48 protein-coding genes, 1 rRNA gene and 1 other RNA gene (1 of these 50 running past the window's edge) are annotated in these 57,671 nt (G+C 74.0%); 19 read left to right on the forward strand and 31 right to left on the reverse strand.

The window, feature by feature from the left end; genetic code table 11:
- The 5 genes from LX15_RS16845 to LX15_RS16865 form a co-directional block, all read right to left on the reverse strand.
- A 16S ribosomal RNA gene (locus tag LX15_RS16845) occupies positions 1 to 129 on the reverse strand; the annotation flags it as partial.
- A gap of 547 nt (positions 130 to 676) precedes the next feature.
- Entirely contained in the window at positions 677 to 4,825 is a 4,149-nt protein-coding gene (locus tag LX15_RS33150) for an FkbM family methyltransferase (RefSeq protein ID WP_253670555.1), read from the reverse strand.
- A 259-nt stretch (positions 4,826 to 5,084) separates the two neighbouring features.
- On the reverse strand, positions 5,085 to 6,428 hold the full coding sequence (locus LX15_RS16855) for a glutamine synthetase family protein (RefSeq protein WP_253670556.1): 1,344 nt from the start codon (positions 6,426 to 6,428) through the stop codon (positions 5,085 to 5,087).
- Positions 6,429 to 6,915: 487 nt separating this feature from the next.
- A complete protein-coding gene (locus LX15_RS16860; protein ID WP_253670557.1) occupies positions 6,916 to 8,496 on the reverse strand; it encodes an alpha/beta hydrolase in 1,581 nt (526 codons plus the stop codon).
- 34 nt (positions 8,497 to 8,530) lie between these two features.
- Positions 8,531 to 10,132: an alpha/beta hydrolase gene (locus tag LX15_RS16865; RefSeq protein WP_253670558.1), complete on the reverse strand. Its 1,602-nt coding sequence runs from the start codon at positions 10,130 to 10,132 to the stop codon at positions 8,531 to 8,533.
- A 75-nt stretch (positions 10,133 to 10,207) separates the two neighbouring features.
- Here LX15_RS16865 and LX15_RS16870 point away from each other — a divergent pair, with 75 nt between their 5' ends.
- On the forward strand, positions 10,208 to 11,932 hold the full coding sequence (locus LX15_RS16870) for an NAD+ synthase (protein WP_253670559.1): 1,725 nt from the start codon (positions 10,208 to 10,210) through the stop codon (positions 11,930 to 11,932).
- A gap of 209 nt (positions 11,933 to 12,141) precedes the next feature.
- Here LX15_RS16870 and LX15_RS16875 read toward each other — a convergent pair whose 3' ends face one another.
- Positions 12,142 to 12,828, reverse strand: a complete 687-nt coding sequence (locus tag LX15_RS16875) for a DUF998 domain-containing protein (RefSeq protein WP_253670560.1) — start codon at positions 12,826 to 12,828, stop codon at positions 12,142 to 12,144.
- Positions 12,825 to 16,289, reverse strand: a complete 3,465-nt coding sequence (lysX, locus tag LX15_RS16880) for a bifunctional lysylphosphatidylglycerol synthetase/lysine--tRNA ligase LysX (RefSeq protein ID WP_372502742.1) — start codon at positions 16,287 to 16,289, stop codon at positions 12,825 to 12,827. Before lysX ends, LX15_RS16875 begins: the two co-directional genes overlap by 4 nt.
- 99 nt (positions 16,290 to 16,388) lie before the next feature.
- Between lysX and LX15_RS16885 the strand changes: the two genes are divergently transcribed.
- Positions 16,389 to 17,255, forward strand: coding sequence for an alpha/beta fold hydrolase (locus tag LX15_RS16885; protein WP_253670562.1), 867 nt, complete (start codon positions 16,389 to 16,391; stop codon positions 17,253 to 17,255).
- A gap of 185 nt (positions 17,256 to 17,440) precedes the next feature.
- Here LX15_RS16885 and LX15_RS16890 read toward each other — a convergent pair whose 3' ends face one another.
- The gene (locus LX15_RS16890; RefSeq protein WP_253670563.1) at positions 17,441 to 17,986 is read right to left on the reverse strand and encodes a fascin domain-containing protein; all 546 of its coding nucleotides are present in this window, start codon (positions 17,984 to 17,986) and stop codon (positions 17,441 to 17,443) included.
- 261 nt (positions 17,987 to 18,247) lie between these two features.
- Here LX15_RS16890 and LX15_RS16895 point away from each other — a divergent pair, with 261 nt between their 5' ends.
- Both LX15_RS16895 and panB read left to right on the forward strand, forming a co-directional pair.
- Positions 18,248 to 18,511, forward strand: a complete 264-nt coding sequence (locus tag LX15_RS16895) for a DivIVA domain-containing protein (RefSeq protein WP_253670564.1) — start codon at positions 18,248 to 18,250, stop codon at positions 18,509 to 18,511.
- 185 nt (positions 18,512 to 18,696) lie between these two features.
- Complete coding sequence (gene panB, locus LX15_RS16900; protein ID WP_253670565.1) at positions 18,697 to 19,575, forward strand: 3-methyl-2-oxobutanoate hydroxymethyltransferase; 879 nt, start codon at positions 18,697 to 18,699, stop codon at positions 19,573 to 19,575.
- Between the two features lie 305 nt (positions 19,576 to 19,880).
- Here panB and LX15_RS16905 read toward each other — a convergent pair whose 3' ends face one another.
- On the reverse strand, positions 19,881 to 20,858 hold the full coding sequence (locus LX15_RS16905; RefSeq protein WP_253670566.1) for a glutathione S-transferase family protein: 978 nt from the start codon (positions 20,856 to 20,858) through the stop codon (positions 19,881 to 19,883).
- A 55-nt stretch (positions 20,859 to 20,913) separates the two neighbouring features.
- On the opposite strand from LX15_RS16905, the gene pip reads away from it, so the two are divergent.
- A complete protein-coding gene (pip, locus tag LX15_RS16910; protein WP_253670567.1) occupies positions 20,914 to 21,870 on the forward strand; it encodes a prolyl aminopeptidase in 957 nt (318 codons plus the stop codon).
- Positions 21,871 to 21,908: 38 nt separating this feature from the next.
- Here pip and LX15_RS16915 read toward each other — a convergent pair whose 3' ends face one another.
- The 11 genes from LX15_RS16915 to LX15_RS16965 all read right to left on the reverse strand — a co-directional run bounded on the left by LX15_RS16915 (position 21,909) and on the right by LX15_RS16965 (position 32,691).
- A complete protein-coding gene (locus tag LX15_RS16915; RefSeq protein ID WP_253670568.1) occupies positions 21,909 to 22,679 on the reverse strand; it encodes a helical backbone metal receptor in 771 nt (256 codons plus the stop codon).
- Positions 22,676 to 23,101, reverse strand: a complete 426-nt coding sequence (locus LX15_RS16920) for a DUF4326 domain-containing protein (protein WP_253670569.1) — start codon at positions 23,099 to 23,101, stop codon at positions 22,676 to 22,678. The genes LX15_RS16915 and LX15_RS16920 overlap by 4 nt, the downstream gene beginning before the upstream one ends.
- An 11-nt stretch (positions 23,102 to 23,112) precedes the next feature.
- Entirely contained in the window at positions 23,113 to 23,763 is a 651-nt protein-coding gene (npdG, locus tag LX15_RS16925; protein WP_253670641.1) for an NADPH-dependent F420 reductase, read from the reverse strand.
- Between the two features lie 304 nt (positions 23,764 to 24,067).
- Positions 24,068 to 24,259 carry a hypothetical protein gene (locus tag LX15_RS16930; RefSeq protein WP_253670570.1) on the reverse strand — a complete coding sequence of 64 codons (192 nt, stop codon included), beginning with the start codon at positions 24,257 to 24,259 and terminating at the stop codon, positions 24,068 to 24,070.
- 618 nt (positions 24,260 to 24,877) lie between these two features.
- Positions 24,878 to 25,330 carry an adenine nucleotide alpha hydrolase family protein gene (locus LX15_RS16935; protein WP_253670571.1) on the reverse strand — a complete coding sequence of 151 codons (453 nt, stop codon included), beginning with the start codon at positions 25,328 to 25,330 and terminating at the stop codon, positions 24,878 to 24,880.
- 41 nt (positions 25,331 to 25,371) lie between these two features.
- Positions 25,372 to 26,349, reverse strand: coding sequence for a C40 family peptidase (locus LX15_RS16940; protein WP_253670572.1), 978 nt, complete (start codon positions 26,347 to 26,349; stop codon positions 25,372 to 25,374).
- A gap of 1 nt (position 26,350) precedes the next feature.
- A complete protein-coding gene (locus LX15_RS16945) occupies positions 26,351 to 26,962 on the reverse strand; it encodes a hypothetical protein (protein ID WP_253670573.1) in 612 nt (203 codons plus the stop codon).
- Between the two features lie 20 nt (positions 26,963 to 26,982).
- Entirely contained in the window at positions 26,983 to 28,986 is a 2,004-nt protein-coding gene (locus LX15_RS16950; protein WP_253670574.1) for a hypothetical protein, read from the reverse strand.
- Complete coding sequence (locus LX15_RS16955) at positions 28,983 to 31,853, reverse strand: ATP-binding protein (RefSeq protein WP_253670642.1); 2,871 nt, start codon at positions 31,851 to 31,853, stop codon at positions 28,983 to 28,985. The genes LX15_RS16950 and LX15_RS16955 overlap by 4 nt, the downstream gene beginning before the upstream one ends.
- A 100-nt stretch (positions 31,854 to 31,953) precedes the next feature.
- The gene (locus LX15_RS16960) at positions 31,954 to 32,409 is read right to left on the reverse strand and encodes a hypothetical protein (RefSeq protein ID WP_253670575.1); all 456 of its coding nucleotides are present in this window, start codon (positions 32,407 to 32,409) and stop codon (positions 31,954 to 31,956) included.
- 6 nt (positions 32,410 to 32,415) lie between these two features.
- Positions 32,416 to 32,691, reverse strand: a complete 276-nt coding sequence (locus LX15_RS16965) for a hypothetical protein (protein WP_253670576.1) — start codon at positions 32,689 to 32,691, stop codon at positions 32,416 to 32,418.
- A gap of 376 nt (positions 32,692 to 33,067) precedes the next feature.
- Here LX15_RS16965 and LX15_RS16970 point away from each other — a divergent pair, with 376 nt between their 5' ends.
- The 8 genes from LX15_RS16970 (at position 33,068) to LX15_RS17005 (ending at position 38,310) form a co-directional block, all read left to right on the forward strand.
- A complete protein-coding gene (locus tag LX15_RS16970; protein WP_253670577.1) occupies positions 33,068 to 33,388 on the forward strand; it encodes a ParB family protein in 321 nt (106 codons plus the stop codon).
- 192 nt (positions 33,389 to 33,580) lie between these two features.
- Positions 33,581 to 33,889 carry a hypothetical protein gene (locus LX15_RS16975; protein WP_253670578.1) on the forward strand — a complete coding sequence of 103 codons (309 nt, stop codon included), beginning with the start codon at positions 33,581 to 33,583 and terminating at the stop codon, positions 33,887 to 33,889.
- A 97-nt stretch (positions 33,890 to 33,986) separates the two neighbouring features.
- Positions 33,987 to 34,553, forward strand: coding sequence for a DUF3558 domain-containing protein (locus LX15_RS16980; protein ID WP_253670579.1), 567 nt, complete (start codon positions 33,987 to 33,989; stop codon positions 34,551 to 34,553).
- A 169-nt stretch (positions 34,554 to 34,722) separates the two neighbouring features.
- A complete protein-coding gene (locus LX15_RS16985; RefSeq protein WP_253670580.1) occupies positions 34,723 to 35,058 on the forward strand; it encodes a hypothetical protein in 336 nt (111 codons plus the stop codon).
- Positions 35,051 to 35,641 (forward strand): DUF3558 domain-containing protein, encoded by a 591-nt coding sequence (locus LX15_RS16990; RefSeq protein ID WP_253670581.1) that lies wholly within the window; start codon positions 35,051 to 35,053, stop codon positions 35,639 to 35,641. The genes LX15_RS16985 and LX15_RS16990 overlap by 8 nt, the downstream gene beginning before the upstream one ends.
- A 19-nt stretch (positions 35,642 to 35,660) precedes the next feature.
- Entirely contained in the window at positions 35,661 to 37,022 is a 1,362-nt protein-coding gene (locus tag LX15_RS16995) for a hypothetical protein (RefSeq protein ID WP_253670582.1), read from the forward strand.
- A complete protein-coding gene (locus LX15_RS17000) occupies positions 37,019 to 37,795 on the forward strand; it encodes an ESX secretion-associated protein EspG (protein WP_253670583.1) in 777 nt (258 codons plus the stop codon). Before LX15_RS16995 ends, LX15_RS17000 begins: the two co-directional genes overlap by 4 nt.
- A gap of 317 nt (positions 37,796 to 38,112) precedes the next feature.
- The gene (locus LX15_RS17005) at positions 38,113 to 38,310 is read left to right on the forward strand and encodes a hypothetical protein (protein ID WP_253670584.1); all 198 of its coding nucleotides are present in this window, start codon (positions 38,113 to 38,115) and stop codon (positions 38,308 to 38,310) included.
- Between the two features lie 106 nt (positions 38,311 to 38,416).
- Here LX15_RS17005 and LX15_RS17010 read toward each other — a convergent pair whose 3' ends face one another.
- The 3 genes from LX15_RS17010 to LX15_RS17020 are packed head-to-tail and all read right to left on the reverse strand — an operon-like array spanning position 38,417 to position 41,879.
- Positions 38,417 to 39,175, reverse strand: coding sequence for a succinate dehydrogenase/fumarate reductase iron-sulfur subunit (locus LX15_RS17010; RefSeq protein ID WP_253670585.1), 759 nt, complete (start codon positions 39,173 to 39,175; stop codon positions 38,417 to 38,419).
- A complete protein-coding gene (locus LX15_RS17015; RefSeq protein ID WP_253670586.1) occupies positions 39,172 to 41,106 on the reverse strand; it encodes a fumarate reductase/succinate dehydrogenase flavoprotein subunit in 1,935 nt (644 codons plus the stop codon). The genes LX15_RS17010 and LX15_RS17015 overlap by 4 nt, the downstream gene beginning before the upstream one ends.
- Positions 41,106 to 41,879, reverse strand: a complete 774-nt coding sequence (locus tag LX15_RS17020; RefSeq protein WP_253670587.1) for a succinate dehydrogenase cytochrome b subunit — start codon at positions 41,877 to 41,879, stop codon at positions 41,106 to 41,108. The genes LX15_RS17015 and LX15_RS17020 overlap by 1 nt, the downstream gene beginning before the upstream one ends.
- A gap of 78 nt (positions 41,880 to 41,957) precedes the next feature.
- Between LX15_RS17020 and LX15_RS17025 the strand changes: the two genes are divergently transcribed.
- Positions 41,958 to 42,908 (forward strand): LysR family transcriptional regulator, encoded by a 951-nt coding sequence (locus tag LX15_RS17025; RefSeq protein WP_253670588.1) that lies wholly within the window; start codon positions 41,958 to 41,960, stop codon positions 42,906 to 42,908.
- A gap of 13 nt (positions 42,909 to 42,921) precedes the next feature.
- Here the strand turns inward: LX15_RS17025 and LX15_RS17030 are convergent, their stop codons facing one another.
- The 6 genes from LX15_RS17030 to cobC all read right to left on the reverse strand — a co-directional run bounded on the left by LX15_RS17030 (position 42,922) and on the right by cobC (position 47,954).
- On the reverse strand, positions 42,922 to 43,110 hold the full coding sequence (locus LX15_RS17030) for a hypothetical protein (protein WP_253670589.1): 189 nt from the start codon (positions 43,108 to 43,110) through the stop codon (positions 42,922 to 42,924).
- A 163-nt stretch (positions 43,111 to 43,273) separates the two neighbouring features.
- Positions 43,274 to 43,686: RNase P RNA component class A (gene rnpB, locus LX15_RS17035), an RNA gene on the reverse strand.
- Positions 43,687 to 43,748: 62 nt separating this feature from the next.
- Positions 43,749 to 44,876, reverse strand: a complete 1,128-nt coding sequence (locus tag LX15_RS17040) for a bifunctional RNase H/acid phosphatase (protein ID WP_253670643.1) — start codon at positions 44,874 to 44,876, stop codon at positions 43,749 to 43,751.
- 2 nt (positions 44,877 to 44,878) lie between these two features.
- A complete protein-coding gene (locus LX15_RS17045; protein ID WP_253670590.1) occupies positions 44,879 to 45,616 on the reverse strand; it encodes a zinc ribbon domain-containing protein in 738 nt (245 codons plus the stop codon).
- On the reverse strand, positions 45,613 to 46,749 hold the full coding sequence (locus LX15_RS17050) for a Nif3-like dinuclear metal center hexameric protein (protein ID WP_253670644.1): 1,137 nt from the start codon (positions 46,747 to 46,749) through the stop codon (positions 45,613 to 45,615). Before LX15_RS17050 ends, LX15_RS17045 begins: the two co-directional genes overlap by 4 nt.
- Positions 46,750 to 46,862: 113 nt before the next feature.
- Complete coding sequence (gene cobC, locus LX15_RS17055) at positions 46,863 to 47,954, reverse strand: Rv2231c family histidinol phosphate aminotransferase CobC (protein ID WP_253670591.1); 1,092 nt, start codon at positions 47,952 to 47,954, stop codon at positions 46,863 to 46,865.
- Between the two features lie 253 nt (positions 47,955 to 48,207).
- Between cobC and LX15_RS17060 the strand changes: the two genes are divergently transcribed.
- A complete protein-coding gene (locus LX15_RS17060; RefSeq protein ID WP_308213479.1) occupies positions 48,208 to 48,669 on the forward strand; it encodes a low molecular weight protein-tyrosine-phosphatase in 462 nt (153 codons plus the stop codon).
- A gap of 246 nt (positions 48,670 to 48,915) precedes the next feature.
- On the opposite strand, the gene LX15_RS17065 is transcribed toward LX15_RS17060, so the two are convergent.
- Positions 48,916 to 49,710 carry a class I SAM-dependent methyltransferase gene (locus tag LX15_RS17065; protein WP_253670592.1) on the reverse strand — a complete coding sequence of 265 codons (795 nt, stop codon included), beginning with the start codon at positions 49,708 to 49,710 and terminating at the stop codon, positions 48,916 to 48,918.
- A 245-nt stretch (positions 49,711 to 49,955) separates the two neighbouring features.
- Between LX15_RS17065 and LX15_RS17070 the strand changes: the two genes are divergently transcribed.
- Positions 49,956 to 50,873: an SURF1 family cytochrome oxidase biogenesis protein gene (locus tag LX15_RS17070; protein ID WP_253670593.1), complete on the forward strand. Its 918-nt coding sequence runs from the start codon at positions 49,956 to 49,958 to the stop codon at positions 50,871 to 50,873.
- A gap of 108 nt (positions 50,874 to 50,981) precedes the next feature.
- Here LX15_RS17070 and LX15_RS17075 read toward each other — a convergent pair whose 3' ends face one another.
- Entirely contained in the window at positions 50,982 to 51,947 is a 966-nt protein-coding gene (locus LX15_RS17075) for a cobalamin biosynthesis protein (RefSeq protein ID WP_253670594.1), read from the reverse strand.
- A 147-nt stretch (positions 51,948 to 52,094) separates the two neighbouring features.
- Between LX15_RS17075 and LX15_RS17080 the strand changes: the two genes are divergently transcribed.
- The 3 genes in view from LX15_RS17080 to LX15_RS17090 are tightly spaced (at most 57 nt apart) and all read left to right on the forward strand, a layout consistent with a single transcriptional unit that may run on beyond the window.
- Positions 52,095 to 53,711: a DUF2397 domain-containing protein gene (locus LX15_RS17080; protein ID WP_253670595.1), complete on the forward strand. Its 1,617-nt coding sequence runs from the start codon at positions 52,095 to 52,097 to the stop codon at positions 53,709 to 53,711.
- On the forward strand, positions 53,708 to 54,922 hold the full coding sequence (locus LX15_RS17085; protein ID WP_253670596.1) for a TIGR02678 family protein: 1,215 nt from the start codon (positions 53,708 to 53,710) through the stop codon (positions 54,920 to 54,922). The genes LX15_RS17080 and LX15_RS17085 overlap by 4 nt, the downstream gene beginning before the upstream one ends.
- Before the next feature lie 57 nt (positions 54,923 to 54,979).
- Positions 54,980 to 57,671, forward strand: partial view of a TIGR02680 family protein gene (locus LX15_RS17090; protein WP_253670597.1) — the 5' portion only. The gene runs 1,553 nt beyond the window's last position; the window shows 2,692 of its 4,245 coding nt (coding positions 1-2,692); it begins with the start codon at positions 54,980 to 54,982; its stop codon lies beyond the right edge, outside the window.

Raw genomic sequence — 57,671 nt, forward strand, 5'->3', positions numbered from 1 at the left:
AGGGCAGGTTGCCCACGTGTTACTCACCCGTTCGCCGCTCGTGTACCCCGAAGGGCCTTACCGCTCGACTTGCATGTGTTAAGCACGCCGCCAGCGTTCGTCCTGAGCCAGGATCAAACTCTCCATCAAGGACCGTTTGATCACGCGCACACACCCACCAACGCGACCAACCCACAAGGGCCAGTCAACACCAGTGCCGGCGCGCAGTGTTGTTGCATCTCAAAGGAACCCCATCATCGGGGGTATCCATCACTGGCATACATTCGGCACGCTGTTGAGTTCTCAAAGAACACACGCACACCCTCACCAGACACACAACCGCATGTCCCGATCCGGGGCGTTTTGCTCTCGGTGTTTCAAGCCTAACCGGTCCGTTTCCGTCCAGTCAAATCAACCTCGTGGAGGTCTGCTGGGCTCCGTCCCGGTGACCGCACTACACTACCCGGTCCGACTCGCGGTGTCAACCCGCTCGGCCCGGAGTGAGCCGCACTCCTCGGTGAACACCCGTGGTGTCGCTGAGGAGTGTTACTCTCGCCGTCCGTCCCTGGATCGTCGTCCCGGTCCGTCCGGCCTCCCGTGCGGCGAAGAGAAAGTTACGCACGTCTGACGACGAAGTCAAATCGCCTGGTCAGAGGCTTGACGGCGGCGCGGGGACCACTCCCGCGCCGCCGTCGCGTCACGCCGAGCCGTGGGAACGCGCCTTCGGCCGCAACCACAGGGACGCGGTCGCGCCCGGCCCGGCGGCCTCCGCCGCGTCGAGCACGTCCTGGGGCGTGATGGGCGCGTTGCCACCGAGGGGCACGAGGTCGTAGCCCCACGTGTGGAACTCGCGCAGTGCCGCCGCCGGGTCGTCGCCGAGCGCGGCGGTCGCGGACGGAGAGAAGGCGCAGACCACGTGCGGGCGGTCCCGGCGGAGCAGCCGGACCAGGCCGCCGAGGGCGCGGTGGCTCGCGCCCGGCGCGTCGACCTTCACCACCGACAGGCGCATTCCCGCCAGGCCCGCGAGCCCCTCCAACTCCTTGTCCAGCCGCACCGCGGCGACCCTGGGCACGCCGTCGGCGTGCTCGCCCGTGCTCGCGCCGGGCTGCGGCGCGGCCTCTGGGCCGTCGCCGTCGCGCTGGCCGTTCTGGCTGGTCGCCCCGGTGCCGTTGGGCGCGACGCCGCCATTTCCTGCCACGGCGAACTGGGTCGGCCGAACCGACACGCCTCCGGTCAAGGCGGGCTCCACGGCGAGTTCGCCGGGCGCGTCCCACGCGGCGGCCCCGATGACCGCGAAGCGCTGGGCGACCGCCGGCGCCACGTTGACCTCGACGTTGCGCCGCAACAGCGCCCTGGTCCTGGCGCAGGGCTCGACCGCCACCACCGCGCCGGACGTTCCGATCCTGCTCAACACCCGCACGGTGTGGTAGCCGACGTGGGCGCCCACGTCGACGAACACCCCGTCCGGTTCCAGCAACGAGTCGATGAGGGCGCCGACCTCCGGCTCCCACACCCCGTGGCTGGACAGCCACGGCAACATGAGCCCGTCCTCGGCGGGCAGCCGGAGCAGTCCGGCGTCGCAGAGGACCAGGGACGTGTGGCCTTCGAGGTTCTCGGTCCCGTTCCCGTTCGCCCCGTCCCTCGACGTGACGGCGTCGTAATGCCGCTCGTGCTCGCGCACGACCACCCTGCGGAGCGCGTCCGTCGTGCGCACCGCCTGCGTGGCGGCCCGCAGGGTCGACTCGAGGCGGTTGTCCCGCTCCCGCAACGACTCCGCGACACGCCCCTCCAGGACGTCGATCCGGTCGAGCGTGCGGTTGAGCGCGCCGGCGAGCTGGTCGAGGCGGGCCGCGATCGCGTCGAGCTGCTTGTCGCGCCGGGCGGACTCGTCGGCGATCACCTGCTCCACGGCCCCGAGTCGCCGACCCTGGCCGGCGAGGTCGGCGCGCGCCCGCAGGACGCCGTCGTCGGTGCCGACGAGCTGGTCGGCGAGCTGTTGCTGCCGTTCGACCAGGCGGGCGAGGTCGGCGCGCACGCCGTCCAGCTCGGCGAGGCCGGCGCTCTGCCCGATCTCGTCCTGCCGGCGGAGCAGCTCGCCCGCCGTGCGTTCCACCCCGTCGACGAGGGCGCCCATCATGTCGCGCAGGTGCGCGTCGTAGTGGTGCAGGACGCGCAGGACCGCCTTCCGCAGGGCCGGGGCCAGCGGGATCCTGCTCTGCGCGTCGACGTCCGGTTCCCGGTGGAGGGCGTGCTTGGCGACCAGCAGTGGCCGGAGCGGGTCGTCGGCCTGGCTCAGCCGCGCCTGCGCGCGCCGCGCGCGCCACGTGCGGTAGGCGTGCTCGACGCGTTCCCGCAGGTTGTCGGCGGCCTGGGCGAGGGTCCTGGTGCGGAGCACGTGCTCCCGGCCGAGGGCGCCGACGCGCGCGGCGGTCTCGCGGTCCTCGGCGAGCCCCCGCAGCAGGCGGGCCGCCGACTGGAGGTCGGGCTCGGCCCCGCCGTCGTGGCAGGGCACGAGGACGGCCACGCCCCGGTCGAAGAACTCGCTGACCGCGCCGTGGTCGCTGGCCAGCACCGGGACACCCCTGGCGGCCGCGGCGGCCAGCAGCAGCGCGATGCGCTCGCCAGCGCCACCGCCCTCGCTGCCGCCGGGGTCGTGCGCCCGGTGCAGCGCGGCCACGCAGTCCGCGGCGGCGAGCAGGCGGGTGAGGGTGTCCTCGACCTCCGCGTCGGACGGTTCGACGAGACGGACGCGGGGGTCGGTGACGGTGGCGAGCCGCAGGCGCTCGGCGGCCTCGGGGTGCTCCCGGGCGGAGGTCATGGCGAGCACCAGGCGCACGTCGTCCCGGTCGGGGAAGGCGGTGAGGAACGCCGAGACCAGGCCGAGGACGTTGCCGCGGCGCTCCTCGCCGTGGTCGGCGGCGCCGACGAACACCACGTGCTCCTCGGCGAGGCCGAGGCTCGCCCTGGCCGCGGCCCGTGCGGCGGGGTCGGGTTCCCCGGGGTCGGGCACGGGCGGGGGGAAGGCGCGCACGGGGACGCCGAGCGCGTCGAGGTCCCTGCGGGCGGCCTCGGAGAGCACCCACAGCTCGTTGACGCCCCGCAGGTCGGTGTCGGCGGAGGCGTCGGGCCGCACCTCGATGACGTAGCGGTCGGTCGGGGCGGGCGGGGCGCCGGGGCAGCGGACGAGCACCGGGTAGAGCGGCTCCTCGGCGGTGGGCAGGCCGGAGGAGTGCGCGGCGGAGCGGAGCGCGTCGGCGAGCGGTCCGGTTCCCACGACGGCCACGCCGAGCTGGTCGATCAGCTCGGGCAGGTCGAGGCTGGGGGTGCGCACGGCGTTGGGGTGGAGCCGGCCGCCTGGGACGCCGTGTTGGGCGCACCAGGCCCGGTAGGCGCCGGCGTCGGTGCCGAACGGGTCGGGGAAGACGCGTCGGAGCTCGGGGTCGTCCGCCCAGAGCGCGGCGGACCACCGGGAGCCGCCGGCCGCGCGTTGCCGGTCGTCGGCCGGCTCGCAGGCCCAGCGGACGAAGCCGTCGGCGTCCTCGGGCTGCCCGTCCCGTCCGTCGGCGCGGAACGCCGCTGGTGGCGGTGGGTCGCCGGCGCGTTCGGCCGCGCGCCACGCCTCGTGGTACTGGCGGCGCAGGGCCGCGGGCAGGGGCGAGCCGTCGGGGAGCTGGGCGAAGCGGTAGCCCTCGACGCCGCGGCTCTCGCCGGCCCGCACCAGGTCGTTGCGGTACCGGGCGCACAGCTCCGCGAGGAGGGGGTGCTCGGAGAGCAGGACGCGGGGCCGGTCGGCGATGTCGGCGGACAGCAGCCAGGGGCGTTGGGGGTCGAAGCCCGTGAGGTGCACGGTGCGCAGGGGGGCGCCGCTGGCTCGGAGGGCGCCTCCGGCGTCGCGGGTGAGCTCGCGCTGGGTGGCGTTCCAGACGGACAGGCCGATCCCGGGGTCGCGCAGGACGTGGTGGTCGACCAGGGCGGGAGCGCCGTCGAGGAAGGCGCCGGCGGCGTGCGGGGCCTCGTCGACGAGGTCGGTCCACGAGCGCAGGAAGGGTTCGGCGCCGGGGGCGACGCCGAGGAAGCCGGGGTCGAACACGCCGGCGGCGACCAGTTCCTCGGGAGAGGGGCGCAGGCCGTCCCTGGCGAGGGGTTCGAGCAGGCGCGGGGAGAGCAGCAGGGGCCACTGGGCCAGGGCGGGCAGGACGAGGTCGTCGATCCGGTTGAGCACCAGGACGCGGGGGTCGAGGTGCAGGACCGGGCCGCCGGAGGCGATGAGGTGCGTCAGCAGCCGGGGTTGGAGGACCGCGCGGAGCTCGTCGGCGGTGCACGCGGTGCCCAGCCGGGCCAGTGTCTCGGCGGGGACGCCGATGTCGGCGGGGCGCAGCAGCTCGACGGCTCCGCCGCGCGGCGCGCTGGCGCCGGGCACGTCGACGAGCAGGGCGACGAACCGGGCTCCGGGGTGGTGGGTCAGGAAGGTCTCGCCGAGGACGCGGACCGCGGCCAGCTCGCCGGTGGTGGCGGTGGTGCAGGCGGTCAGCGGGGGGACGGCGCGCGTCTGGGCGGGTCGGACGGCTCCGGCCTTGGCCGTCGCGGTGACGGGCAGGCGGGTGGTGGCCTCGACGTCGGCCCCGGGCGCGTCCTGGGGCGGCGCGGGGGGCGCCGGTTGCCGCACCGTCGGGGCGTCGGCATTGGCGTCGGCGTCGGGTGTCGCCGGTTCCCGCGGCTCCGCCGGGGTGGGTCGCGCCTGGTCCGCCGGGGTGGCGGCGGGGGGTTCGACCGCGTCGGCCCGGTCGTCGGGGGTTCCCTCGGCGCGCTCGGCCGGGTCCTTCGCTTCGTGCTTGCCGTCCTGCACAGGGACAGAACCTATGCCCTCCGCTGGCCGGTCGTGGCGTGGCGACACGCGTGGTCGCCGTGGGGAGGACCTCGTCTCGTCCGCTGGTGTCCGACAGTCACGATCAGCGTTACGCAGCGTCCCGGGTTGGTGTTCCGGTCTCTCCTGGGGGTCCTCCCATGGAGGAGCGAAGCGGGCGCGTCCCTGGTTGGCCGGCTCTCGGCCGTGCCGGTCCTCTCCCGCGACACGACGGCTCGTGTCGCGGGAGGACGGGCGGCGTTCAGAGCATCGGCAGGTAGGTGCGCAGCTCGTACGGGGTGACCTGGCGGCGGTAGGCGTCCCACTCCGCCCGCTTGTTCCGCAGGAAGAAGTCGAAGACGTGCTCGCCGAGGGTTTCGGCGACCAGCTCCGAGTTCTCCATCACGGCCAACGCCTCGGCGAGGTTCTGCGGCAGGCTGCTGTAGCCGGCGGCCCGCCGCTCGGACTCGGTCAGCGACCACACGTCGTCCTCGGCCGCCGGCGGCAGCTCGTAGCCCTCCTGCACGCCCTTCAGCCCGGCGGCGATGACCACGGAGTACGCCAGGTACGGGTTGCAGGCGGTGTCGAGGCTGCGGATCTCCACCCGGCGGGAGGACGCCTTGCCAGGTGAGTACATGGGCACCCGGACGAGGGCGGAGCGGTTGGCGTGCCCCCAGCACACGGCGGTCGGCGCCTCGCCGCCGACGATCAGCCGCTTGTAGGAGTTGACCCACTGGTTGGTCACGGCGGTGATCTCACGGGCGTGGTGCAGGAGACCGGCGACGAACGCCTTGCCCGTGCTGGACAGCTCGAACGGGTCCTCGCTGTCGTAGAAGGCGTTGCGGTCCCCCTCGAACAGGCTGACGTGGGTATGCATGCCGGAGCCCGGCTGGTCGGAGAACGGCTTGGGCATGAACGAGGCGCGCACGCCCTGCTTGATGGCCACCTCCTTGACCACGTACCGGAACGTCATGACGTTGTCGGCCATGGTCAGCGCGTCGGCGTAGCGCAGGTCGATCTCCTGCTGGCCCGGCGCGCCCTCGTGGTGGCTGAACTCCACCGAGATGCCCATCGCCTCCAACGCCTCGATGGCGTGGCGGCGGAAGTGGGGCGCGGCGTTGTGGCTGGCCTGGTCGAAGTAGCCGCCCTCGTCGGCCGGCTCCGGCGGTGTGCCGTCCTTGGGCAGGTCGCGCAGGAGGAAGAACTCGATCTCGGGGTGGACGTAGCAGGTGAAGCCGGCCTCGCTGGCCCTGGCGAGGGTGCGGCGCAGCACGTGTCGGGGGTCGGCCCAGCAGGGCGAGCCGTCGGGCATGGCGATGTCGCAGAACATGCGGGCCGAGTAGTGCTCGCCGTCCGGGGTCTCCCACGGCAGCACCTGGAAGGTGCCCGGGTCCGGCTTGGCGACCATGTCGGACTCGTAGACCCTGGCGAAGCCCTGGATCGCGGAGCCGTCGAAGCCGATGCCCTCGGCGAAGGCGCCCTCCAGCTCGGCAGGGGCGACCGCGACCGACTTGAGGAATCCGAGCACGTCGGTGAACCACAACCGAACGAACCGGATGTCGCGCTCCTCGAGGGTGCGCAGCACGAACTCCTGCTGGCGATCCATGCCCGCAGCGTAGGCGGTCGACGCGCCGGGGCGCCGCTTCCGTGTCGGTTGGCGCCGTCGTGTGTGTTCCGGGTGGTTCGGGTGGTTCCCGGGCCGGTTCTCCTGCGCTCGCGGCGGTGGTCCGGCGGCCCCGCGCACCTGGCGCTCATGCTTGCCGGCCTCGGTCGGCGGTCGGTGTCCGGACGGGGCGATTCGGGTGGTCGGGTGAGTGTTGTTCGGTGTGGTTTGTCAACTGAATTCGCCGAGTTATCCACAGGGGACGGTGGTGGACCCTCCGTGACCTGACTGCGGGGTGAACGACGAGTCCCTCGGACGGGTATCTATCCACAGGGGACGGTTTGGTGGGGGCGGCGCGGGGTGGGCGCGGATAGGCTGGTGCAGGGCTCGCCCCCCAGGGCGGGTGGGGGCTGCCCAGAGGTGTTGGGTCCGGCGCGGGTGACCGGAGTGGGCGGCAGCGGGTGCCCGGTGGGGGCTCAGCGGGTGGGGTTCAGCAGCGGGCGCCCTCGGCGGGCGGGGTGAGGTCCACCAGGTAGCGGGTGGTCGCCGTGTCCACGCAGCGGTTGTTCTGGAGGAACGCCGTGTGCTGGTTGCCGGTGAAGGTGAGCAGGCGGGCGTTGAGCGCCTTCGCCAGGTCCACGCCCGCCTGGTACGGCGTGGCCGGGTCGCCCGTCGTCGAGATCACCAGGGTCTGGGGCAGGCCGTCGACCTTCGGCTGGTGCGGCTGGCTCGTCGGCGGGACCGGCCAGAACGCGCACGCGTCGAGCACGCCCACCGGCTCGGCGCCGTCGTCGAGGACGCCGTGCTCGCCCACGGCCTCGCGGACCTTGCGCGCGGTCTCCAACAGCACGGCGCGGTCGGTGACCGGAGGATCGTCGACGCAGCGGATCGCGCGGAAGGCGTCGGTCTGCGTCGAGTACCGGCCGTCGGAGCCCCGGCCGAGGTAGGCGTCGGCGAGCATCAGCAACGCGCGGCCCTTGCCGTGGGCCAGCTCGGTCAGGCCGGTGTTGAGCACCGGCCACAGCTCCTTGCTGTACATGGCCTGGGCGACCGCGGTGCCGACGTCGGTGTAGGAGAGCTTGCGGTCCTCGACCGCCAGCGGCTCCTTCTTCATCGGCGCGACCATCTCGTCGAGCTTCTTCTCGGCGGCCTCGGCGTCGCCGCCCAGAGCGCAGTCCGGGCGGCGGGCGCACCAGGACGCGAACGCCGCGAACGCGTCGGCGAAGCCCTTCGCCTGGCCGATCGACTGGGCGATCCGGTCCTCGGTCGGGGCCACCGCCCCGTCGAGCACCATCGCCCGCACGTTCGTCGGGAACGCCTCCGCGTAGGCCGTGCCGATCCGCGTCCCGTAGGAGAAGCCAACGTAGGTGAGCTTCGCGTCGCCCAGCACCGACCGCAGGACGTCCATGTCCCGCACGACGTCCCTGGTGCCGACGTGGGCGAGCAGGTCCTTGCCGACCCGCTCCGCGCACTTCTGCGCGTACTCCTTCTCCTCGTTCTCGGTCTGCTCCACGCCCTGCGGCGAGGTGTCCAGGTCGAGGTCGAGCCGCTCGGCGTCCCGCTCCTGGTCGGTCAGGCACCGCACCTGCGGCTCGCTCGCCCCGACGCCCCTCGGGTCGAAGCCCACCAGGTCGAACCGCTGGCCCAGCTCGCCGTCGTCGACGCGGCTGGCCAGCGAGGCGGCGGCCTCGACACCGGAGCCGCCGGGGCCTCCCGGGTTGATCAGCAGGGAGCCGACGCGCCGGTCGGGGTTGGAGGCGGGGCGACGCAGCAGGGCGAGCGAGACCGTCTCGCCGTCCGGCTTGGCGTAGTCCAGGGGCACCGTCACCCGCGCGCACTCGATCCCCCGCTTGCGGTACAGCGAGCGCTGCTCCGGTGTGGAGGCGAAGCCCTGGCACGAGGTCCACCCCACCGGCTGCCCGTAGAAGCGCTCCAGCCCCGCCGGCACCGGGTTCACGGGCCCGCGCTGCTCCAGCTTCGGCGGGGTGGGGGTGCCGTCGACCGCGCTGGAGCACGCGGTCAGGAGGGCGGCGGCACCGAGGGCGACGACGAGGCGGGAGAGACGGGACACCCGGCCATTGTCACCCGGTCGGGTGAGGCGGGCATCAGCGGCGGCAGGTGGCGCCGTCCGCGGGGAGCTGGAGGTCGACGAGGTAGCGGGTCACCGCGTCGTCCACGCAGCGCACGCCCTGGAGGAAGACCGTGTGGCCCTCGCCCTCGTGCGTGAGGAGCCGGGCGTGCAGCGCCTTCGCCAGGTCGACCCCCGCCTGGTACGGGGTGGCCGGGTCGCCGGTGGTGGAGATCACCACGGTGTCGGGCAGGCCGTCGACCTTCGGCTGGTGCGGCTGGCTCGTCGGCGGGACCGGCCAGAACGCGCACGCGTCGAGGGCGCCGGACGCCCCGCGTCCGTCGTCGAGGAAGGGCGCGGCCTCGCGGTAGCGCCGGTCGGCTTCCTTCCGCACGTTCCTGTCGACCAGGCGGGGGTCGTCCACGCAGCGCACCGCCGTGAACGCGTCCATGGTGGTGGAGTACCGGCCGTCGGAGCCCCGCCCGTAGTAGACGTCGGCGAAGGCCATCAGCTCGGTGCCCCTCCCCTCCGCGAGCTGACGCAGCGCGTGGTCGAGCGTCTTCCAGTACGACTCGGCGTACAGGGCCTGGATCACCGCGGTGGTGGCGTCGCCGTAGGACAGCTTCCGGCCCCCGTCGACCGGCGCGGGGTGGTCGACGAGGGGGTCGACGAGCCGGCGGAAGGCGGGCACCGCCCGCGCGGGGTCGTTGCCCAGCGCGCACTGCGGCTGCTGCGCGCACCACGTCGCGAACGCGGTGAAGGCCCGTTGGAAGCCGGCGCCCTGCGCGACCAGTTCGGCGACCGGGTCCTGGGCGGGCGCGACCGCGCCGTCGAGCACCATCGCCCGCACGTTCGTCGGGAACGCCTCCGCGTAGGCCGTGCCGATCCGCGTGCCGTACGAGTAGCCGAGGTAGGTGAGCTTCGGGTCGCCGAGCGCGGAGCGCAGGACGTCGAGGTCCTTGGCCACGTCCCTGGTGCCCATGGTGGCGAGTAGGTCCCTGCCCGCCCGTTCGGCGCACTTGCCCACGTAGTCGCGTTCCTCGTTCTCGGTCTGCTCCACGCCCCGCGGCGAGGTGTCGACGTCGTTGTCCAGCCGCTCGGCGTCCCGCTCCTGGTCGGTCAGGCACCGCACCTGCGGCTCGCTCGCCCCGACGCCCCTCGGGTCGAAGCCCACCAGGTCCATCCGCCGTCCCAGCTCGGTGCCGGACACGGTCCGCGCGAGGTTCGCCGCGGTGCTCATCCCGGAGGCGCCGGGGCCGCCGGGGTTGAGCACGAGGGAGCCGACGCGCGCGCCCTGGTCCTCGGCGGGGCGGCGGAGCAGGCCGAGGGTGATGGTCCGGCCTCCCGGGTCGCCGTAGTCGAGTGGCACGGTGAGCCGGGCGCACTCCAGGCCGGGCTTGCGGAAGGCGTCGCGGTCCTCGGCGGTGGTGGCGAAGCTCTCACACGCGCCCCAGGTCAGCGGCTGTCCGTAGAACCGCTCCAGACCGGAGGGCACCGGACCGCTGGGTCCCCTGGTCTCGGTGCGCGCGGGTGTCGGGCTCTGGTCGGGGTTTTCCGAGGTGCAGGCCGCGGTGGCCGCCACCAGGGCCGCCGCGACGACGGCGGCGGCCGGTCGGGTCAGTCGGGGCACGCCAGGCATCGTGCCAGCAGGGACGGGGCGGATCTGGCGCACACGGGGGCACCGGAGTGTCGGGTTGTGCGCGATGATGAGGACATGCCCCAGCTTCGCCTCGCCCTTGCGCAGGTCGACGCGTGCGTCGGCGACCTCGCCGGCAACGCCGACCTCGTCGTCGAGTGGACCAGGAAGGCGGTCCAGTCCGGCGCGCACCTGGTCGCGTTCCCCGAGATGGTGCTCACCGGCTACCCGGTGGAGGACCTGGCGCTGCGGGAGTCGTTCGCGGCCGCGTCCCGGCGCACGCTCGACGGGCTGGCCGGCCGGCTGGTCGACGCGGGCTGCGCCGACGCCGTGGTGGTGGTCGGCTACCTGGACCGGGACGCGGCGGGGCCGCGCAACACCGCCGCCGTGCTGCACGGCGGCCGGGTGGTGGCCCGCTACCACAAGCACCACCTGCCCAACTACGGCGTGTTCGACGAGTTCCGGTACTTCGTGCCGGGCGACGAGCTGCCGATCGTGCGGGCGCACGGCGTGGACGTGGGCGTGGTGATCTGCGAGGACATCTGGCAGGACGGCGGGCCGATCGCCGCGCTCGGCGAGGCCGGGGTGGACCTGGTGCTGTGCGTCAACGGGTCGCCGTACGAGCGCAGCAAGGACGACGTGCGGCGCGAGCTGGTGGCGCGGCGCGCCGCCGAGGCGGGGGCGCCGATCGCGTACGTGAACCTGGTGGGCGGGCAGGACGAGCTGGTCTTCGACGGCGACTCGCTGGTGATGACCGCCGGCGGCGAGCTGCTGGCGCGCGCCCCGCAGTTCGTCGAGCACCTGCTCGTGCTGGACGTGGACCTCCCGGCCGGCGGGCACGGCCGCGACGGCCGGGTCGGCGGGTTCGACGTGCGTCGGGTGGTGGTGTCGGAGGAGCCGCTGCCGGCCTACGAGCCGCTGCCGGCGCCGCCGGTCGCCGAGCCGCTGTCCGACGAGGCCGAGGTGTGGTCCGCGCTGGTCACCGGCCTGCGGGACTACGTGCAGAAGAACGGCTTCAAGTCGGTGGTCCTCGGGTTGTCCGGTGGCATCGACTCCGCCGTGGTCGCGGCGCTGGCGGTCGACGCGGTGGGCGCGGACGCGGTGCACGGCGTCTCCATGCCCTCCCAGTACTCCTCGGAGCACTCGCGGGGCGACGCCGCCGAGCTGGCCAGGCGGACCGGCCTGCACTTCCAGGTGCAGCCGATCGCCGACCAGGTCAGGGCGTTCGTCGAGCAGCTCGGCCTGACCGGGCTGGCCGAGGAGAACATCCAGGCGCGGTGCCGGGGCATGACGTTGATGGCGCTGTCCAACCAGCACGGGCACCTGGTGTTGGCGACCGGCAACAAGACCGAGTTGGCCGTGGGCTACTCGACGATCTACGGCGACGCGGTCGGCGGGTACGCCCCGATCAAGGACGTGCCCAAGACGCTGGTCTGGCAGTTGGCCCGGTGGCGCAACGCCGAGGCGGAGAAGCACGGCGAGGCGCCGCCGATCCCGGAGAACTCGATCACCAAGCCGCCGTCGGCGGAGCTGCGGCCCGGTCAGCTCGACACCGACTCGCTGCCGGACTACGCGTTGCTCGACGACGTGCTGGACGACTACGTCGAGGGCGACCGGGGCTACGCGGACCTGCTGGAGGCCGGGTTCGCGCCGGAGCTGGTGGAACGCGTGCTGCGCATGGTGGACCTGGCCGAGTACAAGCGGCGGCAGTACCCGCCGGGCCCGAAGATCACGTTCAAGGCGTTCGGCAGGGACCGGCGGCTGCCGATCACCAACGCGTGGCGCGAGCACGAGGTGCGCTGACCGGGTCGGCCGCCTCGACGAGCGCGTGACACGGCGCCGACCCGTCCACTGGGTCGGCGCCGCGTCGTTTCCTGCTGCCTCCGGGCTTCGCCGCACCTGCGGCAGGGGGCAGGAAGCGGTACGGGTCCGGCTGCGCGAACCACGCTCACATTCGGTCTGGCCAGGGCACGTCCACGCAGATCCACTCTGGTCCGTTCCGGCGACGGCGCTCAGCGGCCTGGTGTGGGCATGGAGTCGCCCTTCCGCTCCTGGAGTCGTTCCGGCTGCGGGCCGCGCCGCGTGAGGCAGGCGCTCGCGCCGACGGCGAGGCCGACCGCGACCGCCGCGAGCTGCACGCGTTGCACCAGGCCGACCCACGCGGTCTCCTGGAGCGCCACGGAGAGCACGCCGGTGGCGAGCAGCGTCGCCAGGACGAGACGGAACGCGAGACGGCGCGGTCCCCGCGTTCTCCGTTCGGCGGCGAACGCGGCGGCCACCGAGGCGAGGAAGGCCAGCACGCTGAGCCACCCGTGCGCGGAGTGCACTGTGGACAGTTCCCCTGCCCGCTCGGCGGCTCGGCAGGCCTCGTCCCGGGAGACGGCGCAGTCGAGGGGAGCCAGGGCGACGCCCACTGTGGACGCGCCGAGCGCGGCGAGGCCGCCCACGAGAAGCCGTCCGAAGCGGTCAGGGCCGATACCCGACAACGCCGCCGCGGCGCAGCACAGCAGCACCCCGGACAGCACGTCCGGGAGCCGGAAGAACCAGCGGTGGGGCTGGTCCTCGGCGCTGTGCTCGCTGACGTAACTGGCCGTGGGCGACAGCTCGACCGGCAGGGCGAACTCCGCGAGCCAGTTCGAGTAGAGCGGGACCGCCGACACCAACAACAGACCGGGAAGCAGGCGCGGCCGGCTGGTCACCGCGGCTCCCCCACGTCACCGGCCCCGCGCCCAGCGTCGCCGACTCCGTTGCCGCGCGCGGCGGGGCGGACGAAGGGGAACAGCACCGTCTGCCGGATCGAGGCCCCGGTCAGCATCATCACCAGCCGGTCCACGCCCATGCCCATCCCGCCGGTCGGGGGCATGCCGTGTTCCAGGGCGGTGAGGAAGTCCTCGTCCAGCTCCATGGCCTCGACGTCGCCGCTCGCGGCCCGCAGCGACTGGGCGAACAGCCGGTCCCGCTGCTCCAGCGGGTCGGTCAGCTCGGTGTAGGCGGTGGCGATCTCGGCCCCGAACGCGACGAGGTCCCACCGTTCGGCCAGGCGCGGGTCGTCCCGGTGCTGGCGGGTCAGCGGGGAGACCTCGGTGGGGAAGTCCCGGTAGAAGGTGGGCCGCGTGGTGTGCGGCTCGACGAGGTGTTCGTAGGCCGCCACCAGGAGTTGCCCCCGGCTCCACCCCTCCTGGTGGGCGACGCCGGCGGGGGCCAGGCGGCGGCGCAGCTCCGGCAGCTCGGTGTCGGGCGTGATCTCCTCGCCCAGCGCGGCCGACACGGCCTCGTGGACGCCGACGACCGGCCACTCCCCGCCCAGGTCGTGGTCGACGACCACCCCGTTCGCGTCCGGCCGTCGGGCGACCGGCGCGCCGTGCGCGGCGACCGCCGCCTCCTGGATCAGCTCACGGGCCATGTGCAGCATGGTCGTGTAGTCGGCGTACGCCTGGTAGGCCTCCAGCATCGTGAACTCGGGGTTGTGGGTGGCGTCCACGCCCTCGTTGCGGAAGTTGCGGTTCAGCTCGAAGACCCGGTCCACGCCGGCCACGCACAGCCGCTTCAGGTACAGCTCGGGCGCGATCCGCAGGTACATCCGCATGTCGTAGGCGTTGATGTGGGTGACGAAGGGGCGCGCGTTCGCCCCGCCGTGCACCCGTTGCAGCATCGGGGTCTCCACCTCGAGGTAGCCGCGGGAGTGCAGGGCGTCCCGCAGCGCCCTGACCACCGACGACCGCGCCCGCAGCATCTGCCGGGACTCCGGGTTGACCACCAGGTCCAGGTACCGCTGGCGCACGCGGGCCTCGGGGTCACCGAGGCCCTTGCGCTTGTCCGGCAGCGGGTGCAGGCACTTGGCCGTCATCGTCCAGTCGGTCGCGGCCACCGACAGCTCGCCCCTGCGGGTGGTGATCACCTCGCCGCGCACGCTCACCAGGTCGCCGAGGTCCACCGCGGCCCGCCAGTCGGCCAGGGCGTCGGCGCCGAGCACGTCGGCGGACAACATCACCTGCAACTCGCCGTCGAAGTCCCGCAGCACCGCGAACGCCAGCCGGCCCAGTTCGCGGTGGGCGACGACGCGGCCGGCCACGGTGACCGTCTCCCCGGTCCTGGTGTCCGGGGCGAGCCCGGCGAAACGCTCCCTGACCTCGGCCAGCAGCGGACCCCGTTCCGCGCCCGCCGGGTAGGGGTCCACACCGGACCGACGGAGACGCTCCACTTTGGACAGTCGAACCCTGACCTGTTCCGGCGGCCGGCGGCGGGGCCGGGGCACCTCCAGCGCCCTGGCGTCGATCTCGCGGACCTGGCGGACGAAGTCCTCGTCCACGACGCCGGTGCCCAGCGCGCGTTCCCCTCCCCTGCGCAGCAGGGAGCGCAGGCTGGGCACGAACCCCTCGGCCGCGCCGGCGACCAGGCTGACCCGGACGAGCTGCCGGGTGCGGGCGAAGCAGAGGAAGCGCGGCTGCCACGCCGGCCCGTACTTGGCGTTGGAGCGGTACAGCGACTCGAGCTGGAAGAACCGCGAGGCCAGGCCGAGCAGGGCCCGCCACGTCCTGAGCACGGGCCCCGCCCCGATCCGCGCGCCCTCCTCGAACACGGCGCGGAACATCGCGAAGTTCAGCGAGACCCGCTGCACGCCCAGCGTGCCCGCCGCCGCGACGAGCCCGCACACCATGAACTCGTTGAGGCCGTTCTCGGCGGCGCGGTCCCTGCGCATCAGGTCCAGCGACAGGCCCCGCCGGCCCCAGGGCACGAACGACAGCAGGCCGCGCAGCCGCCCCCGCGCGTCGTAGGCCTCCACCATCACGTTGCGCTCGTCGGTGGGGTCGCCCAGCCGGCCCAACGCCATCGAGAAGCCGCGCTCGGTCTCGGCGCCCCGCCACCGCTGGGCGGCGTCGAGGAGCTGGGCCATCTCCTCGGGCGGGATCTCGCCGTGCCGGCGCACGCGCACCTGGTAGCCGGCGCGCTCCACCCGGTTGATCGCCTGCCGCACGGCACGCCGGTCCCGCCCGGTGAGGCTGAAGTCGCGGACGTCGAGGATCGCCTCGTCCCCGATCTCCAACGCCTTGAGCCCGGCGCGGCGGTAGGCGTGCGCGCCGCGTTCGCTCGCGCCGAGCGCGGCGCAGGCCCAGCCGTACTGGCGGGCCTCGGCCAGCCACGCCGCGATCGCCGCCGGCCAGTGCTCCTCCTCCCCCACCGGGTCGGCGCTGGCCAGGCTCGTGCCCCCGAGCACCCGGTAGGTCACGGCGGCCCTGCCGCACGGGGAGAAGATCACGCTCTTGTCCCTGCGCGTGGCGAAGTAGCCCAGCGAGTCCGGTTCGCCGTGCTCGGCGAGCAGCTCCCTGACCCGCAGCTCCTCGTCGCGCGACAGCAGCCGGCGGGTGCGCGCCGACCGGAAGAACACCGCGAGCGCCCACGCGCCGACGGCCGCGCCGAGAAGGCTCAGCGTCAGGCTCAGCGAGTCCGGCCCGCGCGCGTCCACGCCCAGCCGCGGCAGGGGCAGCACCTCGCCGGTGACCTGGTTGGCCACCCACACCAGCTTGTCGCGGGCCGAGACCAGCGTGCCGGGGAAGAGCTCGGCCAGCCCCCATCCGACGAGGCAGACCAGCGCGAGCCCGACGACCAGGTGCGCCAGGGCGCGCCAGGCGGCGCCGCGGGCCAGTTGGGCGGGGAACGCCGGCCGCAACAGGAGGAGCAGCACGACGAACACCACGGTGAGCGCCTGGTACGGGACCAGCTCCCCCCAGAGCACGGCGCTCCGCTCGGCGGGGTCGTCGACCACCTGGTCGGGGGCGACCCACAGCAGCACCGCGACCAGCACGCCGGCGGCGAAGTAGAGGAGCTGGAACAACAGCAGGGTGCGCAGGGCGGCGCGCTTGCGCCGGCGCAGGGCGGCCCCGAGCACGGCCAGCACCAACGCGATGAACACGTTGGCGTCCACCGGCAGGGCGAGGGCGCCGAACACCTGGAGGACGACGTCGGCGATCTCCGGGGCGTCGTCCTCCACGAAGATCAGCAGAAGGGAGAGGAACGCGGCGAGCTGGACGACCGTGGCCACGACACCGGCCGTGGCGGACTTCCAGCGGGGAACCGGTGTTCCCGACGCCGGCTCGGGATGGAGCCGTCCCCCCGTCTCCCCCTCCGTCTTCGGTCGTGTTCCCCCGACACTGTGCTGCACGCTCTCTCCCGCCGTGTCCACCGGCCCGGATCGTCCGTCACGCGTAACGTCGACACCGCTGTGCGGACAGAATCGATGATTTCATCGGGCTCAGGAGAGGTGCACACGGTGCGCCACGGGCGGCCGGGCGCGCCGCCGGTGCTGTTGGCCTGCGGGATGGGCGGCGCCTGCTTCGACTGGTCGCTGGTGACGCGGCTGCTCGCCGGCCCGGCCGCCGTGACGGTCGCCTTCGACCGGCCGGGGACCGGGCACAGCGCGCCCACGTCGACGCCTCCCGGGCTGCGCAGGGAGATCGACGTGCTCGACGCCGTGCTGGACGCGGCGGTCGGCTCGTCCGTCGATTCGTCCGTCGGCTCGTCCGTCGATTCGGCCCCGGCCGTGCTGGTCGGGCATTCCGTCGCGGCGTTGCACGTCGAGGCGTACGCGCGGGTCCATCCGCACCGGGTCCGGGGGCTGGTGTTGGTGGACCCCAGCACGGAACCGCCGGGCGCGGAGCGGCCACGGGACCGGTTCGCCCCGGTCGCCCGACTCCTGCTGCGGACGCCCTCGCCGCCCCCGGCGCTGGCCCGGTGGCTCGGGCCGGCCTGTCGTCGGGTGATGGTGCGGCTCGGCTCGTGGACCGGGCGCGAGACGGCGACACGGGACGAGGTCGCCGAGGTGTACTCGCGTCCGGACGTGCTGCGCGCGCTGGTGGCCGAGAACGCCGCCTACGACGAGCTGGTCACCGAGGTCGAGCGGCTCCGGGACGAGCACCCCCTGCCCGAGGTCCCCCTGGTGGTGCTGACCGCGCGGGAGGCGTTGGGCGGGCCGCGCCAGGCGCGGATGATCCTCGGCGCGCACGACGCGCTCGCCCGGATGTCGCCCCGGGGCGAACGGGTCCTGGTGCCGGGCAGCGGTCACCTGATGGCGGCGGACCGACCGGACGCGGTCGCGTTGGCGGTGCGGCGGGTGCTCGACGGGACGTGAACCGCGTGCTCCCCGCCAAGCCCGTGATCCAGACGCGGATCACGGGCGCCACGGGAGCCCCGTGGTCCGCCGATCCGACCGGGCCGAGGCGACGCGTCCCAGCCCGTCGCGGGCTCGGACGCGTCGTCAACCTCATCAGGCGGGTCGTCAGGCTCGTCGCGGACCCACCGCAGGCGGCGCCGGGGTCAGAGGAACGTCTCCGCCGGACCGATCGAGTCCGCACGCGCCCTGAGGGTCGCGACGGTGTTGAACGGCCAGCTCAACTCCACGGTCACGTACTTGCCGTTGGCGGCCCTGAGGGCGAAGCGGCCGTTGGCGAGTGGGACCCGTTGGTACCTCTCCCATGGCCCGACGCCGTCGGCGCGGGCCCGCAGCGTGCCGTTGGTGTTGAACGGCCAGTCCAGCTCGGCGCTGACGTACCTGCCGTTCGCCGTCGACCGGAAGGCGTAGGTGTCGCCGCCGAGCGCGACCATGTCGAAGCCGGTCCGGTCGTCGACGCCGTCGTTGCGGGCGCGCAGGGTCCCGTTGGTGTTGAACGGCCAGTCCAGTTCCGGGACCACGTACTTCCCGTTGGCCTCCGAACGGAGAGTCACCACGCCCTCCACGGGTGGAGTGCGCGGAGCGGGCGGGGTGGCCGTCGCGGACGGGGCCAGGGTGAGCAGGGCCAGGACCGCGAGCAGGGCGCCGAACGCAGCCCTGGACCCGGCCGGCCGGGGTCGTCTGCTGGTCATCGTGTCCCTCGGGGTCGGGGGGCAGCCCGCGCGCCGACGCTAGCCGGCGACGGCGACCGGACCGCCCGTCGTGACAGGTCACCGACAGGGCGGCCGGCCGCACGACACGGGCACCGGGTGAGCCGCACGACGCGGACCACTCGGCCGGGTGGTTTCCCACTCGACGGTGTCGAACTGGCGCCGCGTCGGCGGATACGGTCACCGGGGTTCGGCCCCAATCCCCGCCGAAGGGGCACGGCAGAGGCACGGAAGGGTCACGCGATGGGCGTCACCGGCGACGAGGTCCGCCACGCGACCTTCACCACGACCGGCTTCGGCACTCGGGGCTACCGGGAGCGCGAGGTCGTCGCCTTCCTCTCCCGCGTCGCCGACACCCTCGACGGGCACGGCGACGTGACCGCGACGGAGGTGCGGAACGTCGAGTTCCGCAGCACCCTCGGCCGGGGCGGCTTCGCGGAGGACGAGGTCGACGCGCTGCTGGACCGGATCGAGCGCGAGCTGCGGGAGCGCGAGGACCGCGCCTGAGCCGCGCGTCCGGGAGCTGGGCCGATCCCGCGCCGGAGCCGGGAAGCGACCGCGGGCGCGGGCGCCTGTGAAGCTGATCGCACCCGCGGTGTCGCCTGGTGGCACGCGTGTCAGGCTTTTCGGTGGACACCATCCGCACGACCCGGGGACCCGCCGAGCGGGCCTCGAGGGAAGGACGGTCAACGATGACTGCTGTGCCCAACGCGCCCCAGGCCGAGGAGACCGCGCCCTACGCGGGCGGCGCCTCCGCCCCCTCCGCCGCGCCGAGGAAGCGGGTCCGCGTCCACCACCTGCGGGAGCTCAAGGAGCGCGGCGAGCCGTGGCCCATGCTCACCGCCTACGACACCTTCTCCGCGAAGATCTTCGACGACGCCGGCATCCCGGTGCTGCTCGTCGGCGACTCCGCCGCGAACACCGTCTACGGCTACGACAGCACGGTGCCGGTGACCGTCGACGAGCTGGTGCCGCTGGTGCGGGCGGTCAGCCGGTCCGCGCGGCGGGCGCTGGTCGTCGCCGACCTGCCGTTCGGCTCGTACGAGGTCTCCACCGAGCAGGGCATGCTCAGCGCCATCCGCCTGATGAAGGAGGGCGGGGCCCACGCCGTGAAGCTGGAGGGCGGCCGGCGGTACGCGCCGCTGGTGGAGGCCCTGGTCGCCGCCGGCACACCGGTGATGGGCCACCTCGGTTTCACGCCGCAGAGCGAGCACGTGCTCGGCGGGTACCGCGTCCAGGGCCGGGGCGCGGCAGCGGACGAGCTGGTCGAGGACGCGTTGGCGCTGGAGGCGGCGGGCGCGTTCGCGGTCGTGCTGGAGATGGTGCCGGCGGAGACGGCGAAGCGGATCACGGCCGAGCTGCGGGTCCCCACCGTCGGCATCGGCGCGGGCCCCGACTGCGACGCCCAGGTGCTGGTCTGGCAGGACATGGCCGGGCTGAACCCGGGCAGGGCGCCGCGCTTCGTCAAGCGGTACGCCGACCTGGCCGGCGTGCTCGGCGCGGCGGCGGCCCAGTTCGGGGCCGAGGTGCGCTCGGGCGTGTTCCCCGGCCCGGAGCACGTCTTCCACTGAGCCCGGTTCCCCTGATCCTGGTTTCGCTGATCCTGGTTCCACTGATCCTGGTTTCGCTGGTCCCGGTTCCACTGGTCCCACGGGTGCCGCTGATTCCGCGGATTCCCCTGGTCCGGTGTCGCCGGCGGCTCCCCGGCCTGGTCAGGTCCTGTCCGGTCCGACCGGCGCACGGGTGACCTCACGGTGTGGGTGCGGAGCTTCTCCGCACCCACACCGCCGTCTCCCCGTCTCCCAACCACCCGTTGGTGTCGTGCCAGCGGTCATTCCAACGGTCGCCACACCGGCGGTCGCCACACCGGCGGTCGTCACACCGGCGGGGTCTCCTCACCGAAGGGCCGGCCGCCGAGCGCCTCCCGTCCGTGCGGGGTGTGCCAGCCGCTCGGGTCCGGCCCCAGCGGCACGACGCGGTTCGGGTTGAGCTGCTCGTGCGTGCCGTAGTAGTGCCGCTTGATGTGGTCGAAGTCGACCGTGTCGCCGAACCCCGGGGTCTGGAACAGGTCGCGCGCGTAGGCCCACAGCACCGGCATCTCGGTCAGCTTCTGCCGGTTGCACTTGAAGTGGCCGTGGTAGACGGCGTCGAAGCGGACGAGCGTGGTGAACAGCCGCACGTCGGCCTCGGTGATCGTGTCGCCGACCAGGTAGCGCTGGTGCGCCAGGCGCTCCGACAACGCGTCCAGCCGGTCGAACAACGCGTGGTACGCCCGTTCGTACGCCTCCTGCGAGGTGGCGAAGCCGCAGCGGTACACCCCGTTGTTGACGTCGCGGAACACGTCGGCGTTGACGGCGTCGATCTCCGCGCGCAGGTGCTCCGGATACAGGTCCGGAGCGCCGGGGCGGTGCAGCGCCCGCCACTCCGTGGCCAGGTCGAGGGTGATGCGCGGGTAGTCGTTGCTGACCACCCGGCCGCTGCGGGTGTCGATCAGCGAGGGCACGGTGACCCGCCCGGTGTAGTCCGGGTCGGTGGCGCGGTAGGCCTCGGCGAGGAACCCGATGCCCAGGACCGGGTCCCTGCCGTCCCGGTCCAGGGTGAACCGCCAGCCGCGCTCGTCGCGGACCGGGTCCACGACGGCCAGCGACAGCGCGTCCTCCAGCCCGAGGAGCCGGCGCACGATGACCGACCGGTGGGCCCACGGACAGGCCAGCGACACCACCAGCCGGTAGCGGCCGGGTTCCACCGGCCACCCGGACGAGCCGTCCGCCGTGACCCGGTCGGTGAACCGGTTGGGCTGGCGGACGAACTCCCCCCTGGTGGACGTCTCGCGCGCGAACTGGGGTCGGCTCATGCCCGCACCGTAGGCTTCGCGAGACGATCTCGCATCGCTTCCCGGGAGGTGGACGTTGCGGACGCTCTACCCACCGATCGAGCCGCACGAGCACGGCATGCTCGACGTCGGCGACGGCCACCGGATCTACTGGGAGAGCTGCGGCGATCCCCTGGGCAAGCCCGTGTTGTTCCTGCACGGCGGGCCGGGCGGCGGGTGCACCCCGAGGCACCGCAGGCTGTTCGACCCGGCGGCCTACCGCATCGTGTTGTTCGACCAGCGGGGCTGCGGCCGCAGCCGCCCGCACGCCAGCTCCCCCGACGCCGACCTGGGCACCAACACCACCTGGCACCTGGTCGCCGACATCGAGCGGCTGCGGGAGCACCTCGGCGTCGAGCGGTGGCAGCTCTCGGGCGGCTCGTGGGGCAGCACCCTCGCGTTGGCCTACGCGCAGACCCATCCCGACCGCGTCAGCGAGATGGTGCTGCGCGGGATCTTCACCCTGCGGCGCGGCGAACTGGACTGGTACTACGGCGGCGGGGCCGGCCAGCTCGTCCCCGAGCGGTGGGCGGAGTTCGTCGCCCCGGTGCCGGAGGACGAGCGCGACGACCTGATCGAGGCCTACCACCGGCTGCTCACCCACCCCGACCCCGCCGTGCGCGAACCGGCGGCGGTCGCGTGGAGCACGTGGGAGGCGGCCACCGTCACCCTGCTGCCCCACCCGGCGCTGGTCGAGCAGTTCGGCCGACCCGAGTTCGCGACGGCGTTCGCGCGGATCGAGAACCACTACTTCCGGCACCGCGGCTGGCTGGCCGAGGGGCAGCTCCTGCGGAACGCGGCGCGACTGGCGGACGTGCCGGGGGTGATCGTGCAGGGCCGCTACGACCTGGCGACCCCGGCCACCACCGCGTGGGAACTGCACCAGGCGTGGCCGGGGTCGGAGCTGGTGATGGTGGAGGGCGCCGGGCACGCGTTCGACGAGCCGGGCATCCTGCACCACCTCATCGAGGCGTCCGACCGGTTCCGCCCCTGAGACGGCGGCGACCTCGTCGCGGCGCGACCACGGGGCGGTCAGCCGGCGAGCGCGCGCCCCAGCACGTCGCGGGCCTCGACCAGGGACGGCCCCTGCCAGGTGAGGTGCCGGCCGGAGACGAGCGCCGACCGCGCGCCGGGGAACGCCTCGGGGCCGTCGTCGGCGGTGAACAGGTACGGCTCGTCGGGCAGGACCACGAGGTCGGCGCGGCCCTGGTCGAGCACCGCGCGCAGCTCCTCCAGGCTGGGCCGGGGGTAGCGGTCCGGGTGGTCGGCGTAGGCGTTGGCCACGCCGAGACGGCGCAGCACGTCGGTGGCGAAGGTGTCGCCGCCGACCACCACCCACGGCCGCCGCCAGACCGGGACCACCGCGACCGCCCTGACCGGGTCGACCGGCGCCCACACCCGCTCGGCCTCGACCAGCCAGTCCGGCGCGCCGGCCCCGAACGCGCCCTGGAACAGGCGGCGCAGGGAGGCCAGCGAGCCCGGGACGTCGCGCGGCTCGGCGGTGACCCACACCGGAACGCCCTCGGCGCGCAGCGCGGCGACGTCCCGGGGCAGGTTCTCGTCGACGTTGGCGAGCACCAGGTCCGGGGACAGCGCGAGCACCTGGTCGACCTTCGGGTACTTCGACCCGCCCACGCGCGGGACGTCGAGGTCGGCGGGGTGGGCGCAGTACTCGGTGGCGCCGACGACCACGCCGGGCACGGTGCGCTCGACCGCCTCGGTGAGCGAGGGCACCAGCGACACGACCCGCGAGGGCGTGCCCCGCAGCGGGACCTCGGCGCCGAGGTCGTCCACCGGCGTCAACGCGCCCGCTCCACCAGCTCGGCGAGGACGTCGGCGTGGCAGGGCTGGGGAGCGCACCAGCACCCCAGCGCCCGCCCCTTCAGCTCGGTCCGCGCGCGGCGCTCCAGCTCCCGGTGCTCCGCGAGCCACTCGCGGTAGTGCCGGACCATGGCCTCCCGGTCCGTCTTCGCCTCCTTCACGAAGGGGCTCGCGAAGTCGGAGTCGGGCCAGGAGTGCCGTGGTCCGGCATGCCCCACGTAGGTGATGAGGTCGTGCTCCACCAGCCAGGGCACCAGCCGGCCGTGCGGGCCGGACCGGCGCACGTTCACGACGACCGCGTGGCCGGCCAGCACCCGCTCGGCGAGCCGCCGCTCGTCCCCGGTGAACGTGTCGGGCAGCTCGGACGGCCCGGGCGGCTCGGACGGCCTGCGCGGCTTGGGCACGACCTCACCTCTCACACGTCGGTGATCCGGATTCCCGCGTGCGCCCTGTACCGGCGGTTGATCGCGATGAGGTTGGCGGTCAACGCCTCCACCTGGCCGGCGTTGCGCAGCCGCCCGCCGTAGATCCCCCGCACGCCGGGGATCCGCTCCGCCAGCTCCCGCACGATGTCGGTGGCCTCCCGGTCGTCGCCGAGCACCAGCACGTCGGTGTCGACCTTGGCGACGTCGGCGTCGGCCAGCAGCACCGCCGAGACGTGGTGGAACGACGCGGTGACCCGGGACTCCGGCAACAGGGCGGCCGCCTGCTGGGCGGCGCTGCCCTCGGGCACGTCCAGGCGGAACGGGCCCTGCTTGTCGAAGCCGAGCGGGTTCACGCAGTCCACGACGATCTTGCCGGCCAGGGCCTCGCGCAACGGCTCCAGCGTGGCGGCGTGGGCGTCCCACGGCACGGCCACGACGACGACGTCGGAGCGGGCGGCCACACCCGCGTTGTCCGCGCCGGCGACGGCGTCCGAGCCGGTGGCCTCCCGCAGTTCGGCGGCCGAGGCCTCGGCCCTGGCGGCGTCCCGGGAGCCGATCAGCACCGACAGACCCGCCTTCGCCCACCGGTAGGCCAGGCCGCGCCCCTGCGCGCCGGTCCCGCCGAGGACGCCGATGGTCATCTCCTGCACGCTCAACCGTCTTCCCTTCCCGACAGCCCGCTCTTCCCGCGCCGACACCCGCGGCTGGCTGGCATCACCGGGGTGACAGGGACGAGACGTCGCCCGGCGATGCCCCCGTGCTCGCGCACCGGTCCACTCTCGTGACCCGAGCGGGGCTCGGCAAGGCGACGATGGTCACTCGATCTCGACCATGGTTGGGGTCCTGGTCGAACGCGGAACGGCTCGTCGGGACCGCACCGGTCCTCGCCGCCTCGCCAGCGCTCGTCGGTCCTCGTCGGTCGTCGTCCGCCCTCGTCAGGCCGTGTCAGTTCTCGTCGGACCAGTCGCGGTCGGCGGCGTCGGCCCGCTCGGTGCGTTGCCTGGCGATGGCCAGGGCCTGCTCGGCGGTCGCGGCGTCCGGGTAGGGGCCCATGCGGTCCATGGCGCGGCACTCCAGGCCGCGCTCGACCTTGTGATGCTTGAGGCAGAAGTACCAGCCTGCTTCGGGGTCCACCATGTCCCGAGCGTGACACGCGCGGGCTGGCGTGTCACCTGCTGGCGCGGCCGGCCCCAGCTCCGCCACCGCCTGGCCCCGCGACCGACCATCCACTCCGGACAGCCCCCACCCGCCCTGGGGGGCGACCCCTGCACCAGCCTATCGCCGCCACCCGACCGGGCCAAGAGCCGCACCGCGCCCTGTGGATAACTCAGGCGCCTGTGGACAACTCGGCCAGAACAAGGCCCATGCGGTTGCGAAATCCCCGGCGCAGCGCTAAAGGCAACACCTCGCTCCTCCGTCGCCCCAGCGCCCCAACTTCCAACCCCAGCCCCAAGCCCACCGCCACGGCTACGCCCAAGGCCACGGCCCAACCCCAGGCTCAGGCCCAGGCCCAAGCCCAAGCCCAAGCCCAAGCCCAAGCCCAAGCCCAAGCCCAAGCCCAAGCCAGGGAAAGCCTCGGTCTGGGCGGCAACAGAAGAACCGGATCAGGCAACGGGGACACCTCGTGGAGGAACACCCGAAGTGATGAGCCGGCCCGAGAGAACCGCACCGCCCCGTCACCCGAGGCGACGGGGCGGAACGGGAAGACACGATCGAGCACAACCCGGCGAGCACGCCTGACGAACAGGAAGCAGCTCACCAACGCGGCGGAGGAGACGCCGGCGGCACGTAACCGGCGTCCTGCTGGCGCGGAATCGGGTCCAGACAGGACACCAGGACCTGCTTGTCCTCCGGGTTGTCGATCCGCTGCCCGCTGCGCTCGCGGTACACCAGCTCCCCGTCGCCGTCGATCTCCACCAGGCACCCGACCTCGGCGAGCTGGTCCTCGTCCAGGTCGACCAGCCGCTCGTAGCGCGAGGGCACCACCCGGTAGACCGGCCACGGCAGGTGGCCGAACGCCTGGTGGAACTCGGCGAGCAGGTGCGCCATCTGCTGCTGCCACGGCAACGGCATCGACTCGGCCAGGGAGCGCGGCAGCACCACGTACCCGGCGTCCACGCCGTGCCGGGCGTTGTGCAGGGCGTCGCGCAGGGGCGTGCTGGACGCCGGCGGTCCCGCGGGGCGTGGGATCGGGGCGTTGGTGTACATGCTGTCTGCCTCCCGTGTGATGTCAGGTCAGCGACCGGGCGCTACACGCCGGGGCGCACCACGTAGGGAATGAGGTCGTTCCAGACGCGGACCGTGGTCTTGCGCACCGCGGCCCCCGTGTAGGGCGCCTCGACCATCTCGCCGTTGCCGACGTACAGGCCGACGTGGTGGATCAACCACCGGTTCGAGGAGTTCCCGTAGAACACCAGGTCGCCCGGCTGCGCCTGCTCAAGCGGGATGTACGCGCCGGCCAGCCACTGGTCGTAGGTCACCCGGGGGATGGTGACGCCGGCCGCGCGGTAGGCGGCCTGCACCAGCGACGAGCAGTCCCAGGCGTCCGGGCCGTTGCCGCCCCACACGTACGGGTCGCCGATCTGGTCCATCGCGAACGAGATCGCCTTGGCCGCGGCCTCCGACGGCGGCGGGGCGCTCGCGCAGCCGGTGGGGTCCTCGACCTTGCCCAGGTCCGCCAGGAGCTGGACGGCCATGCCCTCCCAGCGGTGGTAGCGGTCGGGGAACGCCGAGCGCTCCACCGCCTGGGCCGCGTCACCCGGCCGCATCCGCTCCCAGTCCTTGATCCGCGTGAGCGTGTCGTAGAACCAGTTGATCTGCCACCGCACGTCCAGCCGCTGTTCGACGCTGCCGTGCATGCCCCGGATCTGGAAGATGCCCAGCGAGTCGAGGTCGCCGTAGGTGAGGTTGCGCAGCCCCGACTCCTGCCGGCCGGCCTGCAACGCGACCTGCCACGCCGCCGGCGGCAGGTTCCGCTCCCTGCCGATCGTGATGATCATCGCGGCGATCTGGAGGGACTCCTCCCCCAGCGTCCGCACGTCCCGCTGGGACTGGTCGGTGCCGCCCTTGGGCCACACCCCCATCATCGCGTTGCACACGCCGTAGGTGCGGGCCGCCTGCGCGGTGTTGCCGTCCCCGCCGATCACCGTGGACACCACGCCCGTCGTCGCGGTGACGACCGTGGCCACCACGGCGAGCAGGACGACGCCGATGAGCGCGCTCCGCATGTCAGCCCGCCCTGGTGTAGCCGGCCACCCGCCAACCGTTCTGGGTGGAGATCACCAACACCTGGAGGTCGCCCGCGTCGGTCGGCAGTTTGACCTGGACCGAGCCGGCGGTGGAGCTGAGCGCGGCGGGATCCCCGGTGAGCCTGGACGCCGGCACGTTGGCCGGGTCGACCGTGCTCATCACGGTCAGGTACTCCTCCGTGGTGTAGGGCCGCAGGCCCTCCAGCCACTGCGCGCTCGTCATGCCCTGCGGGTGGTTCACCCACGCCCTGCCCCAGTTCCTGGCCGCCTCCAACGCCTCGGGCGCCGGCGCGGCCGGCGGTGGCGCGGCCTGCGGGATCGACGAGTGCACCCGGGGCGCGCGCCGTTCCTCGGAGGGGGACGGCCCCGTGGCGCCCGGCGCGAACGCCGGGGGCGGCGCGGCCGCGGTCCGCGAGGGCCGCGGCGGCTCCTGCCGGGACGACATGCCGTACTCGGGCAGGACCAGTCCGACCGCGGTCGCCAGCGCGACGAACCCGACGACCGCGAGGACGAGGTGCCTCGGTGAGCGCAGCGGCCAGCCCCACAGCCTGCGGTAGACCGCGGCGCGCCCGCGGTGCGTGCGGATCGGCATCCGTCTGCCCCCTCTCTGCCTCAGCGCACCCACCCGTCGCGGAACTCCATGCCCCGCGAGGGCCGGTACACCACCCACACCGGTCGCCCGGCGACGACCTCGACGTCGGCGCGGCGGGGCTCGGGCACCGCCGGCCCCACCCCGGCGCTCTGGCGGTGGGAGCCGTTGATCCGGGACGGGATCACGACGGCGTCCTCGCCGTGGTGGTCCCAGCTCCGGTCCACCACGGGCGAGGTGTCCACCAGCCGGCTGCGGGCGGCGGGCAGCTCTCCTGCCGCCCTTCCGGGGCCCCGCCCGGCGACGGAGGCGACCGTGGCGGAGGGGCCGGCGGTCAACGCGGGCTGGCCGTCCGGCCGCCGCGCCGCGCCGGCGATCGCTCCCGCGACCGCGCCCGCCACCCCGGCGGCGCCGCCGATGGCCGTGGCCGCGCCCACCCGCTCGGCGTGCGCCACGACCGGGCCGGCGGCCTCGGGGCGGGCCCGGCGGCGCGCCTTGGCCGGCCGGATCTCCTCGTCCAGGTCCATCTCCCTGACCTGCTCCCAGAACTCGTCCTGGGGGGTGGGCCCGGTCGCGCGCCTGCGGCGCAGCCGGCCCAGCAGTCCGGGGCCGGCGGAGGGCACCGCGCTGCCGACGGCGCCCACGCCCAGCTCGACCATCTGCCACAGCCGCCGTACCGGCTTGCCGATGATGAAGAACACCACGGTGATCAGGCCGGCCAGCAGCATCTGGGTGAGCAGCGAGAAGCCGCGGCCCGGGTTGAAGATCCAGGTGAGCATGAGGGTGTGCATGCCGGCCAGCGCGGCGAGGACGATCACGTTGAGCAGCGCGGCGCCGATCGCGCGGCCCACCGCGCGCAGCACGTCGTGGTAGAGCATGGCGACCAGGCCGATCACCGGTCCGGCCAGGATCAGCACCCGCAGCAACACCTGCGCCAACAGGATGGCCGCCTTGGCCAGCAACTGGAACAGCGCGTAGGCGACGCCCTGCAACGCGCCGAGGACCCCCGCGCCGAGCCGGCTCCCGTCGGTGCCCTTCAGGTAGCCGTAGGTGCTGCCCAGCGTGGCCTGGTTGGCGATGGACTTGAACGCGTTCTTCTTGGGGTCGGCCGACCCGGCGTCCTTGCCCTCCGCGACCTCCTGCTTGGTCCACGCCTGCGCGCGCAGCAGGTCGCGGCCGTGCTGCTGGGCCTGCGGGGCGTCGGGCGAGCCGAACTCGCCCCGCAGCCAGTTCCGGTAGACGACCTGGTCGTGCAGCACGGTCGGCAGGGCGTTGCGCTCGTCGATGCCGACCTCCTTGAGGAAGCCGGCCTGGGCCTGGGAGGTGCCGGTGATCAGCACCTCGTCCAGGGCGTGCGTGTAGATCAGCGGGGTCAGGTAGGTCGCCGAGGCGAGCCAGATGCCGCCCAGCGCCCACATCCCGCGCTTGCTGATCGTGGCGAGGTCGCCGCGCCAGATGTGCCGGAACAGCACGACGGCCAGCAACAGCGCGACCAGACCGAACCAGGGCGCGTACACGCTGTTGTACAGCGCGATCGTGCCGGTCATCACCAGGTCGTCGAGCGGTTTCATCAGGTCGCCCGACAGCAGCATGTAGTGCAGGCCGTTGGTGGCGCCGACGAGGTTCTTGCCGACGTTGAACAGCTCGTTGCCGGCCCACGTGTCGATGACCGCGTTCGGGTTGCTCGCCGCGCCCGCCACGCAGCCGAGGTCGTAGGTGTGCCAGACCAGCCCGGCGTAGCCGACCTCGTCGTAGGCGCTGCCCGGCTGGCCGGCGCCCAGCGGGGCCGGGTCGAGCGCGCCGACCATGCCCGCGCCGGGGCGCTCCGGGTTGGGCGCCTCCTTCTCGCAGACCTGGGCGTGCGCCACCGGGGCGCCCAGCACCGCCTGGCCGAGCAGCAACGCGATCACCGCGAGCAGCGCGGCCCGCCGGCGCGGCGGGCCGGACGGCCGACGGCCGCGGCGGGCCACGGCCCGTCCCCCGAGCGCGAGGCAGGCGAGCAGGCCCGCCACCACGAGGGAGGTCATGCCCTGTCGTCCCGGCCGGGACGGTCCACAGTGGACCTCCCGCCGGCCCCGCCTCCCCCGGGCCCGTCCGTGGCCGCGCCCCAGTCCCCCCGGCCCACGCCGGCGGTCTGGAGCTCGGTGTCCGGCTCAGGGTCCAGGCCCAGGCCGGTGAACTCGTCCACCTCGTCCTCGCCGGGCGCCGGCTCGACCAGCCCGTCGCCGCCGAGCCCCACCACCCCGTTCCCCGCGGCCCCGCGTCCGCGGGGCGGGGCCGGCTCCGGGGCGTCGGGCACCTCGGGCGCCACACCGCCGGCCGGCTCCCCGCGCAGGGCGTCGGGCGTGGTGTCCATCGCCGTCCGCAGGTGGGCCAGGTGGTCACCGCCGAAGTCGATGCGGATGCGCTCCACGCCCCCCGCGCCGTCGCCGAAGATGAACTGGCGGGGCGAGCGGTCGCGTTCGGTGGCGTTGCGGGCCGCGCCGCCGGGGCGACGGCCGAGGCTGGCCACCACCTGCTCGTACCCGGCCCCGACCGGCACCTTCAGCAGCCGCAACGCGTCCGCCTGCGCGTGCTCGTCGTCCAACCGGCCGACGAAGACCGAGTCCAGCAGCGAGACGAAACCCTGGATGCGCAGGAAGTCGGCCGGGATCTGGCTGGACAGCAGCACCCGGACGTTCCACTTCCGCGAGTCGCGGGCGAACCGGTTCATCAGCACCCGGCCGGTCGGCACCTCGGACAGGAAGAACGCCTCGTCGATCCAGACACCCTTGCGCAGGTCCTTGGGCCGCTCGTAGATCGAGCGCTGGGTGAGCCAGGCGGCCAGGTTCAGCAGCTCGACGCCGAGCGCCTCGGCGTCGGTCCAGTGTTCGCGGCCGACGCCGTCCTTGGGCAGGGTCAGCCCAGCCATCGTCAGCACGGTGAACCGGTCGTCCCTGGCCTCGGAGTAGGGGTCGGCGTCGACCTCCGGGATCAGCAGGGACATCCGTTCCCGCATCTCGTCCAGGAAGTCGGCGACGACGACCGCGTGCTCGTGGTGGTCGCTGGCGTCGCGCCGCAACGCGTCGAACACCATGCCGGGGTGGGCGTCCTGCCGCCCGCCCACGGTGCGCACCGCCCGCAGCAGCACGATCCGGGTCTGGGCCAGGCGCGCGACCTCGTAGGGCAGCAGGCCGGTGAGCACGTCGAGCACCAGCCGACGCCGGGTGGCCGCCGCCAGCGCGCGTTCCCTGCGCCAGGCCCGTTCCGGGTCGTCCTCGTCGAGGAAGTGCTCCAGTTGCGGCTCGGCGACCACGCGGTAGGGGTTGAGGATGCCGGGCTGCGCGTTGAGCAGGTTGATCGGCCGGGCGTAGGGCCGCAGCTCGGGCAGCTCGCAGAGCTTGGCCAACGGCCCCGACGGGTCGAGCACCGTCCAGTAGGCGCCGGAGCGCAACGTCTTGTAGACGATGCCGCCGCCGAGGAACGACTTGCCGCCGCCCAGCCCGGCGACCATGGCCGTCAGGCCGGAGGCGTCCCGCACCTCCTGCGCCATCCACGGGTCCCACGCCACCGGCCGGCGGGTGGCCGTGCAGGTCTCGCCGAGCAGGATGCCGCGCCGGTCGCCGACCTCCGCGGTGGCCGTGGGCACGGCCGAGGCCGCCCACACCACGGACCCTCGGCGCATGTACGCGCCGGAGGCCAGTGGCTCGCCGGGGATGAACTCCCTGGCCATCGCGTACTGCGCCTCGGGGTGCTCGATCGCGATCTTCGGCTTGTACAGGTCGAGGAGCTGCTGGGCCAGCCGCAGCGCGTCGCGCTCGCTCGGCCCGGAGACCGCCAGCCGCCACCAGGACCGCACCCGGGTGGCCAGCGCGGTGAAGCCGGAGGTCATCTCGTCGTCGATCTCCAGCACCCGCCCGGCCTGGCGGGCCAGCGACTGCGGCGGCTCCAGCTCGTGCTCGTCGGTGTAGTGGCGGACCTGCGAACGCACCTTGTTCATCTGGCGCTGGAGCTCGCCGGCCACCTCCTCGGGCCGCCGCACGTAGATCCGGGCCGACCACTCCACCGAGGCGGGCAGCCGGTCGGAGCGCTGCACCCACGGGTCGTCGATCTCCGGGATCTGGAGGCCGTGCATCTGGCCGACCGTGAGCACGCAGAGGTGCCGGCGGACGCCGGCGTTGGAGCCGGTCCTGCCCCGCACCACGACGGTCGGCGCGTACGGCTCCTGGTGGAAGTCGGCGGCGTCGGTGAAGCTGGCCAGGTCCTCCGGCTCCCAGTCGGCTCCGGGCACCGCGGGCATGTTGCGGGGCGCGGGCAGCCCCAGCGAGCAGGACCGGTGCATCAGCCAGGACATCTCCTCGGCGGTCACCGGCCGGCCCTCCAGCCCGGAGGAGCCGATCACCTGGTCCAGGTGCTCCACCTCGGAGTCCAGGGCCACCAGCTCGGCGTCGACCGCCTCGGGGAAGATGCGGCGCAGCACGGGCGCGGCGCGCTCCACCGCGCGGTCCACCACGTTGCGGGTCTGCACCTGGACACCGAGGTAGACCTCCTTCTCCGCCATGGACCGACCCATGAGCTGCTGCTGCTCGCCGATCATGTAGTCGTCGAAGGTCAACGCGCCCGGGACGTCGGGCAGCCGGTTGACCGCGTTGTGCACGTGCGCCTCGGCCCACATGCGGATGGGATAGGGCCGGGTGGTGACCCGCAGGTGCAGCCACCGACCCTGCAACTCGGCGTACTGGCCCGCGATCGCGTAGATCAGGTCCTGGCGTTGGGAGTCCGAGCGGAACGACCAGCGCTGGGGGGCCAACCGGTACCAGGCGAAGACGTCCTGTGAGGTGCGCAGCAGGTGGCCGTCGATGCTGCGGGCCGCGATGGACGGCGTGTAGCTGGGGATCGACTGCTCGCCGGGCAGCCGACGGCCGCGGCGGCTGTAGACCCGCTTGTCGCCACGGGCCCCGGACTGACGCGGGACGGAGCCCTCCGACCTGCCCCCACCGCGCCGACCGCGCCGCTTACCGAACACCGCGAACCTCCTTCGTGCGGGCGCGGGTTGCGCGCGTCCGGTCGCGCCGCGCCCTGGTCCGTCCGGACCGCGCCCGCCTCGGCCTGGGCCGCGTCGGGCTGACCCGGATCCTGGCCGCGCTCACCGCGCCGCCCCGGGCGGAGGAGTTCTCCCTCGGGGCGGTCAGCTCGCGCAGCCACATCAGACCGACCGCGGACAGCGGCCGCTCGTGGCTGATCCGGGCACAGATGATCTTCGTGAGGACGATCGTGATGACGAGGGCCCACGCGGTGGAGAAGAAGCTGAACCCGATGCCCATCCGGCGTTCGACCGTCAGCACCAGCAGGAAGACGGCGATGCCCACGCCCCAGGCGACGTACCGGACCCGCCAGGGGAACGTGGCCCTCGGCGGCCCGAGCCAGACGGCGTCGACGCGGTAGACCTCGTCGTCGGTGCGGATCCGCACGGCGGCTCACCCGCCGCTGAAGAGGCCGGCGATCCAGCGGCCGATGTCGACGCCGGAGCCGGTGACCGCCAGGCCGATGATGGCCAGGGCGACGAACACGCCGCCCACGCGCTTCATCACGCCCGCGTTGTCGCCCTTGCCGCCGCCCAGCCACAGCAGCAGCAGGGCCACCGTGAGCAGCAGCAGCGGGACGAGGTTGTCCAGGATCCAGGCGCGGATCCCGCCGGTCCCCAGGCCGGACTGGGCCAGCGTGGCCGCCGTGTTCATGGCCGTCGCGAGCATGTCTTACTCCTGGTGCGATCCCCGCCGGCGGCGGTGGTCGATGTTCGACGTGGGAACCATAGGACCACTCTCCGACGCTGAATACGTCTAATCCGGCCAACCCTCATCATCGCGACGCGGTGTCGTCGGGTGAACCACCGACGCGGCCTTCTCCCAGTTGCCGGGACAATTCACCCACCTGCGGAGCTCCTGATCACTCAGCGTGCATGACAACCGGGGCGGCACGATCACCAGCACATCCCACCGGGTCCTGGGGAGGGTGGCGGCGTCACCGAACCTCGTACCCCGTTCAGGGGTAACACGATCCGTGCGCCGCTCCGCGGGTACCGTCGGCGGGCCGGTCCGCACCGTCGAGCCGTCCCGAGGAGATCCGTCGATGGCAGAGCCGACCCCACCCCCGTCCGGCTCCGTCGGTGTCGGCCCGGACGCGGGCCGCGGTGAGGTTACCGGGGCGGCGGGCGGTGTCCCCCGTCGGGTGCAGCGAACGATCAACTTCGATCGGGGCGTCCTGGAACGCGCCCGTGCCGCCGCCACCTACCTCGCCACCCGCGAACCCGGCGCCGGCGTCCGCAGTCTCGCCGACATCGTCAACCTCGCTGTGGCGCAACGGGTCGCCGAGTTGGAGGAGCGGTACAACGACGGGAAGCCCTTCCGCCCCGTCTACCGCATGCCCCCTGGCCGCCCCTCCCGGAACTGACCCTCCACCTCACGTCCAACCCCGGCGCTCCTCCTCCCCGTCCGCCCAGCCCGGGCGCGAAGGCAGACACTGCCTCGATCCGCTGTACAGCGAACGAAAACGCGGTGAACTGACGGGGAACGCCCGCTCCGTCACCACGTCCACGACCCTCACGGAAACGATCACAGCCCGTACCCCACCGCGGTACCGTGTGTGCCCAGAGCGGCCGACATCTGCATAGGGGAGACGACGATGGGGCCAGGCGCGACGGTCAGAGTCAACAAGGACGACGTCCTCCAAGCCGCCGCGGATTTCGACAGCGAGGCCAACCGCCTGGAGGAGCGGGTCGCCTACTACCCGGGCGAGATGACCGCCGCGGCCAAGCCGGTGCTGCGCGACCCGGGGAGCCGTGACGTCTCCAATGTTCTCAAGAAGAAGCTTCGCGAGGATGGCACGTCCTACATCAATCGGGCCCAGGAATACGTCCGGCAGCTTCGAACCGTCGCGAACCAGCTCAGGTAGACCGCGAAGAGCTACGGCTACACAGACGAATAGATCGCGGAAGCGCTGTGCAAGGGAGTGAAGAGTGTCTAGGCGCCGAACGGCCCTGTGCACCCTGGTGCTGCTCACGACGATCGCGGCCTCGGCATGCACCGCTCAGGGCAGCCCGTCCCCGAGCGCAGGCCGCGACAACAACCCCGCGCCTGGCTCGTCCGCCGCGAAGCTTCCACCGCGTCCCAAGGACATTCCCGCCACCAGCATCGACGCGTGCAAGGTGTTCGGTAAGGACCAGCTCAAGACTCTCGGTCTGGACAGTGAGCCACGCAAGGCCACCAACGGTGCGGACAGGTTCGGCAACCAGGGCTGCATCGTGTCCAAGGTGGGCGGGGATCCGTATTTCAACTACTTGGTCATCCCCGTGCCGCAGGAGGGCGTGGACGCCTGGCTGAAGGGCGACCGCGACTCCGACATCAAGCAGGTGACCGTGAGCGGTTTCGGTGCGGTGCGGGCGCATCCGAACGGAACCAGTGGTTTGGCGTGCAGCGTGGTGGTCGACATCGCGGACGGCCAGAGCCTGAACGTGCAGTTCACCGCCGGGACGCCGAAGTCGTTCGATCAGGAGCAGCTCTGCGATCGGGCCAGGCAGGGGGCTGAGCTGGCCATGCGAACCCTGACGCAGGGATGACGCGGACGTCCGGAGACGGCACTTGTCGTAGTGCCCCTCGGCCAGTCGGGCGCGCCCCTCGTGATCCGCCCACGGAGACGCCCAATCTTGGCGATACCGATCACGGCGCGTACATCACTGCGGTACCTTCGGTGCGCAACAAGGTCTGCTGGCAGGGGGAGAGATCGAGGTGTCTGAAGGCAGCAAGCTCGTCGTCAACAAGGAGAACGTCCTCCAGGCCGCCGCGGCCTTCCAGGCTGAAGCAGACCGCATGGCTGATGTCGTCGACCTCCATGCGGGCAAGATGCGGTTCGACGCCGTGTTCGGCGACCCCGCGAGCGCGGACATGTCGTCCGCGCTGGCGGCGCGTCTCCAGAACGACCAGGACTCCCACGTCTCGCGGGCAAGGCAGTACGTCGCTGAGCTGAGGAGCGCGGCCTCCCAGCTCCAGAAGGTCGCCAAAGACTACGGCTACACCGACGAGCAGATCGCCGAAGCCCTTTCCAAGGGAGCCGAGAGTGTCTAACCGTCCTTCTCGGGCCGCTCTGCTCGCATCGCTCATCGCGGCTTCCGCGTTGACGGCGTGCAGCAGCACGCCGGGACAGCCAACAGCGAGCTCGGCGACGACAACTGGCAACTCATCCGCTGCCACGAGTACTGCAACTCGCCCGAAGTCGATCTCCGTGGAGAGCCTTGACCAGTGCAAGGTCCTCACCAATGAGCAACAGCAGCAGCTCGGGCTGGACAGCCCACCACGGCTGATCGCCGAGGGTTCCGCGGACACGTATGGCAACAAGGGCTGCGCCTTCCGCAGGACGCGGTCAGAGCCTTGGGTGAGTTATCTGGTCGTACCGCGCCCACAAGAAGGAATCGAGGCGTGGCTGGACGGGAAGCGCCGGGTTCAGGTCAGCGAGCTGACGGTCGCGGGATTCCGGGCTGTGGAAACCAGGAACGGAGCCATCTCCTGCAACATCGTGATCGATGTCGCGGAGCGGCAGAGCCTTGACATCCAGTTCCGCCCGGACTCCACGGGTTTCACCCCAGACCAGATGTGCGAGAAGGCCAGGCAGGGCGCCGAACTCGCCATGCAGACCCTGCTCCAGCGCTGAAGTTCGAGGGGGAACGGAAATGTACTTCGGGGTCGGGTACTACCGATACGAGGGCTTCGACCTGGAGACCAAGGTCAGATGGGTCAAGCAGGAGGGCGCCGGCCTGAGCGTCCTCCAGGACAACGCGGACGCGGTGCGCGGACTGACGGAGGCTCTGTACCAGTCCGAGAACAACCTGCGTCGTGTTTTGGGACAGATCAACGTCGCGTGGGAGGGCTCCGCAGCGGATGCCGCCACGACGGCGATGACGCGGGCAGCGAAGTGGGCAACCGAGTCAGGTGACACCGGAGCCATCAGCGTCTACCAGGTGAACAACCAGATGCAGGCGGCCTCCTTCGCACGCCATGACATGCCGGAGGTCGTGGCGAAGCCCGAGTACGGGATGGGCGACCTCGCAGGAGACACGCTCCAGGCCGGGGCGAAGGTTTTCGGCGCCAACATCGACGTTCAGACCAACTTCGACAAGCAGGTCGCAGCTCGTCGTGAGGCCGACAAGAAGGCGAACTCGGTTCTTCGGGAATACGAGTCCTCATCACGTGCTGTGCTGGCGGGGATAGAACCGATCCTGGAGCCGCCGAAGATCACGGTGGAGACGGCGGACTCCAGCACGCCGCCGCCGCCCAGCTCGGTCGACTCGTGGCAGAGCGACCGGACCACCGGGCGCAACACGACGGTGAGCCCGCAGGGCGACGTGGTCACGCCGCCGAACCGGGTGAGCCCGCCGCCGGTCGCCCCACCGGACGGGAACCGGCCGCCGGCGATCACCCCGCCCACGAACTTCCCGCCCCCGGTGCGGGTCGACCCGCTCCCCGAGCCGCGTCCCCTGCCGACGCCCACGCCACCGCCGCCGGGAGGCGGCCCGTCCCCCACTCCGGTCCCGGTTCCCCCGCCGGGGTTCCGGCCGCCCGGCGGCGGGTGGCGGCCGGGCGAGGCGCCGGGCCGACAGGGCGGCGGTCCGGGCCGGGTCCCCGTCGGGCCTGGTGTCCCAGGAGGGGATCGTGCCGGCGGCGGCGGTCGGTCCGGCGGGGTCGGCGGCGGTCCGCGTGGCGGCATGCCGGGCGGCGGTGTCCTGGGGGCCGGTGGCGCGGGTGAGGCCCATCGCGGGTCCCCGTTCGGGCGTGGCCCGCTGTCGGGCGGGGTGATCGGCGAGGCTGGCCCCGGGGCTCGCGGCGGCGTGGCCGGTGGTGCGGCGGGTGGTGCGGGCCGAGGTGGCTCGATCATGCAGCCGGCCGTGGGTGGTGCGCACGGCGCGGGCGCGCGGGGCGAGGAGGACGGCGAGCACACCGACAAGTACGCGGAGCAGACCGACGAGCACTTCCTCGACAACATCCCGTTGGTGGCCCCGCCGGTCATCGGCGGCAACCCGCCGGGCCAGCCGTGACCACGCGGATCGGGCAGTGGACGCCGGTTGAGCTGTCCACTGTGGAGTTCGAGGTGTGCTGGGAGCGGCTGGGGCTCGGCGACCTGCCGTACGTGCTCGACCTGCCCAGCCCCGGCCGCACCCACGAGGAGCGCCGCGAGATCGTCGAGGGGGTCCTGGCCAGCCTGCGGGCCAGGGACCTCGCCGACGACCTGGGGCCGCACCCGGACCTGAGGGACCAGCTCGACCTGCTCGCCCACTGCTCGTGGGCGGTGGACTCGCGGCTGATCTCCGACCGCGTGGTGCGGGCCAGGGGCGCGGCGGCCGGGAACCGGGGGGTCGTCGCGGTCATCGACGGCGAGACGGTGGTCCTGCGGTCGATGCCCGACCACGCCGTGGTGACCGAGATGGTCGGGCTGGCGGGGCAGGCCCCGGTCAACAGGGCCGCGTCGGTGAGCGTGCGCGCGGCGGCGCTCGACGCGGCCGCGGTGGACGGCAGGGACCCGGAGTCCCTGGCCCGCCGCCTGGTCGAGGAGGGGGAGCGCCCCGAGGACGCCCGCAGGCTGGCGCGCATGCTCGACGGTGTCGTCCACCGTGGACAGTTCAGCGTCGTCGCCTCGGACGGGACGGGCCGGAAGCGGCCCGGTCCCTGGGTGGTCGGCTTCCACGACAACGCGGAGGGCCGGTTCCTCCAGTTGCGGCGCAACGGGTGGGTGACCGTGACGCCGCTGAGCACGCAGCAGCTCCTCGGGCACGTCCGCGAACTGTTGGCCAGCACCCGCGACGTGCTCTGACCTTCGCTCGCGCCGGCCGGCCACCGCCTCCGAGGGTGGCCGGCCGGCGCTTTCGGCTCTGTTGAGGGGAAATCGGCGCGAGAACGCGGGCATGGCTCGTCGCCGTGACCACGGTTCCGGTCACCCTGACCATGACGTCGCGCGGGCAGCATGACGGCGAGAAGGTGGCTCCCCCATCGCCCTCTCCCACCACCACGGCGGTGGTTCCTCCCCCGAGCCGCGAGATCCCCGAGAACGCGGCCTTGGCCAGGCAGCGCCGGGGGGCGGGCCGGCCACCGGGGCGCGCTCCACCTGCGCGCCGGTGATCCCGGGCCGCGGTGCTGAAGAACGCCCTCGGTGGCGGCATCACTCGGACGACGTGCCTCCACGAGAAGGAGGTCCGCGCCGACGCCCAGGTGATCACCGACGTCCCCGACGCGCCCAACCAGGTCGTCGTCCTGGAGGCCGTGCCCTTCGGGCACCCGAAGAACCATCCGCGAACGGTCGCCGCCCCCGGTGGTCGCAGCTCGTCGTGAAGATGTACGCCGCGTTCTTTTTGGAGGCGACGGCGAACGGGCGCTGAGACGGGTCGGCGCGATGCCCCGCTCCCCCGGCGGGACATCGCGCCAACGCTCTCCTCGGCTACCGGGGTTCGTGCGCCCCGGTCACGGTCGCGCGGAGCACGTCCCGGTTGAGTCGGGCGATCGATTCGAGGGGGATGCCCTTCGGGCAGGCCACGGCGCACTCACCCGTGTTCGTGCAGCCGCCGAAGTCGAGGGCGTCGTGGGCGGCGACCATCTCGACGGCCCGGCTGTAGCGCTCGGGCTGGCCCTGGGGGAGCAGACCGAGGTGGGTGGCCTTGGCCGCCGTGAACAGCATCCCGGAGCCGTTGGGGCAGGCGGCGACGCACGCGCCGCAGCCGATGCAGGCCGCGGCCTCGAACGCCTTGTCCGCGTCGGGCTTGGGCACCGGGATGGCGTGGGCGTCCGGTGCGCTGCCGGTGGGCGCGGTGATGTAGCCGCCGGCCTCGATGATGCGGTCGAACGCGCCGCGGTCGACGACCAGGTCCTTGATGACCGGGAACGCCCGCGCCCGCCACGGCTCGATGACGACGACGTCGCCGTCGGCGAAGTGCCGCATGTGGAGCTGGCAGGTGGTGGTGGCCCGCTCGGGGCCGTGCGCCACCCCGTTGATCATCATGCCGCACATGCCGCAGATGCCCTCGCGGCAGTCGTGGTCGAAGGCGATCGGCTCCTCGCCCTCCATGATCAGTCGTTCGTTGAGGACGTCGAGCATCTCCAGGAACGACATGTCCGGGCTGACGTCGTCGACCGCGTAGTCGACCAGGCGCCCGTCCTCGTCCGGCCCGGCCTGCCGCCAGACCCGCAGGGTCAGTCTCACTTGTAGCTCCGTTGGGTGGGCGTGACGTACTCGAAGTCCAGGGCCTCGCGGTGCAGCACGGGCGGCCCGTCGGGTCCGCCGTGCTCCCAGGCGGCGACGTAGCTGAAGCGCTCGTCGTCGCGCAGGGCCTCGCCGTCCGGGGTCTGGCTCTCCGCGCGGAAGTGGCCGCCGCAGGACTCGGTGCGGTGCAGGGCGTCGAGGCACATCAGCTCGGCCAGCTCGAAGAAGTCGGCGACGCGGCCGGCCTTCTCCAACGCCTGGTTGAGGCCCTCGCCGTCGCCGGGGACGCGGACCCGCTCCCAGAACTCCCGCCGCAGCTCGGGAATGCGCTCCAGGGCCTTGCGCAGGCCCTCCTCGGTGCGCTCCATGCCGCAGTGGTCCCACATGAGCTGGCCCAGTTCCCGGTGGAACGAGTCGACGGTCCGGTCGCCGTTGACGGCGAGCAGCGCCGAGACCCGCTCGCGCACGCCGTTCTCGGCCTCCACGACGGCGGGGTGGTCGGCGGGCACGGGGTCGAACGGCCCGGCGGCGAGGTAGTCGCCGATGGTGTTCGGCAGCACGAAGTAGCCGTCGGCGAGGCCCTGCATGAGCGCGCTCGCGCCGAGCCGGTTGGCCCCGTGGTCGGAGAAGTTGGCCTCGCCGATGACGAACAGGCCGGGGATGGTGCTCTGGAGGTCGTAGTCCACCCACAGCCCGCCCATCGTGTAGTGGACGGCCGGGTAGATGCGCATCGGCACCTCGTACGGGTCCTCGCCGGTGATGCGCTGGTACATCTCGAAGAGGTTGCCGTACCTGGCCTCCACGGCCGGCTTGCCGAGGCGGCGGATCGCGTCGGCGAAGTCGAGGTAGACGCCGAGGCCGCCGGGGCCGACGCCGTGGCCGGAGTCGCAGACGTTCTTGGCGGCGCGGGAGGCGATGTCGCGGGGGACGAGGTTGCCGAAGCTGGGGTAGATGCGCTCCAGGTAGTAGTCGCGCTCGCTCTCGGGGATCTCGTTGGCCGGACGGGTGTCGCCCTTCCGCGCCGGAACCCAGACCCGGCCGTCGTTGCGCAGCGACTCGCTCATCAGGGTCAGCTTCGACTGGTGGTCGCCGCTGACCGGGATGCACGTGGGGTGGATCTGGGTGTAGCAGGGGTTGGCGAACAGGGCGCCGCGCCGGTGGGCCCGCCACACGGCGGTGGCGTTGCAGCCCTTGGCGTTGGTGGACAGGTAGAAGACGTTGCCGTAGCCGCCGGTGGCGAGCACGACCGCGTCGGCGAGGTGGGTGGTGACCTCGCCGGTCACCAGGTCGCGGGCGACGATGCCGCGGGCGCGGCCGTCCGCGACGACCAGGTCCAGCATCTCCGTGCGGGGGTGCATCCGGACGCGGCCGGCGCTGATCTGCCGGGCCAGCGCCTGGTACGCGCCGAGCAGGAGCTGCTGCCCGGTCTGGCCCCGCGCGTAGAAGGTGCGGGAGACCTGGGCGCCGCCGAAGGACCGGGTGTCGAGCAGCCCGCCGTACTCGCGGGCGAACGGCACGCCCTGGGCCACGCACTGGTCGATGATCTCGACGCTGATCTGCGCGAGTCGGTACACGTTGGACTCGCGCGCGCGGAAGTCGCCGCCCTTGACCGTGTCGTAGAACAGGCGGTGGATGCTGTCGCCGTCGTTGCGGTAGTTCTTGGCGGCATTGATGCCGCCCTGCGCGGCGATGCTGTGCGCCCGGCGCGGGCTGTCCTGGTAGCAGAACGACAGGACGTTGTAGCCCAGCTCGGCCAGGGTCGCGGCGGCCGAGCCGCCGGCGAGGCCGGTGCCGACCACGATGACCGTCAGCTTCCGCTTGTTGGCCGGGTTGACCAGCTTCGCGCCGAAGCGGCGGCGGTCCCAGCGGGTCTCGATCGGACCGTCGGGCGCCTTGGCGTCCGCGATCGGCGATCCCTCGACGTAACGCATCACTTCACCAATCCCGTCAGGACGGAGAACGGCACGGCCAGGAACCCGGCGCAGATCAGGACGGCGACGCCGAGCGCGATCCCCTTGAGGACGCGCTGCCGTCGGGCGTTGGAGGCGCCGAGGCTCTGCAACGCGCTCCACAGGCCGTGCCGGATGTGGAAGCCGAGGGTCACGATGGCCACGGTGTAGGCCAGGGTCACGTACCAGTGCCGGAAGTCGGCCGTGACGTTGCGGTAGGGGTGCTCCAGGTCGCCGACCGGGTTGAGCCAGCCCGCCGTGAGGTCCATGAGGTGGTAGACGAGGAACAACGCGATGATCACGCCGCCCCAGCGCATGGTGCGGGCGGCGTAGCTGCCCCGCACCGGCCCGCGGCGCTGGTAACGCGCGGGGCGCGCGGCCGCCGCCCTCCTGGCGAGCTGGATCGCGGCGGTCATGTGCAGGACCAGGCACAGGAGCAGGCCGACGCGGGCGATCCACACGAACCCGCCGTAGCCCAGCAGGCCCTCACCGATGCCCCGCAGCCACCTGGGGTGCTCGTTGAACGCCTCCGGTCCGAAGAGGACCTTGAGGTTGCCGGCCATGTGCCCGACGACGAACAGGAACATGGCCCCGCCGGTCACGGCCATGACGGCCTTCTTGCCGACGGTGGAGGCCCAGAGCCGGCCGATCGTCGTCCTCGGCGCCCTCGTCGTCCTCGGCGCCCTCGGCGGCCGAGGGACCACCGGCGGGGCGTCCTGGCCCGACCGGGTGAGCCGTGTGCTGGCAGTTACCACGCCGGCGACGGTAGGAGCGGGTCTGACGAGTCGTCCAATACATCGTTCGACTCGTGGCGATAGCCCTACGCTATCGACGTGACGTTGCAGCAGCTCGTGTACTTCCTGGCGGTCGCCGAGACGCGGCACTTCACGCGGGCCGCCGAGCTGGCGCACGTGGCGCAGCCCTCACTGAGCAAGCAGATCCGGAGCCTGGAGGCGGAGCTGGGCACGGCGCTGTTCACCCGCGCGAGGGGCAACATCGGGCTCACTCCGGCGGGTGAGGCGCTGCTGCCGTTGGCCAAGCGGATCCTCGCCGACGTGGAGACCGCGCGGCTGGAGGTGCAGGAGCTGGTGGGGCTGCGGCGCGGCCGGGTGCGGGTGGGGGCGACGCCGAGCCTGTGCCTGAGCCTGCTGCCGGACGTGCTGCGCCGGTTCCACGACACCTACCCCGGCATCCACCTGCTGGTCGAGGAGAGCGGCTCGCAGGACCTGGTGCGCGAGCTGACCAGGGGCCAGCTCGACCTGGCGCTGATCATCGTGCCGCCGGAGGGGGCCGACCCGGCGCTGACCGCGCTGCCGATCCTGCACGAGGACCTGGTGGTCGCCTCCTCGGCGGACGACCCGCCGCCCACCCACCGGCACCACCTGCGGATCGCCGAGCTGGCCCACCGCCCGCTGGTGATGTTCCGCCCCGGCTACGACCTGCGGGAGGCGACGCTGTCGGCGTGCGGGGCGGCCGGGGTGAGCCCCCGGTTCGCGGTGGAGGGCGGGGAGCTGAACGCCGTCCTCCGGTTCGTGGAGGCGGGACTGGGGGTGGCGATCGTGCCGAGCATGGTGCTGCGGGGACGCCCCCAGTTGCGGGGCACGCCGCTGGCCCCGCCCGGGATCAGCCGGACCATCGCGCTCGCCCACCGGACGGACGTGAGCCTGCCCCACGCCGCGCGCGCCCTCCGCGCGACGCTGCTGTCGTACGTGACGCGGTCGGCAGACCTGCACCGGCTCGCGCCGGGCGTGCTGCCGCTGCCCGCGCCCGGCGAGCCCGGCTGAGCGCGCGCGGCGGTCACCGCTGGTCGCGGCCCTCGTCGGGTCGGGGTCGCTCCTCGGTCGGCGGCGCGGGCGCGAAGGTCTCGGCGTTGTCGCGCCCCGGGGTGGGCACGCCCGGGTCCACGACCTTCTTCGCCTTCTCCTTCAGCTTCTCCAGCGGCGACCGCTCGTCCTCCGCCGGCCTGCCCTCGGGTTCGGTGTTCACCGGCTCCGCCTCCATCACGTCGGGGTGGTCCGGGACGGGAGTACCCGGTTCCGACCTTCGTGACGCCTGGCGGGGCGGCGTCCGACAAGCCCGACGGAGCACGACAGAGCCAAATGGAGCACGGAGAGGGCGTGGCGGAGCCCGGAGAGGGCGTGGAAGGGGGCGGACGAGCTGGCCTGTAAGCCGGATTCTGTTCCCGGGGGCCTTGCGGCGCTCCCGTTCGGCGACCATCCATCTAGGCCTGCCGTCGCCGGCAGGCTCGTGCGGCCTACCCGCAGGCATCGGGCGGGCAACCCTCGAACGCCTGCGCAGGCACCACGTGTGGCGCCCTCTTGGCCTTGCTCCGGGTGGGGTTTACCGAGCCACCCCGGTCACCCGGGGTGCTGGTGGTCTCTTACACCACCCTTTCACCCTTACCCGGCGGCTGCCGGGCGGTCTGCTTTCTGTGGCACTGTCCCGCGGGTCACCCCGGGTTGCCGTTAGCAACCACCCTGCCCTGTGGAGTCCGGACTTTCCTCGGCGACGCCCCGTGCCTCGTGGAGGACGGGACGCCGACGCGGTCGCCCGGCCAGCTCGTCCGCTCGACAGATCCTAACGCCGCGGCGCCCCCGGTCCTTCCCCGGCGTCCCCCGCCCGGCTCAGCGCAGGTGGGAGGTGTCGTTGACCAGGCGGACCGAGGCGTTGCCGTCGGGGTAGAACTCGGCGACCGACAGGGACGCCAGGTCCAGGTGCAGCCGGTAGAGCAGCGACGGGCCCACGTCGAGGGCCATCCGCAGCACCGACTTGATCGGCGTGACGTGGCTCACCACGACCACGGTCGCCGCGCCGTGCGCGGCGATCAGCTCGTCCCTGGCCCGCCGCACCCTGCGGTGCACCTGGTCGAAGCTCTCGCCGCCCGGCGTGGGCACGCCAGGGTCGGACAGCCACCGGCGGTGCAGCTCAGGGTCGCGCTCGGCGGCCTCGGCGAAGGTCAGCCCCTCCCACGCGCCGAAGTCCGTCTCGACCAGGCCGTCGTGCGTCACCGGCTCGACGCCGAGCGCCTCGGCGACGGCCTGCGCGGTCTGCCTGGTCCTGAGCAGCGGCGAGGACACCACGGCCGCCACGTCGCCGAAGGCGGCCAGCCGCTTGGCCGCGGCCGCCGCCTGCTGCTCCCCCAGCGCGGTCAGCGGGATGTCCCCGCGCCCGGAGTAGCGGCGCTGGGCGGACACCTCGGTCTGCCCGTGCCGCAGCAGGAGGAACCGGGTGGGCTCGCCCAGGGCCCCGGACCACGCGCCCGGCGGGGCCGTCACCGCGGCGCGCGCCACGACCGGCTCGACGGGGGCGTCCGCCGAGGCGGCGGGCTCGGGCGTGGCGAGGCGGTCGCCGACGCCCGCCTGCGCGTCCATCGCCTCGTTGGCGAGCCGGTCGGCGTGGGCGTTGCGGGAGCGCGGCACCCAGGTGAACCGCACGGCCGACAGCGAGCCCACCAGGCGCGTGCCCTCGCTGACCAGCGGCTGGAGGTGCTCCTGGCGCACCTTCCACCGGCCACACATCTGCTCGACGACGAGCTTGGAGTCCATCCGGACCTCGACCTCGTCGGCGCCCAGCTCGACGGCCGCCCGCAGCCCGGCGAGCAGGCCCTCGTACTCGGCCACGTTGTTGGTGGTGACGCCGAGCCCGCCGGAGCGTTCCGCCAGCACCTCGCCGGTCAGCGCGTCCCTGACCACGGCGCCGTAGCCGGCGGGCCCCGGGTTGCCCCGCGAGCCGCCGTCGGCCTCGACGACCACCTTCACAGGCCGGACTCCCCGGTGCGCACGAGGATCGCGCCGCACTCCGAGCACCGGACGACCTCGTCGGCGGCCGCCGTGCGCACCTCGCCCAGCACGGTGCGGTCCAGTTCGAGCTGGCACGCGCCGCAGCGACGCGACCGCAGCAGCCCCGCGCCCGTGCCCTTCTGCGCGCGGATGCGCTCGTAGAGGGCGACCAGGTCCTCGGGCAGCTCGGCGACCAGGCCCTTGCGCTCGGCGGCGCGCCGCGTCTCGATCACGTCGAGGTCGGCGACGGCCTCGTCCCTGCGGCCCTGGGCCTCGCCGAGCTTCTCCTCGGCGGCGGCCAGCTCCTCGCGGCGGTGCGCGACCTCCCGCTCGACCGCCTCGCGGCGCTCCATGACCTCCAGCAGCTCGTCCTCCAGCACGCCGCGCCGGCGGGCCAGGCTCTCCAGCTCGTGCTGGAGGTCGACGACCTGCTTGGCGCCGACGGAGCCGCCGTCGATCAGCTTGCGGTCACGCTCCTCGCGCGCCCGGAGCTGCTCGATCTCGGTCTCCAGCCGGCGGGCGTCCCGGTCCAGGTCGCCGTGGGTGGTCTCGACCGCGACCACGGCGTCCCGCCGCGCGCGCACGTCACGCTCCAGCTCGGCGATCTCGGCGAGCTCCGGCATGGTGCGGCGACGGTGCGCGACGCGGTTCAGCTCGGCGTCGACCTTGGCCAGGTCGAGCAGCCGACGCTGGGCGGCGGGCTGGGCTTTCACGCGGGCGTCCTCCCGGTCGGGGTGGTCGTCGCACCGATCGTCCACGGGTCGGTGCGGCGGGTGGAAACGAGGACCTCGACCGTACCGCCGAGCGCGGCGCGCACGACGTCGGCCGCCTGCGCGCACCAGGGCCACTCGCTGGCCCAGTGCGCGACGTCGACGAGGGCGGGCACGCGCGCGCCGGGCACGTCGGCGCGGGCGAGGTGTTCCCCCGCCGGGTGATGGCGGAGGTCGGCGGTGACGTAGGCGTCGACGCCGAGCGCGGTGGCGCGGTCCAGGTAGGAGTCGCCGGCCCCTCCGCACACCGCGACCGTCCGAATCGGACGGTCCGGGTCGCCGGCCGCCCGCACGCCCCACGCGGTCGGCGGCAGCGCGTCGGCGACCCGCCGCACGAACGCCGACAGCGGCTCGGCCTCCGGCAGCTCGCCGACGCGGCCGAGGCCCCTGCTCGACGGCAGGTCGGCCATCTCGTGCAGGTCGAAGGCGGGCTCCTCGTACGGGTGGGCCGCGCGCAGGGCCTCGATCACCGCGCGACGGAGGCGCCGGGGCAGCACGGTCTCGATGCGCGTCTCCGGCTCGCGGTGCACCTCGCCGACCCGACCGAGCGCGGGCTCCGAGCCGCGCAGCGGGCGGTACTGGCCGGTGCCGTCGACGAGCCAGGCGGCGTCGCTGTAGTCCCCGACGTGGCCGGCCCCGGCCTCGGCCAGCGCGGCGAGCACGCGCTCGGCGTGGGCGAGGGGCACGGTCGTGCTCAACGCGTCGAGCGGGTCGGCCGGGCGCGGGTCGAGCGGGCCGGTCACGGTGAGGCCGAGCGCCTCGGCGAGCGCGTCGGAGACGCCGGGGTCGGCGGAGTCGGCGTTGGTGTGCGCGGTGAACAGGGCGACACCCGCCCGCACGAGCCGGTGGACCACCCGCCCCTTGGCGGTGTTGGCGGGGACCGCGGTGACGCCCCGCAGCATCAGGGGGTGGTGGGAGACCAGGAGCTGCGCGCCCCATTCGACTGCCTCGTCCACTGTGGACTCGACAGGGTCGACGCAGAACAGCACCCTCCGCACCGGCTCGTCCGGGTCGCCGCAGACCAGGCCGACCGCGTCCCAGGACTCGGCGAGCGCCGGCGGGTAGGCGGCCTCCAGGGCGGCGACGACGTCGGCGACGCGGGCGCCCCCGCGCGGGTCGCCATCGCCGAGAACGTGCTCACCGCCGGCTTCTGCCGTTCGCCCGCCACCGGACTCGACGGTTCGCTCACTCACGCGGAGACCTCCAACGCGAACTCGGACACACTCAGCTCGGCCCGCAGCGCGGCGAGCAGGAGGGCGTTCCGCTCCGGGTCGCGCACGGCCACCCGGAGGTGGTCGGCGCCCAGACCGGGGAACGTGTCGGCCCTGCGCACGGCGACGCCCCTGGCCCGCAGTCCCTCCCGCACCCGCTCGCCGTCCGGCACCCGGAGCAGCAGGAACGGGCCTTCCGCCGGGTGGTGGACCTCGACGCCGGGCAGCGCGGCCAGGGCATCCGCGAGGGCGGCCCGGTGAACGGCCAGCTCGCGGGCCGCGGCGTCGGCCTCGGCCACGGCCGCCGGGGAACAGCACGCCGCGACCGCCTCCAGCACCAGCGTGCCGACCGGCCAGTGCGGACGGGGTGCCGCGAGCCGCGCGAGCAGGTCGGGCGCGCCGAGCGCGTAGCCCGCGCGGAGGCCGGGCAGCGCCCACGTCTTGGTCAGGCTGCGCAGCACCAGCAGGCCCGGGGTGTCGGCGTCGCCGGCCAGGGACTCCCGTTCGCCGGGCACGGCGTCGGCGAACGCCTCGTCGACCACGAGGACCCGGCCCGGCCGGGCCAGTGACCGGACGACCTCGGCCGGGTGCAGCACGGAGGTCGGGTTCGTGGGGTTGCCCAGCACGACCAGGTCGGCGTCGGCCGGGACCAGCTCGGGGCGCAGGGTGTGGCCGTCGGCCGGGTCGAGCACGACCCTGGTGATCGGCACACCCGCGTCGGCCAGCGCGACCTCGGGCTCGGTGAACGACGGGTGGACCAGCGCGGCGTGGCGGGGGCGGAGCGCGGGCAGCAACGCGAAGCCCTCCGCGCCGCCGTTGAGCACCAGCACCTCGTCCGGCCGTCGGCCGTGCCGGGCGGCGACGGCGGCGCGGGCCGCGGCGTCGTCGTCGGGGCTCGGGTACGTGCCGAGCCGGTCGACCGCCGCGCGCAGCCGGTCCCGCAGCCAGGCCGGCGGGCGCTCCGCACGGACGTTGACCGCGAAGTCCACCAGCCCGGGGGCCGCGTCCACGTCGCCGTGGTGGCGCAGCCTCGCCCGCTCGGCGGTGCGCTGGTTGTCGTCGCTGGTCATCGCCCGTGAGTCTAGGGGCGCTCCGAGGCGGCGTCCGACGCCACCAGCGCGTGTCCGCGTCTGCTCCGACCGCGACCGGCCCGCGACCGGTCCCGCGACAGTGACCTCGCGGACCTCGCTGACCTCGCGGACCTCGCTGACCTCGCGGACCTCGCTGACCTCGCGGACCTCGGGCACCACGGGGGCGACGCCACCCGACCCGGCATCCCGCGCCGGCACGACCGGCGTCGGCGCCCGCCTAAGGTGGGGCGTCGTGCACATCTGCTTCGTCTGCACCGGCAACATCTGCCGGTCCCCCATGGCCGCCCTGGTGTTCGGCGCGCACCTGGAGCGGGCCGGGCTGGCCGACCGGGTGCGGGTGACCAGCGCGGGCACCGGGTCCTGGCACGTTGGCGAGCCGGCGGACCCCCGGACCGCGAAGGTGCTGGCCGACCACGGGTACCCCACCGAGCACGTGGCCGCGCAGGTCGGCGCGGACCACCTGGACGCGGACCTGCTGGTCGCCATGGACGCCGGTCACGACAGGGCGCTGCGCCGCCTGGTCGACGACCACGACCGGGTGCGGCTGCTGCGCTCGTTCGACCCCGCCGCCGCGGACCTGGACGTGCCGGACCCGTACTACGGCGGCCGCCAGGGGTTCGCCGACGTCCTGGCGATGGTCGAGGCGGCCGTCCCCGGCCTGCTCGGCTGGGTGCGGGCCCGGCTGGCGCACTAACGCGCCGAAACAGGGCCGAACCGGCCCCGGAGGACGACGCCAGCGCACCGGGACGCCCCGACGGGAAGCTCCCTCGGCGCCCCCGCGCTCTCCGTGGCTCGCTGAGGTCGTCCGAGGTCCGCCTCGGGCCATCCCGGTCGCTGTCGTGGCCGCGAGAGAGTGTCTGGGCACGTGAAGTGGGGTGATCGGCGGAGGTGATCGGCTCGCCCGATCGCCCTCGTGCGGCGAGCGGCGCCTCTCGGCCGGTCAGGCGGTGTCGTCCGGCACCCTGGCCGCCGCGAAGATCTTGCGCCGGTCGAAGAGGTAGTGCGGGTGGAGCGCGTGCTGCTCGCAGAACGCGCTGAAGGCGTACGAGGCGTCCGCGTCGTCGCTGGCGAGCACCGCGCCGGGCCGCAGCCGACCGAACGCGCCCGAGTACTCCAGCCACTGCCAGCCGTAGGTGTGGTGGCTGTCGTGGACGAACAGGTCGAGCGGGGGCAGGCTGGACAGGGCCGTCGCCCAGCTCCGCCGGCTGCGGGACCGCAGCAGCCGCAGGTCCCAGCTTGCCCGCTCCTCGGTGCTCAGGTACACGCCGACGTCGTCGCGCAGGTCGAAGCTGTGGAGCCGGCCGCGGCCGTTGCGGCGCAGCGCGCGCAGCAGCCACCAGGTCGACCGGCCGTTGGCCACGCCGGTCTCCAGCACGTGCTCGGGGCGGGTCGCCCTGACGAGCAGGTAGAGCGTGCGCGCGGACTCGTCCTCGACGTCGTAGTGCCGGGGGTAGGGCAGGTCGCCGTCGACGGCCTCGACCCGCTCGCGCCACTGCGCGTCGAGCGCGTCGAGTTCCTTGCGGTACCGCGAGAGCCCGTCCCTGCCGGCGACGCCCTCCACGAACGAGGAGGCGGTGAGGTGCAGCGGGGCGTCGTCCCTGAGCAGGTGCCCGACGCTGGGGTAGCCCACCCGTTTGACGATCGTGCGCTCCACGAGCCGCCGGGCGCCGTGGCGGACGACGTGGGTGAGAGGCAGCAGCCGGGAACGGGTCGGGCTCTCGATGCGGTGGTCCATGCCGCTCCTTCCGCTTCCCCTCGTCGGCGGAGGTCGCCGCGGGGGCGCGCGATCCCTGACGACACCCCAGCATCACCGGGCGCGGGGAGCCGGGCAATCAACCACGGCGGCCGGACGGCGTGCTTCGCCCGTGCGGGTGCCCACCCGGTCACCGGGGCGGGGAACGCCCCCGGGCGCGCCCGGCGGGCGGGGCGGGGCGGGCACCACCTCGTGTCGACCACGTGTAGGCGTCCTACTGTTGAGGGGTGCGCCTGAGGTTCCTGCTCCGCCCCGGCTGGCTGGCCGCCATCGTGCTGGTCGGCGTGTTCGCGGCCCTGGCCTTCACGGTGCTCGCGCCGTGGCAGTACCACCGCCACGAGGAGAAGAAGGCGCTCATCGACAACGTGCAGAACGCCGAGCGCCTGCCCCCGGCGCCGCTGGAGGAGGTGCTGCCGGCGGGCCAGGCCCCCGACAACCGCACGGAGTGGCGGCGCGTCGTCCTCACCGGCAGCTACGTGCCCCAGGGCGAGGCGCTGCTGCGACTGCGCAGCGTGCAGGGCAAGGCGGCCTACGAGGTGCTGACCCCGTTCCGGCTCGCCAGCGGCGCCGGCACGGTGCTGGTGAACCGGGGGTACGTGCACCCGGTGGAGGGCAACAAGGTGCCCTCCTACGCCGCGCCGCCCACCGGGCAGGTCGACGTCGTCGCGCACGTGCGCGTCGACGAGGTCGACGGGGCCAACCGGGACGCGCTCACCGAGTTCGGGCACCTCCAGGTCTATGTCGCCAACGCGGCGACCGTGGGCAGGGCCACCGGCCTTGACCTGCGGCCCGGCTTCTTCACCCTGGTCGAGGGCCAGCCGGGCGTGCTCGGCGCGATGCCGCTGCCCGACCTGACCACCGGCCCGCACCTGGCGTACTCGTTGCAGTGGGCGGGCTTCGCGATCATGGCGATCCTCGGCCTCGGGTACTTCGTCGTCCGGGAGGCGCGGCCGGATCGGCCCAGGCGCGTCTCGGTGCGCGACGCGCTCGCCGACGAGGACGACGACGACGAGAACGAGGACGACTCGGAAGGCGCGGACGGCGCGCACGACAGGGGCGTCGACGACGAGCCGGTCGAGCCCGCGCGGACCGGGAGCGCCGCTCAGGGCCGCCGGGCGGTCGACCGGAGCCGCTACCCCCGCTGACCTGGCCAGGCCGGAAGGCCCCCGAAAACTCCCCGAAGACCCACAGACCCGCGCCCCCGGGCGACGCCCGTCGGGGAGCGCCGCCCGGGGACGGGTGGAACGGGGGTGTCAGCGTCGACGCGAGCGGCGCGCGCCGAGCACCAGGGCCGTGGCCGCCGACGCCGCGCCGGCGACAGCGCCGACGACCCGCGACAGCTCCACCGCGCGCGTGACGTGCCCGGCGTCCGGGGTCCGCCCGTCGCCGAGCACGGGCCGCTCCTCGACCCGGCGGTCCGGGCCCCGGCCGTAGACCGTGCGGCCACCCAGCCGGACCTCCAACGCCCCGGCGAAGGCCGCCTCCACCTGCCCGGCGTTGGGGCTCGGGTGCGCGGAGGCGTCCCGCCGCCAGGTGCGCCACGCCCCGCCGGCCGACCCGCCCACGACCGGGGCGCACAGCGCCGTCAGCGCGGCCGCCGCCCGCGCGGGCGCCAGGTTCGCCAGGTCGTCGAGCCGGGCCGAGGCCCAGCCGAAGTTCCGGTACCGCGCCGAGCGGTGCCCCACCATCGCGTCCAGGGTGTTGACCGCGCGGTAGCCGAGCAGGCCGGGCACCCCGGCGACCGCGCCCCAGAACAGCGGCGCGACCACGGCGTCGGAGGTGTTCTCGGCGACGGACTCGACCGTGGCGCGGGCCAGCCCCGGCCCGTCCAGCGTGCCGGGCTCGCGGCCGCACAGGTGCGGCAGGCGCGCGCGGGCCTCGTCGATCCGGCCGGCGTCCAGCGCCCTGCCCATCAGCGTGCCCTCCCTGGCCAGCGACGCCCCGCCGAGCACCGCCCAGGTGGCGACGGCGGTCGTCGCGGCCTGCGCGACGGGGCTGCGCCGGGTCACGCGCTCGGCGACCGCCCCCAGCAGCACGGCAGCTCCCCCGAGCAACGCCGTGTACGCCACACCGGGAGCCTTGTGGTCCCGGTACAACACCTTCTCCGCGGCGGTCGCGGCGCGCCCGAAGGCGGCGACCGGGTGCCCCCGGCGCGGATCTCCCAGGGCCGCGTCCGCGGCCACCCCCAACAGCAGACCGATGGCGCGTGCCGCGCTCACCCGGCCCTCCCCTCTCGTTCCGCCGACGCGTCCCCCGACCCCGGCGCACACGCGTGCGCCCGTGCGAAGAAGGGACCGTAGCGCCCCACCCGCCCGTGGTGGCCGGCGGGACGTCTTGACAGTGGCCGGCAGTTAGGGTGACCCGTCGTGAGGGAGCAGCAGGGGGAGCTCGTCGCCGGGGACGGCGCGGTCATCGCCACCGGCGCCGGCGCCGCGGAGGCCGACCCGGGGACGGACCGGCGGCTGCGGCTCTACGCGTACCTGGACGCGCGGGACTACCGGCGCACCTACCTGGAGATCATGCGGCTGTTCACCTCGACGCTGCTGGCCGACCTGTCGGCCGGCGAGGTGGCCAGCGCCCTGGCGGCGGCCGAGCGCGCCGGGCGGATCGACCCGGGCGAGTCCCGAATCGAGTCGGTGATCCCCCGGCTGCGCCAGCTCGTGGAGTGGGGCAACCTCGTGCTCGGCCGGCGCGAGACGGTGGCCGCCAGCATCGCCGAGTTCCAGCACGGCAGCGCCCGGTACCAGGTGAGCAAGCTCGCCGTGCGGGTGCAGCGGGACGTCGACGAGCTGCTGCGGGTGCCCGAGGGCGCCCGCGAGGTCTCCCGCGAGCTGCTGCCGGCGATCGAGCGGGGCCTGGCCGAGCTGGGGGCGACGCTGTCCGAGGCGCTGCGCGCCGAGCGGGAGGCGCCCCACGCCAGGGCCACGCGCAAGCTCGCCGAGCGGCTGGCCGAGCAGGTGACCACCCTGTTCCTGCAACACGCCGAGCTGGCCGCCACCGTGCGGGACTTCTACGCCTACCTCGGCCAGGTCCTGACCCGGCACCACCTCGCGCCGGAGGAGATCTCCGGCTTCCGGAACCTGCTGGTGGAGTACATCCAGATGGTGGTGGAGGACGTGCTGCGGCACACCCCCGCCATCGCCCAGTCGCTGACCGGGCCGCTGGCCGGCGCGCGCTCCGAGCTGCTGCGGCTGCTCGGGGCGCAGCGCCCGGCCGAGCCGCTGGGCGACGCGGTGGAGCGCTCGCGGGGCCGCTCGCCCGCCGACTGGCGGGAGCTGACGGACTGGTTCGTCGACCGCCCCGGCCGGCCCAGCCAGGTCACCGCGCTGCGGGAGGCCACCAGCCGCGCGATCGGCTCGCTGCTGGCCAGCGTGAAGCGGGCGACGGCGGGCGGCGGGCTGCTGCCGGGCCGGCGGGCCGAGCTGCTGCGGCTCGCGGGCTGGTTCGACGCGGCCGACGCCGACCAGGCGCACGCCCTCTACGCGGCCGCGTTCGGCCTGCACTCCGCGCGGCATTTGTTGCCGGCCCCCGACCACGACGGCGACGACGAGCACACGCCGTGGCGTGACGGACCGGTGCTGGACGTGTCGGTGAGCGTGCGCAGCCGGGGTGACCGGGGAGCGCGCGGCCGCACGTCGCGGATCGTCTACGACCCCATGACCGAGCAGGCGCTGCTCGCGGAGGCCCGCGAGGTCGACGCGCGGCGCGCGGCGGCGGTGGCGGAGCTGACGGGCGCGGCGAACCGCCTGGACACCGCGCGGCTGTCGTCGGGGGCGCTCGGGGTGCTGTGCGAGCTGCTGACCCTGGCCATGGCCCAGCGGGAGCGGACCGACGAGCCGGGCTCGGCGGCCGACCCGGTGCGCGGGCTGCGGCTGACCGTCGTCCCCGAGCCCGGCCGCACCACCCGGATCAGGACGGCCGGCGGCGTGCTCACCCTGCACGACACCGCCGTGGAGCTGGACACCGAGGGAGTCGCCCGGTGAGCGCCCACCCCGCCCTGGACGTGCTGGACAAGCTGTCCGAGATCGACGCGGCCAACGTGGTCCGCTGCGCCCGCGTGTTGCTGCGCCGCCCGCTGCTGCGCGCCGGCGGGCAGGACGGCGACCTGCTGCCGCTGGTCTACCGGCACCGGGAGCCGTTGCAGGAGCTGTTCGCGGTCACCCTGGGCTACCGGCTGGTGGTGGAGCGGCGGTTCGCCCGGCTCTACAAGACCGGCCCCGGCGAGGACCCGACGCGTGGGGAGCCGACGTTGTCGCCCCGGGGCTACGCCTACCTCGCGCTGACGTTGGCCGCGCTGACCGGCGTCGGCCGGCAGGTGCTGCTCTCCCGGCTCGTGGCCGACGTCAGGGCCGCCGCCGGCGAGGCGGGCATCGCGGTCGTCGACGACCAGGCCGACCGGCGCGCGCTCACCGCGGCCCTGCGCCACCTGCTCGCCCTCGGCGTGATCAGCGAGACCGAGGGCACGGTCGCGCCGTGGACCGGGGAGGCCCCGGTGGAGGCGCTGATCACGATCGACACCGACGTGCTCGGCCTGCTGCTCGCCGGGCCGCTCGCCGAGGCCACCAGCCCCGAGGCGCTGGTGGAGCTGGCCGCGCGCCCCGGCCCCCGGGGCGTCGAGCACGCCGTGCGCCGCCGCCTGGTGGAGAACCCGGTCGTGCTGCACTCCGACCTGACCGAGGAGCAGTCCGCGTGGCTGCGCAAGCACCACCGGCGGGAGTCCGTGGTGCTGGAGCGCTGCTTCGGGCTGGTCACCGAGACCCGGGTCGAGGGCGTGCTCACCGCCGACCCCGAGGAGTACCTGACCGACCTCGCCTTCCCGGGGCCGGGCACCGTCGCCCGGATCGCGCTGCTGGCGCTGCGCGAGCTGCGCGACGGCGACGCGCGCCCCGACGGGCGGCACCCGGTGCGCGTCGAGCAGGTGCGGGAGCAGTGCGCCCGGCTAATCGAGGACTACCCGGCCGCGTGGTCGCGGCAGGCGACCGAGGACCTCGACGCCCTGACCGGCGAGGTCCTGACCCTGCTCGCCAGGGTGGGCCTGGCCGTCCCGTCCGACGAGCCGGACACCTGGCTGCTCAGCCCGGCCGTGCACCGCTGGGAGCCGGAGCCGGACGACACCCCGACCCGCCACGGCGCGGCCGACCCCGCGCCGGCGCCGGACCCCGAACCCGCCAACTGGTCCCTGTTCAGCATCTGACGGCCCCGCCGGCCGGCGCCCCGCGCGTCCAGCCCGGCCCCCACGAGGAGATCCACAGTGACGACGAGCGTGAGCCCCCGCTGGCAGCTACACCGGGGCGGCATCGTCAACGTCTGGCAGTACGCCGAGCAGACCTTCGACTTCTCCGGCGGCCGGGCGATCTTCCAGGGCACCAACGGCTCGGGCAAGTCGCGGACGCTGGAGCTGCTGCTGCCGCTGTGCCTGGACGGCGACCTGCGGCAGCTCGGCTCCAAGGGCTTCGACACGGTCAGCATCCGTCGGCTGATGCTCGACGACTACGACGGCGGGCCCAACCGCATCGGCTACGCGTGGATCGAGCTGCGCCGCGTCAGGGCCGGGGCGGACCACACGGGCGACGCGGGCGACACGGGCGACGCCGAGTACCTGACCTGCGGCATCGGCGTGAAGGCGTCGAAGACCTCGCAGCAGATCACCGACTCGTGGCGGTTCATCACGGCGGAGCGGGTCGGGATCGACCTGCGGCTGGTCGGGCCGGACGGCGTGCCGCTGGGCCCCGCCCAGCTCCGCGACGCCCTCGGCGCGGACCGCGTGCTGGAGGACGCCCCGTTCCGCGCCAAGGTCGCCGAGACCGTCTACGGCGTGCCCGCCGCCCGGTACTCCGACCTGCTCCACCTCCAGCGCACCCTCCGCAACCCGGACGTCGGCCTGAAGGTGCTGGAGGGCCAGCTCGAACAGATCCTCACCGACGCGCTGCCGCCGCTGGACGCCGGCCTGGTCGAGCAGCTCGCCACCTCGTTCGAGGACCTGGAGTCGATCCGCACCAACATCACCCGGCTGACCAGGGCCGACACCGCGCTCGGCGCGTTCCTGTCCAGCTACCGCGGCTACGCCCTCGCCCAGCTCCGCGCCGCCGGCGACCGGCTGACCGGCGCCCGCGACGCGCTCGCCTCGCTGCGGGGCGACGTCGACCGGCAGACCCGACGGCTGGAGACCGCGCGCCGCGAGCGGGCCGAGGCCGACGCCGAGGTCGCGGCGATGGAGGCCACCGAGGGCCAGTTGGAGACCCGGATCGACGCGTTGAAGTCGTCCCCGGTCTACCGGGACCTGCGCGACCTCCAGGACAGGGAGCGGCTCGTGGCGCGGGCGCGGACGGCGGCCGAGGCCGCGCTGGACGCGGCGGCGAGGCAGCGGGCGCAGGAGGACCGCGCCGTCGACTCGGTGCTGGCCGTGGTGCGCCGGTTCGCGCAGGACACGAGCGCGGCGGAGGCGTTGGCCGAACGCGGGCGGGAACAGCTCGCCGCCGCCGGTCTGGACGCCGCCGCCTGTCCCCGTCCGCCGGTCGCGCCCGCGGCGGACGCCACGGTGCTCGCCGACGAGGTCAGGGCCAAGCCGGACGCGGACGCCGCGCCGCTGCCGATCGAGCGGCGGCTGCCGCCCGCCCTCGACGCGGAGTCGCTGCTGACCGCCCTGCGCGCGGCGGCGGAGCAGGCGGACGCGGCGGTGGCCGCGGCGCGCCAGCGGGCCGCCCTCGCCGACGCGCTGCGGCACCGCGCCGTCGAGCTGGACCGGCAGCGGGGCCGCGTCGAGGAGTTGCACCGGGGCGCGCGCGAGGCGCAGATCGCCGCCACCGAGGCGGCCGGGCGCCGCAACCAGGCCGACCAGCGGCTGGCCGACGCCGCCGCGGTGTGGCTGGAGCAGTGCGCCGGCTGGTTGGCCGCCGGGCCCCTGACCGACCTGCCCGACGACGACCGGCCGGTCCTCCCCTCGGCCGACGACCTGGTGACCACGCGCTCCGCCTCCCGCTCCGCGCGGGAGGCCGTGCGGCAGTGGGCGGGACCGCACCAGCGGTCGGTCGCCCAGCGGCTGGTGGCGGCCGAGCAGATCGTGGCCTCGGCCAGGTCGGCCATCGCCGAGCGGGACGCCGAGCTGCGGGCTCTGCGGGGCGGCGTGCAGGCCGAGCCGGGCCGCCCCGCCTTCGCCACCGCCGAACGCGACCCCGCGACCGGCGCGCCGTTCTACCGCCTGGTCGACTTCGCCGACTCGCTCGGCGAGGAGCGCCGCGCCGGTCTGGAGGCGTCGTTGCAGGCCAGCGGCCTGCTCACCGCCTGGGTCACCGAGGAGGGGCGGATCACCGACCCCGGACTGGCCGACCTGGTCGCGGTCACCGCGCCGGCCGTCGACGGGCCGAGCCTGGCCGACGTGCTCGTCCCCGCGCCCGAGCCCGGCTGCCCCGTCCCCGCCGACGTGGTACGGCGCGTGCTCGCGGCCGTCGCCCTGTCCTCCCCCGACAACCCCGGCCCCGGCTCGGACCGGCCGACGGGCCTCACCGTCTCCACGCACGGGCAGTGGAGCGCCGGCGTGCTCACCGGCGCCTGGCACAAGGACACGGCGGAGTACGTCGGCGCCGGGGCGCGGGAGGCCGCCCGGCAGCGCCGGATCGCCGCGCTGGAGGACGAGCTGGACGTCCTGCGGGGCGAACTGGCCGAGGCCCAGCACGAGATGGAGCAGGCCAGGGCCGCCGTCACCGCGTGGCAGCGCCACCTCGACGCCTTCCCCGACGACGGCGACCTGATCGCCGCGCACGCCACCCTGGCCAGCGCGCAGGAGGCGGCCGTGGAGGCCGAACGACGCGCGGTCACGTTGCGCGAGCAGCACCGGGACGCCGAGCAGCGGTGGGTCGCGGCGTCGGGCGAGCTGGCCAGGGACACGGCCGAGGCCGGGCTCACGCCGGACACCGCCGAGCTGGAGCGCGCCCACCGGGCCGCCG

It is taken from the genome of Streptoalloteichus tenebrarius, from assembly GCF_024171885.1.
Taxonomy (GTDB): domain Bacteria; phylum Actinomycetota; class Actinomycetes; order Mycobacteriales; family Pseudonocardiaceae; genus Streptoalloteichus; species Streptoalloteichus tenebrarius.

Bases quoted from the DNA above. Each gene is read 5' to 3' on its own strand.
- LX15_RS16895 (WP_253670564.1), top strand. From the start codon at position 18,248: ATGGGCGTCACCGGCGACGAGGTCCGCCACGCGACCTTCACCACGACC.
- LX15_RS16940 (WP_253670572.1), bottom strand. From the start codon at position 26,349: ATGCGGAGCGCGCTCATCGGCGTCGTCCTGCTCGCCGTGGTGGCCACG.
- LX15_RS16965 (WP_253670576.1), bottom strand. From the start codon at position 32,691: ATGCTCGCGACGGCCATGAACACGGCGGCCACGCTGGCCCAGTCCGGC.
- LX15_RS16930 (WP_253670570.1), bottom strand. From the start codon at position 24,259: ATGGTGGACCCCGAAGCAGGCTGGTACTTCTGCCTCAAGCATCACAAG.
- LX15_RS16935 (WP_253670571.1), bottom strand. From the start codon at position 25,330: ATGTACACCAACGCCCCGATCCCACGCCCCGCGGGACCGCCGGCGTCC.
- npdG (WP_253670641.1), bottom strand. From the start codon at position 23,763: ATGACCATCGGCGTCCTCGGCGGGACCGGCGCGCAGGGGCGCGGCCTG.
- cobC (WP_253670591.1), bottom strand. From the start codon at position 47,954: ATGACCAGCGACGACAACCAGCGCACCGCCGAGCGGGCGAGGCTGCGC.
- LX15_RS16970 (WP_253670577.1), top strand. From the start codon at position 33,068: ATGGCAGAGCCGACCCCACCCCCGTCCGGCTCCGTCGGTGTCGGCCCG.
- LX15_RS17065 (WP_253670592.1), bottom strand. From the start codon at position 49,710: ATGGACCACCGCATCGAGAGCCCGACCCGTTCCCGGCTGCTGCCTCTC.
- LX15_RS16950 (WP_253670574.1), bottom strand. From the start codon at position 28,986: ATGACCTCCCTCGTGGTGGCGGGCCTGCTCGCCTGCCTCGCGCTCGGG.
- LX15_RS16905 (WP_253670566.1), bottom strand. From the start codon at position 20,858: ATGAGCCGACCCCAGTTCGCGCGCGAGACGTCCACCAGGGGGGAGTTC.
- LX15_RS16865 (WP_253670558.1), bottom strand. From the start codon at position 10,132: ATGCCTGGCGTGCCCCGACTGACCCGACCGGCCGCCGCCGTCGTCGCG.
- LX15_RS16870 (WP_253670559.1), top strand. From the start codon at position 10,208: ATGCCCCAGCTTCGCCTCGCCCTTGCGCAGGTCGACGCGTGCGTCGGC.
- panB (WP_253670565.1), top strand. From the start codon at position 18,697: ATGACTGCTGTGCCCAACGCGCCCCAGGCCGAGGAGACCGCGCCCTAC.
- LX15_RS16890 (WP_253670563.1), bottom strand. From the start codon at position 17,986: ATGACCAGCAGACGACCCCGGCCGGCCGGGTCCAGGGCTGCGTTCGGC.
- LX15_RS16945 (WP_253670573.1), bottom strand. From the start codon at position 26,962: ATGCCGATCCGCACGCACCGCGGGCGCGCCGCGGTCTACCGCAGGCTG.
- LX15_RS16995 (WP_253670582.1), top strand. From the start codon at position 35,661: ATGTACTTCGGGGTCGGGTACTACCGATACGAGGGCTTCGACCTGGAG.
- LX15_RS16855 (WP_253670556.1), bottom strand. From the start codon at position 6,428: ATGGATCGCCAGCAGGAGTTCGTGCTGCGCACCCTCGAGGAGCGCGAC.
- LX15_RS17015 (WP_253670586.1), bottom strand. From the start codon at position 41,106: ATGCGTTACGTCGAGGGATCGCCGATCGCGGACGCCAAGGCGCCCGAC.